General features: G+C 66.2%; 66 protein-coding genes, 1 tRNA gene and 1 riboswitch (1 of these 68 cut by a window edge). Of the genes, 27 read left to right on the forward strand and 40 right to left on the reverse strand.

Annotation, left to right across the window (positions count from 1 at the left end; genetic code table 11):
• The 5 genes from HCA61_RS09110 to mscL (HCA61_RS09130) form a co-directional block, all read right to left on the reverse strand.
• Positions 1-814, reverse strand: partial view of a cyclopropane-fatty-acyl-phospholipid synthase family protein gene (locus HCA61_RS09110; RefSeq protein WP_169687812.1) — the 5' portion only. It extends 488 nt beyond the left edge of the window; the window shows 814 of its 1,302 coding nt (coding positions 1-814); it begins with the start codon at positions 812-814; the stop codon falls past the left edge of the window.
• Entirely contained in the window at positions 811-1,155 is a 345-nt protein-coding gene (locus HCA61_RS09115) for a hypothetical protein (RefSeq protein WP_169687813.1), read from the reverse strand. Before HCA61_RS09115 ends, HCA61_RS09110 begins: the two co-directional genes overlap by 4 nt.
• Before the next feature lie 62 nt (positions 1,156-1,217).
• Positions 1,218-2,696, reverse strand: a complete 1,479-nt coding sequence (locus HCA61_RS09120; protein WP_240959110.1) for a BCCT family transporter — start codon at positions 2,694-2,696, stop codon at positions 1,218-1,220.
• 183 nt (positions 2,697-2,879) lie between these two features.
• Positions 2,880-3,239, reverse strand: a complete 360-nt coding sequence (locus tag HCA61_RS09125; RefSeq protein WP_169687815.1) for a GntR family transcriptional regulator — start codon at positions 3,237-3,239, stop codon at positions 2,880-2,882.
• Between the two features lie 67 nt (positions 3,240-3,306).
• Positions 3,307-3,750, reverse strand: a complete 444-nt coding sequence (mscL, locus tag HCA61_RS09130) for a large conductance mechanosensitive channel protein MscL (RefSeq protein WP_169688006.1) — start codon at positions 3,748-3,750, stop codon at positions 3,307-3,309.
• A gap of 126 nt (positions 3,751-3,876) precedes the next feature.
• On the opposite strand from mscL (HCA61_RS09130), the gene arsC reads away from it, so the two are divergent.
• A complete protein-coding gene (gene arsC / locus HCA61_RS09135) occupies positions 3,877-4,224 on the forward strand; it encodes an arsenate reductase (glutaredoxin) (RefSeq protein WP_169687816.1) in 348 nt (115 codons plus the stop codon).
• A 7-nt stretch (positions 4,225-4,231) separates the two neighbouring features.
• Here the strand turns inward: arsC and arcA are convergent, their stop codons facing one another.
• Positions 4,232-5,443 carry an arginine deiminase gene (gene arcA, locus HCA61_RS09140; RefSeq protein WP_169687817.1) on the reverse strand — a complete coding sequence of 404 codons (1,212 nt, stop codon included), beginning with the start codon at positions 5,441-5,443 and terminating at the stop codon, positions 4,232-4,234.
• 69 nt (positions 5,444-5,512) lie between these two features.
• Here arcA and HCA61_RS09145 point away from each other — a divergent pair, with 69 nt between their 5' ends.
• Positions 5,513-5,992: an FABP family protein gene (locus tag HCA61_RS09145; protein WP_169687818.1), complete on the forward strand. Its 480-nt coding sequence runs from the start codon at positions 5,513-5,515 to the stop codon at positions 5,990-5,992.
• A gap of 23 nt (positions 5,993-6,015) precedes the next feature.
• Here HCA61_RS09145 and HCA61_RS09150 read toward each other — a convergent pair whose 3' ends face one another.
• The 5 genes from HCA61_RS09150 to HCA61_RS09170 all read right to left on the reverse strand — a co-directional run bounded on the left by HCA61_RS09150 (position 6,016) and on the right by HCA61_RS09170 (position 10,660).
• Positions 6,016-6,873, reverse strand: coding sequence for an SDR family oxidoreductase (locus tag HCA61_RS09150; RefSeq protein ID WP_169687819.1), 858 nt, complete (start codon positions 6,871-6,873; stop codon positions 6,016-6,018).
• Positions 6,874-6,920: 47 nt separating this feature from the next.
• Entirely contained in the window at positions 6,921-7,064 is a 144-nt protein-coding gene (locus HCA61_RS09155; protein WP_169687488.1) for a hypothetical protein, read from the reverse strand.
• Positions 7,065-7,176: 112 nt separating this feature from the next.
• Positions 7,177-8,349, reverse strand: coding sequence for a glycosyltransferase family 87 protein (locus HCA61_RS09160; RefSeq protein ID WP_240959111.1), 1,173 nt, complete (start codon positions 8,347-8,349; stop codon positions 7,177-7,179).
• Between the two features lie 84 nt (positions 8,350-8,433).
• Complete coding sequence (nhaA, locus tag HCA61_RS09165) at positions 8,434-9,726, reverse strand: Na+/H+ antiporter NhaA (RefSeq protein ID WP_169687821.1); 1,293 nt, start codon at positions 9,724-9,726, stop codon at positions 8,434-8,436.
• A 28-nt stretch (positions 9,727-9,754) separates the two neighbouring features.
• Positions 9,755-10,660 carry an alpha/beta hydrolase gene (locus HCA61_RS09170; protein WP_169687822.1) on the reverse strand — a complete coding sequence of 302 codons (906 nt, stop codon included), beginning with the start codon at positions 10,658-10,660 and terminating at the stop codon, positions 9,755-9,757.
• Between the two features lie 255 nt (positions 10,661-10,915).
• Between HCA61_RS09170 and HCA61_RS09175 the strand changes: the two genes are divergently transcribed.
• Positions 10,916-11,344, forward strand: coding sequence for a DUF6653 family protein (locus HCA61_RS09175; protein WP_169687823.1), 429 nt, complete (start codon positions 10,916-10,918; stop codon positions 11,342-11,344).
• Between the two features lie 94 nt (positions 11,345-11,438).
• Here the strand turns inward: HCA61_RS09175 and HCA61_RS09180 are convergent, their stop codons facing one another.
• From HCA61_RS09180 to HCA61_RS09195, 4 genes are all read right to left on the reverse strand, one after another.
• A complete protein-coding gene (locus HCA61_RS09180) occupies positions 11,439-12,509 on the reverse strand; it encodes a potassium channel family protein (RefSeq protein ID WP_169687824.1) in 1,071 nt (356 codons plus the stop codon).
• Positions 12,510-12,722: 213 nt separating this feature from the next.
• Positions 12,723-13,499, reverse strand: coding sequence for an ABC transporter permease (locus HCA61_RS09185; protein WP_169687825.1), 777 nt, complete (start codon positions 13,497-13,499; stop codon positions 12,723-12,725).
• Complete coding sequence (locus HCA61_RS09190; RefSeq protein WP_169687826.1) at positions 13,496-14,230, reverse strand: ABC transporter ATP-binding protein; 735 nt, start codon at positions 14,228-14,230, stop codon at positions 13,496-13,498. Before HCA61_RS09190 ends, HCA61_RS09185 begins: the two co-directional genes overlap by 4 nt.
• Entirely contained in the window at positions 14,227-14,781 is a 555-nt protein-coding gene (locus tag HCA61_RS09195; RefSeq protein ID WP_169687827.1) for a TetR/AcrR family transcriptional regulator, read from the reverse strand. The genes HCA61_RS09190 and HCA61_RS09195 overlap by 4 nt, the downstream gene beginning before the upstream one ends.
• 189 nt (positions 14,782-14,970) lie before the next feature.
• On the opposite strand from HCA61_RS09195, the gene HCA61_RS09200 reads away from it, so the two are divergent.
• Both HCA61_RS09200 and HCA61_RS09205 read left to right on the forward strand, forming a co-directional pair.
• Positions 14,971-16,362, forward strand: a complete 1,392-nt coding sequence (locus HCA61_RS09200) for a potassium transporter TrkG (protein WP_247272844.1) — start codon at positions 14,971-14,973, stop codon at positions 16,360-16,362.
• Positions 16,355-17,020 (forward strand): TrkA family potassium uptake protein, encoded by a 666-nt coding sequence (locus HCA61_RS09205; protein ID WP_206039804.1) that lies wholly within the window; start codon positions 16,355-16,357, stop codon positions 17,018-17,020. Before HCA61_RS09200 ends, HCA61_RS09205 begins: the two co-directional genes overlap by 8 nt.
• Positions 17,021-17,039: 19 nt before the next feature.
• Here HCA61_RS09205 and HCA61_RS09210 read toward each other — a convergent pair whose 3' ends face one another.
• Entirely contained in the window at positions 17,040-17,192 is a 153-nt protein-coding gene (locus HCA61_RS09210) for a hypothetical protein (protein WP_169687489.1), read from the reverse strand.
• Between HCA61_RS09210 and HCA61_RS09215 the strand changes: the two genes are divergently transcribed.
• The gene (locus tag HCA61_RS09215) at positions 17,183-17,470 is read left to right on the forward strand and encodes a metalloregulator ArsR/SmtB family transcription factor (protein ID WP_247272842.1); all 288 of its coding nucleotides are present in this window, start codon (positions 17,183-17,185) and stop codon (positions 17,468-17,470) included. The genes HCA61_RS09210 and HCA61_RS09215 overlap by 10 nt on opposite strands.
• Before the next feature lie 25 nt (positions 17,471-17,495).
• On the opposite strand, the gene HCA61_RS09220 is transcribed toward HCA61_RS09215, so the two are convergent.
• The gene (locus tag HCA61_RS09220; RefSeq protein WP_169687830.1) at positions 17,496-18,140 is read right to left on the reverse strand and encodes a response regulator transcription factor; all 645 of its coding nucleotides are present in this window, start codon (positions 18,138-18,140) and stop codon (positions 17,496-17,498) included.
• Positions 18,137-19,237 (reverse strand): sensor histidine kinase, encoded by a 1,101-nt coding sequence (locus HCA61_RS26800; protein WP_206039805.1) that lies wholly within the window; start codon positions 19,235-19,237, stop codon positions 18,137-18,139. The genes HCA61_RS09220 and HCA61_RS26800 overlap by 4 nt, the downstream gene beginning before the upstream one ends.
• A gap of 111 nt (positions 19,238-19,348) precedes the next feature.
• Between HCA61_RS26800 and HCA61_RS09230 the strand changes: the two genes are divergently transcribed.
• The 5 genes from HCA61_RS09230 to HCA61_RS09250 all read left to right on the forward strand — a co-directional run bounded on the left by HCA61_RS09230 (position 19,349) and on the right by HCA61_RS09250 (position 23,748).
• Complete coding sequence (locus HCA61_RS09230) at positions 19,349-20,086, forward strand: ABC transporter ATP-binding protein (RefSeq protein ID WP_169687831.1); 738 nt, start codon at positions 19,349-19,351, stop codon at positions 20,084-20,086.
• Positions 20,083-20,850 (forward strand): ABC transporter permease, encoded by a 768-nt coding sequence (locus tag HCA61_RS09235; protein ID WP_169687832.1) that lies wholly within the window; start codon positions 20,083-20,085, stop codon positions 20,848-20,850. The genes HCA61_RS09230 and HCA61_RS09235 overlap by 4 nt, the downstream gene beginning before the upstream one ends.
• Positions 20,851-20,854: 4 nt before the next feature.
• Positions 20,855-21,445, forward strand: coding sequence for a DUF998 domain-containing protein (locus HCA61_RS09240; RefSeq protein ID WP_169687833.1), 591 nt, complete (start codon positions 20,855-20,857; stop codon positions 21,443-21,445).
• A gap of 43 nt (positions 21,446-21,488) precedes the next feature.
• Positions 21,489-21,580, forward strand: a riboswitch (TPP riboswitch).
• A 54-nt stretch (positions 21,581-21,634) separates the two neighbouring features.
• On the forward strand, positions 21,635-22,414 hold the full coding sequence (locus HCA61_RS09245) for a 3-oxoacyl-ACP reductase (RefSeq protein WP_169687834.1): 780 nt from the start codon (positions 21,635-21,637) through the stop codon (positions 22,412-22,414).
• Positions 22,411-23,748 (forward strand): LLM class flavin-dependent oxidoreductase, encoded by a 1,338-nt coding sequence (locus tag HCA61_RS09250; protein ID WP_169688009.1) that lies wholly within the window; start codon positions 22,411-22,413, stop codon positions 23,746-23,748. Before HCA61_RS09245 ends, HCA61_RS09250 begins: the two co-directional genes overlap by 4 nt.
• A 33-nt stretch (positions 23,749-23,781) precedes the next feature.
• On the opposite strand, the gene HCA61_RS09255 is transcribed toward HCA61_RS09250, so the two are convergent.
• On the reverse strand, positions 23,782-24,237 hold the full coding sequence (locus tag HCA61_RS09255; RefSeq protein ID WP_169687835.1) for a MerR family transcriptional regulator: 456 nt from the start codon (positions 24,235-24,237) through the stop codon (positions 23,782-23,784).
• A 56-nt stretch (positions 24,238-24,293) separates the two neighbouring features.
• Between HCA61_RS09255 and HCA61_RS09260 the strand changes: the two genes are divergently transcribed.
• The 4 genes from HCA61_RS09260 (at position 24,294) to HCA61_RS09275 (ending at position 26,210) form a co-directional block, all read left to right on the forward strand.
• Positions 24,294-24,935: a class I SAM-dependent methyltransferase gene (locus tag HCA61_RS09260; RefSeq protein ID WP_169687836.1), complete on the forward strand. Its 642-nt coding sequence runs from the start codon at positions 24,294-24,296 to the stop codon at positions 24,933-24,935.
• Between the two features lie 76 nt (positions 24,936-25,011).
• On the forward strand, positions 25,012-25,374 hold the full coding sequence (locus HCA61_RS09265) for a metalloregulator ArsR/SmtB family transcription factor (protein ID WP_240959051.1): 363 nt from the start codon (positions 25,012-25,014) through the stop codon (positions 25,372-25,374).
• Positions 25,367-25,801, forward strand: a complete 435-nt coding sequence (locus tag HCA61_RS09270; RefSeq protein WP_169687837.1) for an SRPBCC domain-containing protein — start codon at positions 25,367-25,369, stop codon at positions 25,799-25,801. Before HCA61_RS09265 ends, HCA61_RS09270 begins: the two co-directional genes overlap by 8 nt.
• A gap of 49 nt (positions 25,802-25,850) precedes the next feature.
• Entirely contained in the window at positions 25,851-26,210 is a 360-nt protein-coding gene (locus HCA61_RS09275) for a nuclear transport factor 2 family protein (protein ID WP_169687838.1), read from the forward strand.
• A 22-nt stretch (positions 26,211-26,232) separates the two neighbouring features.
• Here HCA61_RS09275 and HCA61_RS09280 read toward each other — a convergent pair whose 3' ends face one another.
• Positions 26,233-27,303 (reverse strand): GNAT family N-acetyltransferase, encoded by a 1,071-nt coding sequence (locus HCA61_RS09280; RefSeq protein ID WP_169687839.1) that lies wholly within the window; start codon positions 27,301-27,303, stop codon positions 26,233-26,235.
• Between the two features lie 60 nt (positions 27,304-27,363).
• On the opposite strand from HCA61_RS09280, the gene HCA61_RS26805 reads away from it, so the two are divergent.
• A complete protein-coding gene (locus HCA61_RS26805) occupies positions 27,364-27,972 on the forward strand; it encodes a TetR/AcrR family transcriptional regulator C-terminal domain-containing protein (protein ID WP_169687840.1) in 609 nt (202 codons plus the stop codon).
• A 282-nt stretch (positions 27,973-28,254) separates the two neighbouring features.
• On the opposite strand, the gene HCA61_RS09290 is transcribed toward HCA61_RS26805, so the two are convergent.
• The 5 genes from HCA61_RS09290 to HCA61_RS09310 all read right to left on the reverse strand — a co-directional run bounded on the left by HCA61_RS09290 (position 28,255) and on the right by HCA61_RS09310 (position 32,461).
• A tRNA-Ala gene (locus HCA61_RS09290) sits at positions 28,255-28,327 on the reverse strand.
• 145 nt (positions 28,328-28,472) lie between these two features.
• Entirely contained in the window at positions 28,473-29,327 is an 855-nt protein-coding gene (glpR, locus tag HCA61_RS09295; RefSeq protein WP_169687841.1) for a gephyrin-like molybdotransferase receptor GlpR, read from the reverse strand.
• 265 nt (positions 29,328-29,592) lie between these two features.
• The gene (locus HCA61_RS09300) at positions 29,593-30,228 is read right to left on the reverse strand and encodes a GNAT family protein (protein ID WP_169687842.1); all 636 of its coding nucleotides are present in this window, start codon (positions 30,226-30,228) and stop codon (positions 29,593-29,595) included.
• Positions 30,225-31,487, reverse strand: coding sequence for a gephyrin-like molybdotransferase Glp (glp, locus tag HCA61_RS09305; RefSeq protein WP_169687843.1), 1,263 nt, complete (start codon positions 31,485-31,487; stop codon positions 30,225-30,227). The genes HCA61_RS09300 and glp overlap by 4 nt, the downstream gene beginning before the upstream one ends.
• A 62-nt stretch (positions 31,488-31,549) precedes the next feature.
• Positions 31,550-32,461: a UTP--glucose-1-phosphate uridylyltransferase gene (locus tag HCA61_RS09310; RefSeq protein ID WP_169687844.1), complete on the reverse strand. Its 912-nt coding sequence runs from the start codon at positions 32,459-32,461 to the stop codon at positions 31,550-31,552.
• A 60-nt stretch (positions 32,462-32,521) separates the two neighbouring features.
• Between HCA61_RS09310 and HCA61_RS09315 the strand changes: the two genes are divergently transcribed.
• From HCA61_RS09315 to mscL (HCA61_RS09330), 4 genes are all read left to right on the forward strand, one after another.
• Entirely contained in the window at positions 32,522-33,124 is a 603-nt protein-coding gene (locus HCA61_RS09315) for a 5-formyltetrahydrofolate cyclo-ligase (RefSeq protein WP_169687845.1), read from the forward strand.
• A gap of 67 nt (positions 33,125-33,191) precedes the next feature.
• Positions 33,192-33,479: an FmdB family zinc ribbon protein gene (locus tag HCA61_RS25990; protein WP_169687846.1), complete on the forward strand. Its 288-nt coding sequence runs from the start codon at positions 33,192-33,194 to the stop codon at positions 33,477-33,479.
• Positions 33,480-33,665: 186 nt separating this feature from the next.
• Positions 33,666-34,343 (forward strand): SAF domain-containing protein, encoded by a 678-nt coding sequence (locus tag HCA61_RS09325; RefSeq protein WP_240959052.1) that lies wholly within the window; start codon positions 33,666-33,668, stop codon positions 34,341-34,343.
• Positions 34,344-34,459: 116 nt separating this feature from the next.
• Positions 34,460-34,888 (forward strand): large conductance mechanosensitive channel protein MscL, encoded by a 429-nt coding sequence (mscL, locus tag HCA61_RS09330; RefSeq protein ID WP_169687848.1) that lies wholly within the window; start codon positions 34,460-34,462, stop codon positions 34,886-34,888.
• An 86-nt stretch (positions 34,889-34,974) separates the two neighbouring features.
• Here mscL (HCA61_RS09330) and HCA61_RS09335 read toward each other — a convergent pair whose 3' ends face one another.
• The 10 genes from HCA61_RS09335 to HCA61_RS09380 form a co-directional block, all read right to left on the reverse strand.
• Positions 34,975-35,610, reverse strand: coding sequence for an MspA family porin (locus tag HCA61_RS09335; protein WP_169687849.1), 636 nt, complete (start codon positions 35,608-35,610; stop codon positions 34,975-34,977).
• A gap of 54 nt (positions 35,611-35,664) precedes the next feature.
• Positions 35,665-36,426: an MspA family porin gene (locus HCA61_RS09340; protein ID WP_169687850.1), complete on the reverse strand. Its 762-nt coding sequence runs from the start codon at positions 36,424-36,426 to the stop codon at positions 35,665-35,667.
• Between the two features lie 578 nt (positions 36,427-37,004).
• Complete coding sequence (locus HCA61_RS26810) at positions 37,005-37,187, reverse strand: hypothetical protein (protein WP_169688011.1); 183 nt, start codon at positions 37,185-37,187, stop codon at positions 37,005-37,007.
• A 4-nt stretch (positions 37,188-37,191) separates the two neighbouring features.
• On the reverse strand, positions 37,192-37,689 hold the full coding sequence (locus HCA61_RS09350; protein WP_240959053.1) for a molybdenum cofactor biosynthesis protein B: 498 nt from the start codon (positions 37,687-37,689) through the stop codon (positions 37,192-37,194).
• Between the two features lie 74 nt (positions 37,690-37,763).
• Positions 37,764-39,002 carry a trypsin-like peptidase domain-containing protein gene (locus HCA61_RS09355; protein WP_169687852.1) on the reverse strand — a complete coding sequence of 413 codons (1,239 nt, stop codon included), beginning with the start codon at positions 39,000-39,002 and terminating at the stop codon, positions 37,764-37,766.
• A 114-nt stretch (positions 39,003-39,116) separates the two neighbouring features.
• A complete protein-coding gene (locus tag HCA61_RS09360) occupies positions 39,117-40,499 on the reverse strand; it encodes a HAMP domain-containing sensor histidine kinase (RefSeq protein WP_169687853.1) in 1,383 nt (460 codons plus the stop codon).
• A gap of 8 nt (positions 40,500-40,507) precedes the next feature.
• Positions 40,508-41,197, reverse strand: coding sequence for a response regulator transcription factor (locus HCA61_RS09365; protein ID WP_169687854.1), 690 nt, complete (start codon positions 41,195-41,197; stop codon positions 40,508-40,510).
• A 45-nt stretch (positions 41,198-41,242) separates the two neighbouring features.
• Complete coding sequence (gene rpmF / locus HCA61_RS09370) at positions 41,243-41,416, reverse strand: 50S ribosomal protein L32 (protein WP_169687855.1); 174 nt, start codon at positions 41,414-41,416, stop codon at positions 41,243-41,245.
• Between the two features lie 28 nt (positions 41,417-41,444).
• On the reverse strand, positions 41,445-41,702 hold the full coding sequence (locus HCA61_RS09375) for a type B 50S ribosomal protein L31 (protein ID WP_169687856.1): 258 nt from the start codon (positions 41,700-41,702) through the stop codon (positions 41,445-41,447).
• Positions 41,699-42,967 carry a GTP-binding protein gene (locus HCA61_RS09380; protein WP_346777526.1) on the reverse strand — a complete coding sequence of 423 codons (1,269 nt, stop codon included), beginning with the start codon at positions 42,965-42,967 and terminating at the stop codon, positions 41,699-41,701. Before HCA61_RS09380 ends, HCA61_RS09375 begins: the two co-directional genes overlap by 4 nt.
• 117 nt (positions 42,968-43,084) lie before the next feature.
• Here HCA61_RS09380 and rpmB point away from each other — a divergent pair, with 117 nt between their 5' ends.
• From rpmB to rpsR, 4 genes are read left to right on the forward strand one after another with little or no spacing between them, the layout of a single operon-like run.
• Positions 43,085-43,321 carry a 50S ribosomal protein L28 gene (rpmB, locus tag HCA61_RS09385; protein WP_169687858.1) on the forward strand — a complete coding sequence of 79 codons (237 nt, stop codon included), beginning with the start codon at positions 43,085-43,087 and terminating at the stop codon, positions 43,319-43,321.
• A complete protein-coding gene (gene rpmG, locus HCA61_RS09390; protein WP_169687859.1) occupies positions 43,321-43,485 on the forward strand; it encodes a 50S ribosomal protein L33 in 165 nt (54 codons plus the stop codon). Before rpmB ends, rpmG begins: the two co-directional genes overlap by 1 nt.
• Before the next feature lie 2 nt (positions 43,486-43,487).
• Complete coding sequence (rpsN, locus tag HCA61_RS09395) at positions 43,488-43,793, forward strand: 30S ribosomal protein S14 (protein WP_169687860.1); 306 nt, start codon at positions 43,488-43,490, stop codon at positions 43,791-43,793.
• 11 nt (positions 43,794-43,804) lie between these two features.
• Positions 43,805-44,062: a 30S ribosomal protein S18 gene (rpsR, locus tag HCA61_RS09400; protein WP_169687861.1), complete on the forward strand. Its 258-nt coding sequence runs from the start codon at positions 43,805-43,807 to the stop codon at positions 44,060-44,062.
• 104 nt (positions 44,063-44,166) lie between these two features.
• On the opposite strand, the gene HCA61_RS09405 is transcribed toward rpsR, so the two are convergent.
• Positions 44,167-45,030 (reverse strand): DUF559 domain-containing protein, encoded by an 864-nt coding sequence (locus HCA61_RS09405; protein WP_169687862.1) that lies wholly within the window; start codon positions 45,028-45,030, stop codon positions 44,167-44,169.
• A 160-nt stretch (positions 45,031-45,190) separates the two neighbouring features.
• Between HCA61_RS09405 and HCA61_RS09410 the strand changes: the two genes are divergently transcribed.
• Complete coding sequence (locus HCA61_RS09410; protein WP_169687863.1) at positions 45,191-46,117, forward strand: AEC family transporter; 927 nt, start codon at positions 45,191-45,193, stop codon at positions 46,115-46,117.
• On the opposite strand, the gene HCA61_RS09415 is transcribed toward HCA61_RS09410, so the two are convergent.
• Together HCA61_RS09415 and HCA61_RS09420 are read right to left on the reverse strand one after the other, a co-directional pair.
• The gene (locus HCA61_RS09415) at positions 46,109-47,896 is read right to left on the reverse strand and encodes an ABC transporter ATP-binding protein (protein ID WP_169687864.1); all 1,788 of its coding nucleotides are present in this window, start codon (positions 47,894-47,896) and stop codon (positions 46,109-46,111) included. The genes HCA61_RS09410 and HCA61_RS09415 overlap by 9 nt on opposite strands.
• Positions 47,893-49,608 carry an ABC transporter ATP-binding protein gene (locus HCA61_RS09420; protein ID WP_169687865.1) on the reverse strand — a complete coding sequence of 572 codons (1,716 nt, stop codon included), beginning with the start codon at positions 49,606-49,608 and terminating at the stop codon, positions 47,893-47,895. The genes HCA61_RS09415 and HCA61_RS09420 overlap by 4 nt, the downstream gene beginning before the upstream one ends.
• Positions 49,609-49,669: 61 nt before the next feature.
• Between HCA61_RS09420 and HCA61_RS09425 the strand changes: the two genes are divergently transcribed.
• Together HCA61_RS09425 and HCA61_RS09430 are read left to right on the forward strand one after the other, a co-directional pair.
• Complete coding sequence (locus HCA61_RS09425) at positions 49,670-50,062, forward strand: hypothetical protein (protein ID WP_169687866.1); 393 nt, start codon at positions 49,670-49,672, stop codon at positions 50,060-50,062.
• A 3-nt stretch (positions 50,063-50,065) separates the two neighbouring features.
• Entirely contained in the window at positions 50,066-51,235 is a 1,170-nt protein-coding gene (locus tag HCA61_RS09430; RefSeq protein ID WP_169687867.1) for an MFS transporter, read from the forward strand.
• 10 nt (positions 51,236-51,245) lie between these two features.
• On the opposite strand, the gene HCA61_RS09435 is transcribed toward HCA61_RS09430, so the two are convergent.
• A complete protein-coding gene (locus tag HCA61_RS09435) occupies positions 51,246-53,180 on the reverse strand; it encodes a VWA domain-containing protein (protein WP_169687868.1) in 1,935 nt (644 codons plus the stop codon).
• Positions 53,180-54,565: a sigma 54-interacting transcriptional regulator gene (locus HCA61_RS09440; RefSeq protein ID WP_169687869.1), complete on the reverse strand. Its 1,386-nt coding sequence runs from the start codon at positions 54,563-54,565 to the stop codon at positions 53,180-53,182. The genes HCA61_RS09435 and HCA61_RS09440 overlap by 1 nt, the downstream gene beginning before the upstream one ends.
• Positions 54,566-54,658 lie beyond the last annotated feature (93 nt).

Consider the following 54,658-nt stretch of genomic DNA (forward strand, 5'->3'; position numbering starts at 1 on the left):
TACCGATGCTCGAGATCGCGTCGAACGGGGTCTCGTCGATGTCGCGATAATCCTGCAGCCGGATCTCGATGCGATCCGACATGCCTGCCGCAGCGATACGCGCCTGCGCGAAGTCGCGCTGTTCGGCGCTGAGCGTGACGCCCAGGACATCGACGCCGTAGTGCTGCGCCGCATGCAGCGCCATCGCTCCCCACCCGCAGCCGACGTCGAGGAGCCTCATGCCCGGTTCGAGTCCGAGTTTCCGGCAGACCAGGTCGACCTTGTCGTGTTGTGCGTCCTCGAGGCCGGGTGTGCCGGTTTCCGGCCGGCTCCAGTAGCCGCACGAGTACACCATCGAGGGGCCGAGAAACAGCCTGTAGAAGTCGTTTCCGACGTCGTAATGATGCGAGACCACCTGCGCGTCGCGTCGTTTGCTGTGCAGGGCACCGCGCCGGCGAGGGATCTCCACCGAGGGTGGTCGCGGAGAGGGTCCGATGATGCCGAGCGCGGCGAACTTCCGCGCCAGACGTGCGAACTCACGTGGCGATGTGTCGCGCAGCGTGCGGCTGCCGAGTCTGTCGACGAGGTCCGGAAGCCCGAGAACCGCGTAGAGATCGCCGTCGACCACGAGGTCGCCGCTGACGTACGCGCGGCTCAATCCGAGTTCGTTGGGAGCCCACAGCACACGGCGCAGCGCCCGGCGGTTGCGGAATTCGACGCGGGCCTCGGCGTCCGGCGGTCCCGCTTCGGAGCCGTCCCAACATCGGACGTGGACCGGAATCTGCACTCGCAGGAACTCTTCGAAGGTGGCCAGGAGGTCGCGCGCGGCGCTCATCCTTTCACCATGGCACAGACACCGATCACGCACCGCCCTTCGAGTATGTCGACGATCGCGAGTCCCGCATGCGAGAGGGTCGTGCTGATGCGCATCGACAGCAACCCGGCCGACTCGCCGGCCGCCGGTGAATCGAATACCCACAGTTGCCCGGCGGGGGCGAGCAGCTCCGCGATGCCGCTGAGCCGCGACGTGTCGCTGTCGCGGAACTCCGGCACCCCGAACCCGCAGACGAGATCGGAGGTGCCGGTCGCGTCGGCCAGGGTGCGGCTGCTTCGGATCACGCCGCCCGGCCCGACGCGCGCCGCGAATGCCTCGGCGGCGGCGACCGTCCCGATCACGAGGACACTGTATCCGGGCTGTGGATCCGTCACCTCGACCGCGAATGCCGCGTGCCCGCGCGTCACTCGACGCGTCTGAGCAGTCGCCGTCGCCGACCACCGGTGATGATCGGATCTCGTCTCAGATCTCGGTAGAGCGACACGCACAGACCGATCATCACGATCACGAACGGCGCGGCGGCGATGATCGTCATCGTCTGTAGTGCATTGAGCGCTTCGGAGCCGCCTGTCCACAGCAGCAGCGCTGCGACACCGCCGGTCAGACCACCCCAGAACACGACGACGCCGCGGCTCGGTGTGAGCGTTCCCCGTTGTGTGAGGCTGCCCATGACCATCGATGCGGCGTCGGCGCCCGAGACGAAGAAGATGGACACGAGCACCATCACGACGACGGTGGAAATACCCACGAGCGGTAGGTGGTCGAGCATGCCGAACAGCTGTTCTTCGACGCTTCCGGCACCGGCGACGTCGTACCCTTGCTCCTGCTGATTGATCCCGGCGCCACCGAAGACGGCGAACCACAGCAGGCTCACGACACTCGGCACGATCATCACGCCGATGACGAATTCACGGATGGTGCGCCCACGGCTGATCCGCGCCAGGAACATGCCGACGAACGGCGCCCACGAAATCCACCAGGCCCAGTAGAAGATCGTCCAACTGGAGAGCCACTCGCCTGCTTCCGGACCGGATGCCGCAGTGCGAGCCGACATCTCGGCGAGGTCGGCAGCGTAGGCGCCGAGTGTGGTGGGAATGAGGTTGAGGATGAAGATCGTCGGGCCGAGCACGAACACGAACAGCGCGAGGACACCCGCAAGCACCATGTTGATGTTCGAGAGCCACTGGATGCCCTTCGCGACTCCCGATACCGCGGACGCGACGAACGCGAGGGTGAGCACGGCGACGATCGCCACGAGGAGTCCTACCCCAGCCGTCTCGAGCCATCCGGTGACCTCGAATCCCGACCCGATCTGCAATGCGCCCAGGCCGAGCGACGCAGCGGTTCCGAACAGTGTCGCGTAGAGGGCAAGGATGTCGATGAGCTTGCCGATGGGGCCTTCGGCTCGGCGCCCGAGAAGCGGAATGAACGCGGCGCTCACCAGCTGTTTGCGGCCTTTTCGGAAGGTTCCGTAGGCGATGGCCAGGCCCACCACCGCGTAGATCGCCCACGGATGAAGACTCCAGTGGAACATCGTGGTCGCCATCGCAACTCCGGTTCCGCCATCGGTACCGGGAGGCGCTGTCACGTAGTGCGAGACCGGCTCGGACACGCCGAAGAACATCAATCCGATGCCCATCCCCGCGCTGAACATCATGGCGATCCAGCTGACGGTGCGGAACTCGGGCACCTCGTCATCTTTGCCGAGTGGTATCCGGCCGTATTTGCTTGCTGCGATCCACAACACGAAAATGACGAAGGCTGTCGCCGAGAGGACGAACAGCCAGCCCATCTCGATGACGATCCAGTCGAGAACGGATCCGGTCACCGAGCTGAAGTTGTCCGAAGCCGCGAGACCCCACACGACTATGGCGACAACCATGGCGGCGGAGATTCCGAACACGACGCGGTCGGTGCGGCTACGAGGTGGGTCGGTCGGCGGAGTATCCAGTGGTCCGGCGACAACAGCGGCGGCTGCGTCGTCGGTCCTGCCCTCAGGAACAGTCATATGTTCCAACTTTCCTTCATTGCCCCGAAATTGTGTCGCTTTCGCGGAAGTCGCACTCTAGGCGCGCAGCGCAGCCTCGACGAAGTCGACGATCTCCTCGTCGGACATTCCCAGCACCCGTACGGCCGCGACGAATTCGGTAGTGGCCTGCTGTGCGAGCGACCGTGTGGGATCGCCCGAATCCGCGATGTACGTCCCGGCCCGCCCGCGGGTTTCGAGGACCCCGAGCTGCTCGAGCTCCCGATACGTCTTCGCCACCGTGTTCGGCGCGATCCCGAGGGTCTCGGCCATGGCGCGCACGGTGGGCAGCTTCGTACCGGCGATCAACTCCCCGTCCCGGACGAGTTCGACGATCCGTCGGCGAAGCTGCTCGAACGGCGGGACAGACGAGTCCGAATCGATCACGATATCGAGCATCATTGCAGGCTAGCAGCGTCTCCCAGACGTTTCGACCGGAAGAAGGAGGGCCGGGGGTTCGCGACGATCAGACACGAGCCTTGTCGCTGTGGCGACCGTCGAGGTCGTCGTCGACGGTGTTGTAGCTGCCCTTCTCGAGCAGGTCGCGGATCTGGATGAGCAGGTCCGTTTCGCTGAGCGGCTCGTCCTCCGGTTCCTTGTCCGGGGCGAAGCGGGCCTTGGCTGCGTTGACCGGCACGATCAGCACGAAGTAGACGACCGCAGCGATGATGATGAAGTTGATCACCGCCGAGATCACAGCACCGAGGTTGATGAAGGTCGCCTCGTTCGACGCGAGGATCTTGAAGCCGAAGCCCATCTCATTGTTGCCGCCGACCACCGCGACAAGCGGATTGATGATGTTATCGGTGAACGCGGTGACGATCGCGGTGAACGCCGCGCCCACCACGACTGCGACGGCGAGTTCGATGACGTTTCCGCGCAGCAGAAAATCTTTGAAACCTTTGAGCATTCCCCCGGGCCTTTCACGATTGAGCCACATGGTGTGAACAGATTGACCCGGAAATGTTAATTGGGCGGACAACCACGCTCAACATAGACATTTCCGACAGCCGTACCGGCGGGGCACAATCGAGACATGGCACACACCGCAACGATCTACCACAATCCTCGCTGCAGCACGTCTCGCAACACCCTCGCGCTCCTGCGCGAGGAAGGCCTCGAACCCACGATCGTGAAGTACCTCGATACCCCGCCGTCGCGCGACGGCCTGCGCAAACTCCTCGACGACGCGGGACTGCGCCCCAGCGAAGCGATCCGGAAGAAGGAATCGCTCTACAAAGAGCTGAATCTCGCCGAAGCATCCGAGGAAGAACTGCTCGTCGCGATGGTCGACAACCCCATCCTCATCGAACGCCCCCTCGTCGTCACCGATAAGGGAACGGTGCTCGCACGCCCCGTCGACAAGGTTCGCGATATTCTCTGACGCGCTGCTACAGCGCCGCCCGCGCGAGCGGGCACGACATGCACCGCGGACCGCCGCGGCCGGAGCCCAGCTCCGACCCGGCGATCCGCAGCACTTCGATTCCGGAATCCTCGAGTCGCGTATTGGTCTCGACGTTGCGCTCGTACGCGATGACCACCCCCGGTGCGACCGCAAGGGTGTTGTTCCCGTCGTCCCACTGTTCCCGCTCCGCGACAACGGAATCGAGCCCCGTGTCGATCATCCGGAGCTTCTCGATACCCATTGCGTCGGCCGCTGCTTCGAGGAACGGCCGTGGTCCCGTTATCCGCGCGGACCCGTCTTCGCGTCGAATCGTGAACGCCTCCAACGTGTCGCGGATGGCGGGATACATCACGACGGCGTCGACGTCGACCATGGTGCAGACCGTGTCGAGATGCATCGACGCGCGTCGCTGCTCGATCGGCACGGCAAGTACCGTGTGAGCAAGACCGTCTTCGAAGACGCTGCGTGCCAATGCTTCTGCCCCTGCGGGGCTGGTTCGCTCCCCGACCCCCACCGCGATCACGCCCGGCGCGAGGAGCAACACGTCGCCACCTTCGACGGGAGCCGTGTGCGACTCGTACGCCCGTCGTACACCGAGGAACTTCGGGTGAAACGCGTAGATGAGGTCGGTGAGGTTGGTTTCCCGTCGCCTTGCGGGCAGCGCGAGCGTCGAGATCGCCACTCGGGAGCCCACCCAGAACGACGAATCCCGGGTGAAGAGCAGGTTGGGGAGCGGCTCGATCACGAAATCCGGGCCGTGGTGCATCAGCCGCACCAGCGACGGTGGCGAACCCATGCCCGCCGCGGGCAATTCGTCGAAAGTCATTCCTGCGATCAGGATTCGGGCGAGTTCGGGTGCGGCAACGGTGCGCAGATGACCGGCGAGCTCCTTGGCCAGCGAGTGCCCCAGGCGACGCGGATCGACGGCCGACGAAATACTCTGCACCCGCGCAGCCCCGCTGACCTCGAGGGTTTCGGTGAGCAGATCCGAGAGAAGGAGCACTTCCACACCACGACTCCGCAGCACCTCGGCGAACGCGTCGTGTTCCTCTTGAGCTCGCGCGACCCACGGCAACGCATCGAACAACAGTTGATCGTTGTTCCGAGGGGTGAGCCGCTCGAGTTCCGCGCCGGGCCGATGCAGCATCACGGAGGTGAGCGCACCCACCTCGGAATCGACACCCCACTGCTGGTTCATGCGACAACGGTAACTCTCTGCGGAAGGATGGCGGGTGCACACGCGCAGCCCACCCGCAAGGAGTTACCGATGTCCGATAATCCGGCCGAGAACGACCCGCTCGGCGAACTCGCCGCGTTCGCGGGTCGCTGGGTGGGAGGCGGCGAAGGCCACTACCCGACCATCGACGACTTCTCGTACGACGAGACGATCGAGTTCGCCTCGATCCCCGGCAAACCGTTTCTGATGTACGTGAGCCGGACCCGTCACCGCACCGAGGCGCGACCGCTGCACACCGAGAACGGGTATCTGCGCAACAGTGGCGAGGACATCGAACTGCTCGTGTCGCAGCCGACGGGCTTCGTCGAGATCCAGCGCGGTCGACTCACCCAGGGAGTGCTCGACCTCACCGCGGTAGTTCTCGAACGCTCGCCCGATGCGAAGCCGGTGCACGAACTGAAGCGTCGCTACGTCCTCGACGGCGACACGCTCACCTACGACCTGTGGATGGCGCACGCCGACACCCCGCTCACCCACCACTTGCACGCCGCACTCCGGCGCGACGCCTAGATCGGTTTCGCGGGCAGCCCCGGCTACTTTGCGGTGCTCGAACGTAGAACTTTTCGGAAGTAGTCGTTGGCGCCCTGCATCACGAGGTTGTAGGGCGGGGCGAACTTGCGTGCCCACCAGAAGCCGAACCTGGTGTCGAACGACGTGTACACCATGAAGCGGTTCTTCCTGATACCGGTGAGAATGCACTCGGCGACCTTCTCTGGCGATGCCGCGTGCTTGACGAAACGCCCCGTCAGTTTCCGGACTGCGGGCGCGTCGCGATCGACGCCGACGATGTCCACCGTGTCGACCAGCGGGGTGGCCACGGCTCCGGGCACCACGAGCGAAACACCGATCTTGTCGCGTTTGAGGTCGAACCGCAGTACCTCCGACACGCCACGTAGCCCGAACTTGCTGGCGCTGTACGCCGAATGCCACGGCAATGCGAGAAGCCCCGCGGCCGACGACACGTTGACGAGGTGCCCTCCGCGACCGGCCGCGATCATCGGTGGCACGAAGTTCTCGATGACGTGGATCGGCCCCATGAGGTTGACGTCGACCATGAGCTTCCAGTGTTTGTGCTGGAGACGGTCGACGGTGCCCCACACCGACACCCCCGCAACGTTGGCGACGATGTCGACCGACTCGCAACGCTCGTGGACGGCGTGCGCGAACGCGGTGACGGCGTCGTAGTCCGAGATGTCGAACGCTGCGGAATGCAGTACGGTCCCGCCGCCTGCGCGCACGGCGTCGACAACGCTGTCGAGACCGTCCTGCTGAAGGTCGGTCAGGATGAGATCGGCTCCCTCGCGGGCTGCCGCGAGAGCGAGAGCGCGGCCGATTCCGCTGGCCGCGCCCGTAACGAGAAATCTGGTTCCGCGCAGGTCCTTGATCGCCATGGCGACACCCTAACCGCCGCGGCGTTCCTGAAAGCGCAGCTCGATCGTCAGAGCCGCTGGGACATCTCTTCCTGGTAACCGTGAATCGTCTTCTCGAGCATGTCGGCGTCGTCGTCGCGTCCCTCGTTACGCGCCAGATCCGCCCGTTCGCGCAGCACCCGAATGGCCCGCCGCAATTCGTCGTCACTCATCCTGTGATCCATAACACATAGTGTGCCGGTTTCTCCTGGTCCGTGCCATAGCCGAACGTGCGATTGCGAGATCGACACGCTCCTCACAGGCCGACGGTGTCGACGTGCGACCTCACCTTCCGACCACCACGGCGTCGGCGCATGGGTCTACGTCGCGGCCGGCGGAGACCGAGTCCCGGCGCCGGATGTCGAGGCGACGGTCGAGCAGCACCGCGAAGATCACGATGAGCAGCAACGACCAACCCCACGTCGGACGCATGTACTCCGCAAACCGTCCGGCTTCGACCCACCGTCCCGAATACCATTCGTCGGCGCTGAGGAACCCGTACACCGCGAGCCACGCCGGCCAGTTACGTAGCACCGACTGCGGCAACACCACACTCATCAGCAACGGGAACAGCAGCATCGAGTAGTACATCTGGCCGAGTGAACCGAGCAGGAATGAGGCTGTCATCAGCACCCCGGCGCTGGTGACGACGAAGAACACGTCATCGCGGCGATGGTAGCGGTAGAGCAGATACATCGTGGCCGCGGCCAACAGCGCGAAACCACCCCGGAGCAACAGGATCAACAGATCCGGCAGCCCGTAGTAGCTGCCGTTACCGGTGATCGAACTGTTGAAGTAATCCCGGGACTGCAGCAGATAGGGCACGGTGCGTTCGACGAACTGCCACGGATCAGCGGCCCATGGCCACGCCAGCGCGGTGAGCAGAATCGGCACCGCCGCGGCAGTAACAAACACCTTGCCCTGGCGCCGCAACAGTGGAAGCAGCAACAACGGTGCCAGGATCGGTTTGATCGCGAATGTCAGCCCGATCGCCACACCGGCCCACAGATCTCGCCGGGCAAGCAGCAACGTCAAGAACGCCATCTGGCCGAGCAGGATGACCCCGTTGATGTTGGTGAACACCAGAGTGTTGGTCACCGATTCCGATGCGAAGGCGAGCACGATCACCACGGGTAGCGCTGCGGAGTGTGCGGTGAATCCGAACATCCGGACCACCAGATACACCGCGATCAGCACTGCAACCGCGTTGACACCGATGAACAGCCACCGTGAACTGTCCGGCTCGAAGACCGCGAACGGTGCGATCAGCAAGGATCCGGACGGCGGATAGAGGTAATGCGGGTCAACGTGCTGGTAGGCGGCGGTGTAGACCGGTTCGCGGTTCCAGAACGCGACCGCAGCCCGGTACACCCCGGTGAAATCGTCGGTGCGGGCACCGTTGACGGCGAGAATCACCGTGCGGTGGATCACGAGCATCACCGCGACCGGCCACAGCATGCACTTGACCAGCGCCTCCGGCGAGTCGACAGTGGTCGCTGTCCACCAGGGTGATCTGCGGAACTCGGTGGAGGGCATGGCTGTTCACCGTCCCTGGTAGACGTCCGGAATTCCATCACCGTCGTCGTCGACCTGTTCGAGGGCGATGATCCGACGGTAAGCGCGGTTGCGGATGGTCAGCACCACCGAGGCGAGGGCGGCGCTGAGCAACGAACCGGCCAGGACCGCGACCTTGACATGGTCTGCGGCGACTGTGCCCGCACCGTACGCGAGATCACCGATCAACAAGGACACGGTGAACCCGATGCCTCCGAGCAACGCGACCCCGAGGACGTCGACCCATCTCAACTCGTCGTCCAGATGTGCGCGGGTGAATCGGGCCACCAGATAGCTGACACCGAAGATGCCGACGACCTTGCCGAGCACCAATCCGGCGATCACCCCGAGTGAGATGGTGTCGGTGAGCGCCTCGGTCAAGCCGGTGAGGCCACCGACCGTGACGCCGGCGGCGAAGAACGCGAACACAGGGACCGCGAGGCCGGCCGACAGCGGTCGAATCCGGTGTTCGATGTGCTCGGCGACGGACACCTTCTTTCCATCCGCATCGCGGGAGACGGGGACGAGGAAACCGAGCAGGACGCCGGCGATGGTGGCGTGCACCCCTGATTCGTGCACAAGCACCCACGCCGCGACCGCCAAGGGCACCAGCAACCACCAGGCATGCACGCCCTTTTTGAGCGCGAAACCGAAGGCGAGCAGTGGGATCAGTGCTGCTCCGAGATAGAACAGGTTCATCTCATCGGTGTAGAAAATCGCGATCACGGTCACGGCGAGCAGGTCGTCGACCACGGCGAGGGTAAGCAGGAAAGTCCGCAAGGCCGACGGCAGGTGGGTCCCGATCACGGCGAGGATGGCCACCGCGAAGGCAATGTCGGTGGCTGTCGGGACGGCCCACCCGCTCAAGGACTCGGCCCCGCCACGCACATTGATCGCGACGAAGATCAGCGCCGGGACCACCATTCCGCCGAGTGCGGCGATAACGGGCATCGCTGCCCGACGTGGATCGCGAAGACTGCCTTCGACGAATTCACGTTTGAGTTCGACACCGACCACGAAGAAGAACACCGCGAGCAACCCGTCTGCTGCCCATGTGCCCAGGGACAGGTCCAGGTGTAGTGCAGCAGGGCCGACGGTGATATCGCGCAACGCGTGGTAGGAGTCGGACCAAGCGGTGTTGGCCCAGATCAACGCGGCCAGCGCGCCGATCAGCAGCAATATTCCGCCGACGGTTTCCTTGCGGAGAATCTCCGCCACCCGACGGGAGTCGTCCCAGGAGCCGCGGGAGAGGAACGGTAGAGCAGAAAACCTTTTGGGCATGAGGGGTCCTCGAGAGTGCGGGTAGTCATCAGGGGTGGTCGTTGCGCGGTGCCGACCGTGCGGTCGTCACACGGTCGAGCAGCTCGGCGAAACGGTCCGGCGCTTCGAGCGGCAACAGGTGCCCGACGCCGTCGAGCATGCGGACCGATGCGGTGGGCAGCCGCGCTGCCAGCGCGCGAAGTGCCGGACCGGTCAGGACGGGGTCGTACTCGCCGACGACCGCGGTGAGCGGCGTGCGGTGAGTCCACCGTCGAACCGATTCCTCGGGAAACCGATGTGGAATGTGCGGGGGCCGGTAGTGCGCGCCGATCACGCACAACACCGCGAGTGCTGCGGGGTCGGGCCGAAAACCGGCTGCGGTCAGGGACTGCAGGAGCCTACCGGTGGCCTGGTGGTCGGCGTTGACCCTCCATAGCCACCGGCGCCATCTCACCGCCACCGAAGGTCGAACCGGGGACAGTCCGAGTGGGCCGATCAGAACGAGCTGCGTGACCTGGTGTTCACGCGAGGCGGCCAGGGCGATGCCGGCTCCGAGTCCGTGCCCCACCAGCATCACGGGATCGGGCGTGAGTGCCGGTAGCACCGTGTCGAGCCAGGACCCGTACGAGGCCCAGAAATCGCGTTCCGGTTGTTTAGGTGCACTCAGACCGGGCATCCCGGGCGGGTCGGGAACGAAGACCTGCCGCGACCGTCCGATCGCCTCGATCGCCGCGGTCATGGTCACGGCTGGGGCTTCCGCTCCGGGTACCAGCACGACGGGTGGCAATGCAGATGGTTGTCCGGCGACCAGGACACCGGTGGCTCCCTGCGCAGTGTCGACGAGCTGCACCTCGCATGGGAGACCTGAGTCGGTCAGCGCACGGCGACATGCAGCCTGCACCGCGGCGTGGTCACCGGGACTGCGGTACGGATACCTGGTTCGAGATTCGGTCACTGCGCCGATCGCGCATCGCCGCCGCCAGCGGTGGTGTGGACAGGATAATACGAGAACACGGGCCCTCCAGGGTCGACAGTATGATCACCTACTTGCCGACCAGACTTCCCGGCGCACCGCTGCATACGGTACCGCACCGGGATCGATCCGCGCGGCGGTCGTTGTCCACGCAGTTGCCCAGAGAAGCCGGTATGCGCACCGAACGGAGGCGTCATGGACCGCTCCGCGTGCGGGTGCAGACATCGAGGAATGATCATGAATCGAGCGCAGCAACTGCGTCACTGGATGTTCGTCCGGCACGCCCACCCGGTCAGTGCTTGGAGCCGACTACTCACCGTACCGCTGGTGGCCGCACCGTTCTGGACCCGGAGGACGGACGTGACCGCAGGAGTTCTGGTCTGGTTCGCGATGAACCCGATCATGACCCCCGAGCCGGCCGACCGGAGATCGTTTGCCACCCGAGCCATTCTCGGCGAGGAGCGCTGGCTGGCCCAACCTGGTCTGGACCGGACGATGGGCGCGCTCAACGTATTAGGCGTGGTCGCCCTCGGAGGAGCCGTCCTCGCGGCCTGGCACCGTCGGAAGGCTCCGACTGTCGTCGGTGTAGCTGCCACCATGGCGCTCACGCTGTACGGCTGGCGGCGCTACGCCGACCTCTACGACGGAGCGCGAGATGCCCTCTGACGTTCTCGTTGCAGACGGGAGACCTGCGGTCCGGTGGGAGTGGGCCGGGTACTTTCTCGCAGATACTGACGGCCCACACCTGGATCCGGCGGTGTCAGCCCGAGTTGCGGCGGATGTAGAGCAGCCTGTCGCCGACGTCGACGGTGCCCGCCTCGGGGGTTCCGACGCGCAGCAGGTGACCGTGGCGCACGACACCGAGAACGAGGTCCGGTAGGTCTCGCGGCGAAAGGCCGATCTCGTCGGATTCGACCGGTCGTTCGGCGATGGAGAATCCGGCTTCGGGGGTGAGCAGCTCTTCGATGGTCTGCACCACACTCGGTGCGGCGGTGGCGACCCCGAGCAGGCGCCCGGCGGTTTCGGACGTGATGACCACGGTGTCGGCCCCTGATTGGCGCACCACGTGGATGTTCTCCGATTCGCGGATCGCCACGGCAATCTTCGCGGTGGGAGCGAGTTCGCGGGCGGAGAGGGTGATCAGCGTCGCGGTGTCGTCGCGGTCGGCGGCGACGACGATCGAGGTGCAGTGCGGTACCCCGGCGAGGCGCAGTACATCGGATTTCGTGGCCGAGCCCTGCACGGTGACCAGCCCCTGGCCGGTGGCGGTTTCGAGGACGGCCGGGTCGGTGTCGACGACGACGATCCCTGACGGGTGCAGGCCGTCGCCGAGCATCGCGTCCACGGCTGCGCGTCCCTTGGTGCCGTAGCCGACGACCACGGTGTGATTGCGCACTCGGCGTCGCCAGCGTTGGATGCGCCAGGCGTCGCGGGAGCTTTCGGTCAGGGCCGACAAGGTGGTGCCGACCAGTACGATCAGGAAGAAGATCCGCAGGGGTGTGACGAGCAGAATGTTGACTATTCGTGCGTGGTCGGTCACTGGGGCGATCTCGCCGTAGCCGGTGGTCGACAGGGACACCGTCGCGTAGTAGATGCAGTCCAGCAGTGACAGCTCGTTGTCTTGGGCGTCGGTGTAGCCGTCGCGGTCGAGGTAGACCACGAGCACCACCAGAGTCAGGGCGGTCAGGGCGTACCCGATTCGGCGGACGATCGCCCGGCCGGGGCTGGTCTGCGGCTGCGGCACCTGCAACACGCCCACCAACGCAAACCAGGGTCGTTGGGTGAGTAAGTCCGTCCCCTTCGAGTGGCTACGCCATTTCTTGGCGACCATCACGACAGCTGCACAGTGTGTCCGGTCCGGACCGAGTTCACCCCGAATACCCGCTTCAGGACCCTGTCTGCATTCAACGGTGTCTCCCTGGTTGGTCCAGCGCTCATCTGCTCGCCGACCAGACTTCCCGGCACACCGCCGATCACCCTATCGTGTGCCCAACCTGTCCGAAACGATTCGTACCGGAGCGTGTGTCTCTCGAGGGAACTACACCTAGCGCGTCAGGGTGAGTCGGCGCCACGATCGGATCGTCAAGGCCGCGAAAATGGCGGGAACCATGAGTGTGAGAGCCAATTGTGCTCCCGTTACCGTGCCGGCCTGCGTTCCCGCCGCCCACACCCCGGGGGCAGCGAACGGGAACCAGCCGCCGAGTCCCGCCATGACCGTCATCTGAGCAACGAGCACGACAGCGATGATCGCTCCGATCGCCGGAAGGTAACCCCGTCCGACGGTGGCGACCCATGCGCAGGGTATCGCCAGTCCGGCGGTCAGTAGGGCGATGGCGGTGAACTTGCCGACGAGCGCGACGACGTCGGCTCCGAGGGTGCCGGGGTCGGCGAACAAGGCCGCCACCGTCAGCGCAACGGCCAGCACCACCGTGGTGACCACACTCCACGCCGACAGGAGCAGCAATTTGGCGGTGGCAATGACGGGCCGCGCGACTGGGGTGGCCCACAGCCCGGTGATCGTGCCCTCAGTGAATTCTCGGCCGAAGACCCATCCCGCGACCACACCGAAACCGAGCATGCCGCCGACCGAGACGATCGTGGAGGCGGCGGCGAACAGGCCGTCCTGCCCGCCGCCGTCGACGAGGTACTGAGCCTTGCTCGCAACAGCCGGATTGGCGCCGCCCACGGACGCGAGGGTGGCCACGGACAAGGCGATCACCCCGACCGTGAGCAACGCGGTCGCGGTCCATACCGGACGCGCTCGCCGGAATTTCACCCATTCCACCGCCAGGGCGACGCGGAGCTGGTCGGTGCCGGTCATCGTCTCGCCTCGCTGTCCCGATACACCAAATCGAAGAACTGCCGCTCGAGGTCGGTGCCGTCCGGATCGAGGGACCCGACGATGCGACCGGCACCCACGACCGTGATGCGATCGGCGACGCGGGCAACCTCATCGAGATGGTGACTCGACACCATCACGGCCGCACCACGTTCGCGACACCGCTGCAACTGCGTGCGCACCAGAATGACCCCTGCCGGATCGAGCGCGTTGGTCGGCTCGTCCAGGATCAGCAGACGCGGATCGGCAATCAAGGCCGCGGCCAGGCCCAGCCGCTGACGATTGCCCAGCGACAGCTTCCGCGCCCCGGTCATCGCCCACGGTGTCAGTGCCAGTTCCTCGATCCCGCGGTCGGCAGCGGCGCGGGCGGCCCTGGTGGACAGGCCCGCCAGTCGTCCCGCCATGCACAGGTTCTCGGTGACGCTCAATTCCGGGTAGGCGAACGGTGTCTCGACCAGATGCCCGACACCGGTCCAGTACCGCGCGGCCATCGTTGTCGGTGCCCGCCCGTCGACCCGGACGGTGCCCTCGTCCGGCTCGAGCATGCCGAGACACAGACGCATCAGTGTTGTCTTTCCGGCACCGTTGAGGCCGACAAAGGCATGCACTTCCCCGGATCTGACCTCGGTGGTCACATCGTCGAGCACGACCGCATCGCCGTAGCGGGTGCGGACGTTGCGGCATTCGAGCAGCGCAACTCCAGCGCCGGTCATGACCCGACCTGCGGCAGCAGCAGCTGCATCGCCTGCGCGATCCGGTTGCCGAGCGGCTCCTCGCCGTGCCGTGCCCAATCGGTCAACGCCGCCATCAGTGCCCCCACGCACGCCCCGGCTGCCACGTCGGCTTCGAGCGCACGCGCTCCGCGAGATCGGAGCGCGTGCGCGATCGCCTCCTGGGTCTCCAAGGTGTTCTCCCACATCCGTGCACGAAGGGCCGGGTGTGACACCGCGATCTGCAGGCGGAGTCGCACGTCGCCGAGATGTTCCTCGGGGATGCGCGTCCATGCGGCGAGGATTCCGTTGCATGCCCGTTCGAGGGGGCTGCGATCGGCCGGTTGCGCGGCGACGGCCTCTGCGATGAGCGGGTCGTACGGATCGTCCAGGAGCACTGCGTCCTTGGAAGGAAAATTCCGGAAGAACGTCATGTGAGAGACGCCGGCAGCGGCGACGATGCGGTCGATGGTGACGGCGTCGTAGCCCTCCTCGGCGAACAGCCTGATCGCTGTCGCCTGAAGTCGCTCGCGAGTCTGTTCGGACCTTCTCACCCGCTGAATGTTAGTCACTAACATTCAGCGTGGCAAGAGCGGTTCGCCTTCTACCGAGCCCCCAGGCGGATCGGGATTCGGTGCATGCCATCACAAGTCCTGCGTCAACGACGGCCGGATGCGCCTGTTCCGGCGCCACCTGGCAGGCCTGCTGTGTCAGCAGCGTCGACAGGTCTAGTGTTCGTCGGCGTGACCGAACGCACCGCACCGTCGACACGGACTGCACTGCGGCGCCGGCTGGCGGCGCAGGCCACCCTCACCCCGGTCCGAGTCGTGGCGTTGAGCTTCGCCGCGGCGATCATCATCGGTTCGGTCCTGCTGCTCATCCCGGCAGCGACCAGGTCCGGCGCGCAGACCTCCGTCATCGAGTCCCTGTTCACCGCGACCTCCGCCATGTGCCTGACCGGACTGATCGTCGTCGACACCCCCGTCCACTGGTCCGGGTTCGGACAAGGCGTCATCCTCGCGCTGATCCAAGCCGGCGGATTCGGGATCATGACGATGGCCTCGCTCGTCGGACTGGTACTCGCCAACCGGATCGGACTCAAGGCCAGGCTCAACACCGCTGCCGAGGCGCGGGCGTCCGGGCTCGGAGACGTACGCTCGGTGGTCTACGGCGTCGTCCGGGTCAGCGTGCTCATCGAAGCCGTTGTCGCGGCGGCGCTGACGCTCCGGTTCGCACTCGGATACGACGAACCACCATTGCGGGCGCTCTGGCTGGGCGTGTTCCACGCGATTTCGGCGTTCAACAACGCCGGCTTCGCCCTCTACAGCGACAACATCATCGGATTCGCCGACGACCCGTGGATCTGCATCCCGCTGATGGTGGCCGTGATTCTCGGCGGAATCGGCTTCCCGGTGCTATTCGAAGTCGGCCGCAGACTTCGACGCCCACTCGAAGACCGCTCCCGTCGGTGGAGCCTGCACACCCGGCTGACCGTGACGGTCACCGCGGTGCTGCTGGTGGTGGGACCGGCCCTGGTGCTGCTACTCGAATGGTCCCGGACGCTGCAGCAGTACGCGTTCGCCGACAAACTGCTCGTCGCCACGTTTCAAGGCGTCATGCCTCGCACCGCCGGGTTCAACAGCGTCGACTACGCCCAGATGGACGACGCCACCCTGCTGGTGACCGACGTGCTGATGTTCATCGGAGGTGGCAGCGGCGGCACCGCCGGCGGCATCAAGGTCACCACCTTCGTGCTGCTGCTGTTCGTCATCGCCGCCGAGGTGCGCGGCCAGAAGTCGGTGACCATCTTCGACCGCCGCATCGACACCCGCGTCCAGCGACAGGCACTGTCGGTGGCACTGGTCGGTGTCGCGCTGGTCATGGTGCCAACCATCGTCCTGCTCGCCGAAACCGACTTCGATCTCAACGTCCTCTTGTTCGAGGTCACCTCCGCATTCGCCACCGTCGGCCTGTCCACCGGCATCACCGCCCAGCTCCCCGCCTGGGGGCAGCTGATTCTGGTGCTGCTGATGTATCTCGGCCGCATCGGATCGATCACCCTCGTCAGCGCCCTGGCTGCCCGACACCGTGGCCGCCGTTACGAATACCCTGTGGAAAGGCCGTTCATTGGCTAGGAAACCCGCTTCCGATGTCGTGGTTGTGCTCGGCCTCGGCCGCTTCGGTAAATCGTTGGCACTCGAGCTGATGGCGCAGGGCGCCGAGGTCCTCGGCATCGACAGCAGCGAGACGGTCATCACGAAGGTCGCCGACCGACTGACCCACGCGGTGGTGGCCGACACCACCGATGAGCATTCGCTACGTCAACTGTCGGTACCCGAGCACGCCCGCGCAGTCGTCGGTATCGGTTCCGACCTCGAAGCGGGCCTGCTCACCGCGTCCGCGCTGATCAACCTGGAAGTACCGAACATCTGGGCGAAGGCGATCAGCAACGCGCACGCCAAGATCCTCACCCAGATCGGCGTGCACCACGTGATCCGCCCCGAGCACGACATGGGTAAACGTGTCGCGCATCTGGTCCGCGGACGGATGAGCGACTACATCGAATTCGACGACGGCTTCGCCATGGTCAAGACCACCCCGCCGGCCTTCGCACACGGCAAGCGGCTCGCCGAGACCACCATCCGCTCCACCTACAAGGTCACTGTCGTTGCGATCAAACGCCCCGGCGAAGGCTTCACCTACGCCACCGCCGACACCGTTCTCTCGGCCGGAGACACCATCATCGTCTCCGGCCAGGTCCGTGACACCGAACGCTTCGCCGATCTGAGCTGAGCAGTCCGGCCCAGGGTGGTCAGGTGGTCTCCAGGTCGCGGTGGCGGAACCCCGCCACGCCGAGCGAGGACACCGCGAACGCGACCATCGTGAGCACGATCAGCGAGGTCCAGGACAATGTGTCCATCGGCAGGCGCGCGATGTGCTCGAACGGGACAGATCGTGCACCCACCGAGGCAGATCGATCAGCGGCCCGAACGAGCGCTCGCCGACCCGACTCGCATCCAGCTGATGGCGATTCTGCTCACAGCGGATGTCGGTGAGGTGTGCACATGCGACCTCGCCGGCGCGGTGCGCCTGGCCGAATCAACCGTCAGCCATCACCTCGGGCAACTCCGCAGAGCCGGAATGGTCGACTCGACCCGACGAGGCATGAACGTCGATCACCGAGTCCACGGTGAAGCCCTCGACGCCCTGTGCACGGTGCTCGATCCGAACTGCTGCCGCTGATCTGCTCGGGTCGTCCTCGGGCCACTCAGCGTAGAACTCCGTCGTGGAGTGCCCGTAACACCGCGTTGGTCCGGTCGCGGGCACCGAACTTGAGCAGAATCGACGACACGTGGTTCTTCACTGTGCCCTCGGCGAGGAACAGTGCCTCGGAGATTCGGCGGTTGCTGAAGCCCTCGGCCATCAGGCGAAGCACTTCGAGTTCTCGGTCGGTGAGGTCCGGTGCGCGCGAGGCCCCCGCCCCCGACGGTGACGGGCCGGACCGGATCGCACGGAGAAGCCGGTCGGTGATCGACGGGGCGATGAGCGTTCCGCCGTCGGCAAGGGTCCGCACCGCGTGCGTCAACTGGTCGAGCGTGACGTCCTTGAGCAGGTAGCCGCGCGCCCCCGAGCGCAGAGCATCGAGCACGAGGGCGTCGTCGTCGAATGTCGTGAGCACGAGGACCGGGACCGCGACCTCCCGCTCACGCAGGCGATCGAGCGTCCAGATACCGTCGTACCCGGGCATTCTGAGATCCAGCAGGACCACGTCGGGGCCGGTGTCGGCGATGACGTCGAGGGCCACCCGACCGTCGTCCGCTTCCCCGACCACGTCGATTTCGGCGACCTCCAGCAAACTCCGAATTCCCTGGCGCACCAGCGTCTGGTCGTCCACCACCACAACGCGGATCATGAGATCGGCACCCTCGCTGTGACCCGGAACCCACCGTTGCCGTCGAAGGTGGCATGTCCGCCCAGCGCTTCGAACCGTTCAGCAAGGCCACGCAGGCCATTGCCGACGGTCAACTTCCGGGTGCCTGCACCGTCGTCGGTCGCGGACAGGACCACGCTTCCGGCCTCCGACGAGACCTCGACGCGAACTGTACGAGCATCGGCGTGCCGAAGCGCGTTGGTCACGATCTCCTGCACGGCACGCACGAATGCCGCAGCCTGCTCTTCGCGGACCTCCACATCGGATGCGACGTCGATCTGCACATCGAGCCCGGGCAGATCCCGCACCACACGGTTCAGGGCGACCTCGAGATTCAAGGGCTCGACTCGCAGCTCCCCCACCGTGGACCGGACGTCGGCGAGCAATTCCCGTGCGACCCCGTTCGCTCGCTCGACGTGTTCACGAGCCCGGTCACCATCGCGGTGCCGTGCCGTCTCGAGTTCGAGCGCGAGCACCGTGAGCTGGTGACCGATGAGGTCGTGCAGGTCGCGGGAGATCCGCAGTCGTTCCGCGGTGCGCGCGGATTCCGACAGCAGGACGGTCGCTGCCTGGAGTTCTACGTGCGCTTCGGCCAGCTCCCGCCGCATCCGCTGTTCCCGCAGCAGCGACAACGAACTGAACACCGTCGCCAGCTGGATGAGGAGATAGAAACCTGCGGTCAGGATCGTCGCACCCGTGTCCCCGGTCTGCTGCGCCGCCGCGAAGGCGATGACGAGCGTGTTGAGCACCACCACGAACAGACCCACGCGAACCGGTACGACGTAGACACTCACGGCAGCGACGACGACGAGCAGAATCGGCAGCGGCCCCATTCCCGGCGCGGTCGCCACCACCGCCCAGCCGGAGACGACGGCCACCGCGAATGAGACCTTGCCTGCCGACGGTCGTTGGGTCGCAGCGGCACCGAACAACGCGACGAGCAGGACACCGAACAGCACGATCCATGCGGCGCGCGGGATCTCGGTGCGAGCGCCGCCGAACAGGACCGGTCCGCCCACCACGACCGAGACGACGAGCATCGCCACGCCCGACAGTCCCTCCGGTGTCCATCGATGCACGACATCACTCTAAGCCGCGGCCACACGCTGAGCGGGTGCCGAAAGTCATGGTCGGCATTCCTGACATCCGGCACGCGCGAGCACGCACGCTCGGCTCATAGCGTCGGCGTCATGGACACCAGCACTCCGGCGATCGTCGCCGAGCACCTGTGCAAGCGGTACCGAGACAGGGTCGCGGTCGACGACATCAGCTTCACACTCGGTGTCGGCGAAACCCTCGGGATCATCGGGACGAACGGGGCGGGCAAGACCACCACCGTCGAAATGGTCGCGGGCTTGCGATCACCCGACGGTGGACGTGTGCGTGTTCTCGGCGTCGATCCCCACCGCGACCGTGCACACGCCCGTCAGCTCCTCGGAGTTCAATTGCAGGAGGCCACCCTCCACGGGGCATTGACCGTGGCCGAACTCGTCCGTCTGTATCGCACCTTCTATCCGGCCCCCGTCGGTGCCGCAGAACTGTTGGAGATGGTCGGTCTCACCGAGCAACGAGGAACCCGATTCGAGAAGCTCTCGGGTGGCCAGCAGCAGCGGTTGTCGATCGCGCTGGCACTCGCCGGACGACCACGAGTGGTCATCCTCGATGAACTCACCACCGGCCTCGACCCGCGGGCCCGGCGACAGATGTGGGAAACGGTCGAGCGATTGCGCCACGACAACGTTGCAGTCCTCCTGGTCAGCCACGCAATGGAAGAGGTCGAACGTCTCTGCGACCGAGTGGCCCTGCTCGACGCAGGCAGGCTCGTCGCCCTGGACACTCCGCCCGGCCTCGTTGCGGCAGCTTCGGCGAACAACCTCGACGAGGCATTCGTCGCGCTCACCGGAAAAGAACTGGAGGACACCGTATGAACACCGGCACCGAGATCCGGCGGCCCGGTCTCGCAGCGTGGCTGACGCTGATCGCGTGCGAAGGGAGGATGGTGGCTCGCGACACTGCGGGTCTCGTCGTGCCGATCGGCCTCCCGCTGTTGATCCTCGTCATGAGTGCGTCGTCGGCGAGCGGCGAGATTGTGATCAACGGACGGTCGGCGCTCGATGTGTACGTCCTGCCGCTGGTGTTCACGATCATCATCGCCACGATCGGCGTCATCAACATGCCGAGCTTCCTCGCGTACTACCGTCGCACGGGGATTCTGCGCCGGCTGTCGGTGACGCCGGCGTCGCCTGCGATGGTCCTGGTGGCGCAGGTCGTGGTGAGCGTGCTGCAGACCCTGGTCGGGCTCGGTGTGGCGCTGGTCGTCGCGATCGTCTTCTTCGACGCCCGTCTGCCTGTGCACCCGGGCACTGCTTTGGGTGTCTTCGCGCTTTCGATGGCGGCGATGTACGCGGTGGGAATGATCGTCGCGGCGATCTCCCCGACCCCGAACTCCGCGGTGGCGATCGGTCTCGTCGCGTTCTTCGCACTCGGCGCAACCGGCGGTTTGTTCGGCAGCACCGATTCACTCCCGGATCCCGTTGCCGCGGTGGGACAGTGGCTACCGTTCGGCGCCTCGACGCAGGCCATGTCCGCGGCGTGGGCCGGAAGTCCGGCCGATCCGGCCCATTTCGTCGCGCTCGGCGTGGCGATCGTGACCGGTGTTGTCGTCGCGGCGGCGCTCTTCCGGTGGGAGTAACCGCGTGACGATCATCGGTTCGGTCGCGCTCACGGTGTTCGTCGTGGTCTTCCTCGTCGACGGGTGGACTCGTCCTGGCTATCACCCGGTACGCCAGCCCGTCAGTGCGCTCGCACTGGGCCGCCGGGGCTGGATCCAGAGCACCAACTTCATCGTGTGCGGTGCGGTAGTGGCCCTCGGATCCGTCGGCGTCGCCGATGTATTCGGCAGCGTGTTGCTCGGTGTGACGATCGGAGTGTTCGGTGTCGCGCTCGTAGTGTCGGGACTCTTTCCGATGGATGCGATGCGTGGATATCCGCCGGGCACACCGGACCGGACACCGACGGAGTACACGCGACGCCACAAGATTCACGACCACGCGGGTGCGGTCGTGTTCGCCGCACTTCCAGCAGCGGCGGTCATCGCGGCGTTCACGGTCCCCGGCACGGTGTGGACATGGTTGTCGGGCCTGACCGCCGTCGCGCTGAGCATCGGCTTCGTCGCATTCGGTCAGGCGTGGGAAAGCGACGCCCGCTCCGCCGGACTTGTGCAGCGGATCGTGATCGCAGTGGGCTGGGCGTGGCTGGCGTTGCTGTTCGCCCGTGCCGGAACGTGACGCGCTCCGTCGTTGCCCGTGCACACTGCTAACCTGGCGTTCGGAACTCGACACGGGGTGCCGGAAACGGCTGAGACCACACCCGTAGAACCTGATCTCGATCATGCGAGCGAAGGGATGCCGAGTCGGCAACAGGCCAGTGGACCGATGCCGTCTGCGTGTCCCTCGTTCCGAAGGGAAGGCGTCACAATGGCTCTCGTCACAACGTCACTGCAGAATCGGATCGTCCTGATCACCGGCGCAGGCCGCGGGCTCGGCAGCAGCATCGCGCAGGCCTTCGCGGACGAAGGCGCATCGGTCGTGGTGAACTACCGGCGCAGTGGCAACGCAGCACGGGCTCTCGCCGAGAGCATCGGCCCCGAACGAGCACTTGCCGTGCAGGCCGATGTCACCGACCGCACGCAGGTACAGGCCGCGTTCGACCGGGCGCGCGAACACTTCGGACGTCCGGTGACCACCGTGGTCAACAATGCCCTTCCCGACTTCTCCTTCAACGGTGACGCCCGCGACAAGGCCGACGAGATCGGCTACGGCGCGTTCGCGGCACAACTCGAAGGCATCGTCGGTGGCGCGGTGAACACCATCCAGGCCGCCCTGCCCGGCATGCGCGAAGCGGGCGGCGGCAGCATCGTCAACATCGGGACCAACCTGTTCCAGAACCCGGTCGTGCCGTACCACGACTACACCGCGGCGAAAGCAGCCCTGCTGTCGACGACCCGCACCTTCGCTGCGGATCTGGGCCCCGAAGGCATCCGGGTGAACATGGTGTCCGGCGGACTCCTGCGCACCACCGATGCATCGTCCGCTACCCCTACTGAGGTCTTCGATCTGATCGCCGGGTCCACCCCGCTGCGTGCGGTGACGACGCCGGAGGACTTCGCCGCCGCCGTGCTGTTCTTCGCGTCCAACTGGTCGCGGGCAGTGACCGGGCAGAACCTCGTCGTCGACGGTGGGCTGGTGATGGACTGATGACGGTGCGCACCCTGCATCTGGGCGCATTTCTGTACGGTGCCGGGCATCATTCTTCGGCGTGGCGGCACCCGGACTCCGCCGCCGAGCGCATCGGCGACATCGCCTTCTTCGAAGAACTCGCGCGCACCGCCGAACGCGGCTGCTTCGATGCGGTGTTCTTCGCCGACGGGCACAGTGTGAACACCGCGTACACGGCGGGCACGACGTGGTTTCTCGAACCGCTCACGGCGCTGTCTGCGATGGCGCGGGCCACGGAGAAGATCGGCCTGGTCACCACGGTGTCCGCAAGCTTCTACACGCCGTTCCACGCGGCCCGCATGCTCGCCTCGCTCGATCACATCAGCGGTGGACGCGCAGGTGCCAACATCGTGACCTCGATGTTCGACGCCGAAGCCCGCAACCACGGACTCGAGTCGCTACCCGCCCACGCCGAACGATACGGAAGGGCGGAGGAGTTCATCGACGCGATTGTCGCGCTGTGGGATTCGTGGGACGAACACGCGGTGATCGCGGACCGCGCTGCCGGGCGTTTCCTCGATGCAGACGCGATCCACCCGATCGAACACCACGGTCGACACTTCCGCGTGGACGGCCCGCTCACGGTGCCACGCTGTCCGCAGGGACGCCCCGTGTTGTTCCAGGCCGGGTCCTCGGACACCGGACGCGACCTTGCAGCACGCCACGCCGAGGCGGTGTACTCGGTCGCCTGGGATCTTCCGGCAGCCCTCGAGTTCGCTACCGATCTGCGGGCCCGCACCGCCGCCGCGGGCCGTGATGCCGCGTCGATCGCGATACTGCCCGGTCTCGTCACCTACGTCGGCCGCACCGACGACGAAGCCCACGCGAAGAAGGCCGCATTGGACTCTCTTCTCGACGTCGAGGGCGCGCTCGCCCAGCTCGGGTCCTTCACGGGACAGGACTACACCGGTCATGCTCTCGACGATCCGGTTGCGGACCTGCCTCCTATCTCCGAGTTCACCGGCCCGCAGGGGCGGTACGCGACGGTGCAGCGAATTATCGAGACACAGCGTCCCACGCTGCGGGAGCTGCTCGGATTTCTCGCTGCGGGCGGCGGTCACGCCACCATGATCGGAACGCCGGAATCGATCGCCGACCGTATCGAGGAATGGTTCACTGCCGGCGCCTGCGACGGCTTCAACCTGATGTGCCCTGCCTACCCGGATTCTCTCGAGGACTTCGTCGACCTCGTGGTGCCGGAGTTGCAGCGTCGCGGCCTGTTCCGCACCGCGTATCCGGGTAGTACCTTGCGTGACTCGCTGGGGCTGGAGGTACCGGCTCTACCTCAGCGGCACAGTGTGGTTGCCGGGTAGCTCACGGAAGATTGTTCCGGGTCCGAGAACGACTCATCGCGATGCGTCTTCCGTGATGGTGTGGCCCGAGCCGAAATCAGGACGCGTGTCGGTGGGGTTCTCGAGGAGATCGGCGACGCCTGCCGCGAAATTGGGGCATGTCGCGATGTCGTGAGCGCGGCATTCGAGTGCATGCAGTGTCATCTCCCGGGAGCGGGCCATCTCCGCCATCCGCCGCTCCAGCTCGTCCAGGTGCGCGGTGAGCACCTCGCGCCTCTCGTCCGTCTGCCCTGCCAGCAGGACATGGATCTGGTCGAGGCTCATTCCGGCGGCTTTGCTCCTGATGATCACCGCCACCCTGGTGACGTCGGCTTCGCGGTACCGGCGGCGCCCTGCGCTGTCGCGGTCGGGTGCGATCAGCCCGACGTCCTCCCAATGCCGCAATACATGCGTGGCGAGGCCGAAGCGCTCGGCCACCTCACCGATCGTCCAGATCACAGTTGACTTCATGTCAACATGAAGTCGCATTATCGGCGGTGACGCAAGCCCGCACACGAGGAGAGTTCATGCACACCGACACATCGCCAGCACAATTCTGGGAGAACCGCTACACCGACAGCGACGGTCTGTGGTCGGGCAACGCGAACGCGTCCCTCGTCGACGCCGTATCCGGCCTGACACCGGGCACTGCACTCGACCTCGGCTGCGGCGAGGGTGCCGACACGATCTGGCTGGCACGCAGCGGCTGGATCGCGACCGGAGTGGACATCTCCACCACCGCCGTCCGCCGCGCCACCGACGCTGCGCGCGACGCCGAACTTCCCGACGGCCGCATCCGGTTCGTCGCGGCAGACCTGTCGACCTGGCACGAAGACAGCAGCTACGACCTCGTCGCCGCATCGTTCCTGCACTCGCCCGTCGAGTTTCCGCGCACCGAGGTGCTTCGCCACGCCGCCGGACTCGTCGCGCCACGCGGGCACCTCGTGATCGTCTCGCACGCCGCGTTCCCACCGTGGGCAGGAGCGGATGCGCACGAGGGGCACGGCGACCACCGATTCCTGAGCCCGCAAGAAGAGATCGAGGCACTCGACCTCGAACCGGGTAGCTGGGAGGTGCGGATCGCCGAGACCCGCGCGCGTGACGCGGTCGGCCCGGACGGCACACAGGCCGTACTCGACGACACCGTCGTGGTCCTGCGGCGGCTGTGAGCAAATCAGGACCACTACTCTGAACACTCGATTCCACACATATACATGAGTACAAGTATTCATTTGTGTTACCCTCATGGCAGTCGATGAGCGGAGGCGAGCAATGGGTGCCGAGGCTGCAGCGGACCTCGATAGGGCGTTACGGGCGCTTGCCGACGGGAATCGACGGGCGATCCTACGGGTCATCCGCTCCGCTCCGCGCCCGGTGGGTTCTATCGCCGAGGAAGTCGGATTGTCCCAACAGACGACGTCGCACCACCTCGGAGTCCTCCGGAAAGCGGGCCTCGCAGCCAGCACACGCGAGGGCACACGACACCTGTTCACAGTGAACACCGACGGTCTTGCCGCAGTGCGGTCATACCTCGACGATTTCTGGCCGGGGAAGCTGTCTGTACTCAAGACCGTGATCGAAGCGAGGGCGGGCGAGAACCGTGGCTGAGTTCCGAGATTCGATCGACATTGCCGCGGCGCCCGAGACAGTGTTCGAGTACCTCACCACGAACTCCGGGATGACAGCGTGGATGGGCCAGTATGCCGAACTCGACCCGAGACCCGGCGGCATCTTCGCGATCGACATCGCCGGATACCCGGTGCGTGGCGAGTATCTTCACGTCGACTACCCGACCCGCGTGGTCGTCTCGTGGGGATTTGCCGGGAATGCGGATCTGCCCATCGGAGCATCGACGGTCGAGTTCCGGCTCACCGCCGTCGCCGGCGGCACCCGCGTCGACCTCGTCCACTCCGGCCTTCCCGATACCGAACTGCGCGGGCACGCCCACGGATGGGACCATTTCCTCCCCCGTCTGGCCACAGCAGGCTCCAGCGGCGACGCCGGACCGGACGAGTGGCAGCCGCGCGGCGAGTGAACCGACCCGAAAGACATCACTACACGAACGAGAATCGAGGGAGTCTCCCATGCCACAGGAATCCGCCTACGATGTCGTGAAGAACTACCACCGGGCCTGGACGAGCGGGGATGTCGCGCGTGCCATGACCCACGTTGCCGACGACATCACCTGCCGAGCACCGGGCATTGATCTGAACGGCAAAGCCGCCTACCAGGACTTCATCGCCGCATTCGCACCCGCACTCACCGGTGTGGCCGATATCGCCGACTTCGCAGACCGAGATCGCGTCGCGCTCTTCTACTACCCACAGACCGCAGCAACCGCCACGGCCCCGGCCGCGGAATGCTTCACGGTGCGCGACGGCAGGATCAGCGCGAGTGTGCTGATCTTCGACCGTCTCTCGTACGGTCCTCCCCAACAGGATTGAGGGGACGTTTGCGTGGTGCTGCTCACCGGTCGCTGGCAAGCATCCCGAAGATGAGGGTGTCCGTCCACTCACCTTTGCTCCACCAGTCCCGGCGCAGATGCGCTTCGTGATGCATTCCAACGGCAGTGGCGAGCTTGGCCGAGGCGGTATTGCGCGCGTCCATCTGTGCGGAGACACGGTGCACTCGATAGTGGTCGAACGCGACCCGCAGCACCGCGCTCACCGCCTCGCGGGCGAACCCTCTCCCGCCGTGATTGGGGTCGAGCACCCAGCCGATCTCCGCGACTCTGCGGTCGGCGTCGACGAACCACAGGAGAACATCTCCGATCGGCATTCCGTCGTGCTCGATAACGAGCGCCAGCGCTCGAGCGTCGCTGTCGAGGCCGGTCTTCGCCAGTCGCTCGCTGACCCGCTTGGCGGCGTCATCGCGGCTCCACGGCTCATCCAACAGATACCGCGCGACACTGGATTGCGAGTACAAACGGTGCAACCAACCCATGTCGCCAGACCCGTGGAGCCGGAGACGGAGGCGTTCGGTCTCCACCGGAATCAGCGGGTTCGATACAAGTTCACGCGAGTAGTGCAACAGGACGACCGCTTCGCCGGAGGGGGCGACGTCGTTGACTTCGGCTCCGCACGAAAACCCTGCCTGTTCGAGTACGCGCTGGGAAGCCAGGTTCTCCGGCACGGTGCGCGCTGTCAGACGGGTGAGTCCGCTGCGCTGGGCGAGCGTGTCAGCGAGGGAGAGTGCGGCACCGGCGAGTCCTTTGCCGCGATGGTCGGGGTGCACCCAGAAGCCAACCTCAACCGACTTGTCGGTGACGTCGAACAGAACGAGGCTCCCGGCGAACTCACCTGTGGAGGGGTCGCTGATGGCGAGCACCGCGAGGTCGCCGCGCTCCAGCCGCTCGCCGATTGCGCCGTTGATGAGTGCTGTAACGGACGCCTCGGTGTACTCCGGTTCGGGCAGATGCGCGTACCGGCGTACTGAGGCATCGGCAGTCCCCTCGGCGTATGGGCGTGCGTCGCCGGTGTGCATCGCTCTAAGCACGGCGTGTTCGCTGCGAAGCGGGAGAAGCGTGGCATCCAACATACCCGCAAAACTAACATAGTGCGGATAACAATGCGAACATCGTTCGGATAAACTGGAAGGGTGAGCTATTGGGAGCACCGCAAGCCTGTACGCCGCGCACGCGCTGTCGACGTACAGGACATCGCCCGCGCCGCCGTCACCCTGCTGGACGACGGCGGGCTGCGTGCGCTCACCGCTCGCGCCGTCGCGACGCGACTCGACGTGGCTCCCGCCAGTCTCTATTCCCGAGTCGAATCCGTCGATGACCTGTTCGACCTCGCTCTGGATGAAGCCCTCGGCAACGACCCGACCATCAGCCAAGCCATCGCTGATGCACCGCTGCTCGAACTCATGCACGCCTACTACCGGCACCTGACCGACCATCGCTGGGCCTGCCAAGTCATCGGGATGCGCGCACCGCGAGGGCCAAACTACCTCCGACTCTCCGAGCGCATGGTGATCCTGCTCCAGCAGGCAGGAGCACCAGATCCTCTCGGCGCGGCGTACGCACTGTCGAACTTCGCCATTGGCAGCGCCACGACCGCTCCGATGGCAGACAGCGAACGCGCTACGGCGATCGACGTCGAGACCTCCCCCACCTACGCCCGCCTGCATGTCGCACATGGGGCCGACACCGAAGCCATCTTCACTACGGGGATCGCTGCCCTGCTCGAATACGTGGCGAAGTGACTCGTCCCGTACCCACAAGGTCGTAGTGATCGCGAGTCGCGGCCAGACGCACAGTAACGAGCAAATTCATGGTCAGTGCCAGAGGACTCTGGCCACTGATCGAGCGATGTTCAGCGGCGCGTCGCACTCACTCCACGGGGCGGCTGACGAACCAAGCACTCACCGACGGCATCGAGATCAGCGAATACGAAAGGGCGACGATCAAGCTCGCTGAGCCGTTCGCCGCCCTCGCACCAACCCCGGCTTCCACCGATGTCAGGTGTTCTAGTACGTCTGAAATTGTGGAGCTGAGGGGAATCGAACCCCTGACCTCTTCGATGCGAACGAAGCGCGCTACCAACTGCGCCACAGCCCCGAGGGTTCCGTAGAACCAACTCGCAAACCTTAGCAAACGCAGACCCTCAACACGAAATCAAGATATCGACGCAGGTCATGGCCTCACAAGCAGGAAAGCCCGCACCGTGTGGTGCGGGCTTTCCGAAGTCGTTTCCCAGCGTCCGTCATGCACCGGATGCGTGCCGGACGGGGAAGTCGTCGGGTTCGTCGTAACCCGGGTCGAGGCACCCCGGGTCGACGTACTCGGCGTATTCGTCGTCGTACCCGTCGAGATGCTCGAATTCGGGGTCTTCGTCGTCGAGTTCGAGAACCACGGCCCCCGGGCGACGCAGCCGCGACGGAACCTCGCCGGAGTCGCCGTCGCCCCGCACGTGCACTCCGGTCGCTGCCGACCTCTGCAGCCGGGCCATTCTGCGCCGGCGAATGTCCTGTTCGAGCCGTACCTGACGGCGCAGATAGAAGAGGTAACCGACGAATGCTGCCACCACGAGGGCGCATACCCACCACATCACGGGCGACAGGATCAAGCCCAACGCTGCAGTCATGATGGAGCCGATGAGCAGACCCAGGACCGCGCGCTGGCGGAACTCGTATCGTTCGGCCGACGCCACCGCATCGGCGTGGGGATCGAATCCACCTCGCCCGCGGCGGCGCGGAACGCTCTGACGCGCCGGGGGGTCGTGGGCCTCGTACCGGTGCTCGTCGGAGTCGATCGCCGCAGCGTCGTCGAGGTCGTGGAAGTCGGGTTCGGTGTCGGGCCTGTCGTCGGTCTGAGTGTTCATACGAGCCTCCGCATGGCGGTGCGTGTGATCACGACTCGGACGCCAGTTCGGATCGGTGCGGTGACCTGTCGCGGGACCTCGGGGGGCCTTCGGCTTCTGGTCACCCCGATGCAGAACCCGTGTGGCGAGTGCGGCGTCGGTCGTCTGACGGATGCGAGGACGCTTCGTGACCAGCATGGGAACCAGGACGAACAACCACACGGCAACGAGCCCGATCCACAGGAGTGAGTTCGGCATTCCGGCGGCCCTCCTCCCAGTTGTCGCCTACCAGTCCGTCGACGCCACTGACCTTTCCCAGGTTAACGGCATCATCACTCTTATCTCTACAGAAACGCCGACTCAGACGGCTACTGCCGTCACACTAGTCACGCGAAACCATGGGACACACTCTTCACTCTAGTCACACACGTATATCTCTGCGGTGGGGATTGTTACTCATGTTGCACGTAACTTGCATTACACGCAGCACACCGTTCTCAGCGAAACGGGCAGCGGCGGACGCTCACGCCCAGGTCGCGCGCCCACTGCGCACCAAACGATCGGCCACCGAGCCGGGTACTTCCTCGGCCGTCATCGCAACGAGAAGATGATCACGAAACCGCCCCTGCACGTCGAGGTAGCGCTGGAGCAGACCTTCGTCACGGAATCCGACGTTGCGCAGCACGGCGCGACTGGGCTGATTCTCCGGACGCACCGTTGCCTCGACACGGTGCAGGCCGATGGGGCCGAAGCAGTGATCGAGCCCGAGCGCGAGTGCTGCGGTTGCGACGCCGAGCCCGTTGACCTCTTTCTCGACCCAGTAGCCGATCCACGCGGATCTCAGCGCCCCGCGCACGATGTTGCCCACCGTGATCTGACCGCAGTACCGACCGTCGAGTTCGATCGCCATCGGCACCATCAGTCCCTTGCGCGCCTCCGCGCGCAGACTCCGATACAGGCCCGGCCACACGGAGATGTGGTGCCGCATCTCCCACGGCGATTCCCCCGTCGGCTCCCACGGCTCGAGGTGTTCACGGTCGCGTGTGCGCAACCGGCTCCACGCGGCGGCGTCCCTGAGCCGCACCGACCGCACCGTCACCGACCCACCCGCGACACGAAGCGGCCCCAAGTCGGCCGGCCACCCGGGGTGACGGCTCATCCACGTTGCCCGAGGAACGACACATCCACCGGGTCGCCCGTGCGAATCTCGGACACCTCCGGCGGAACCAGCACGAGGCAATTCGCTTCCGCAAGGGTCGCGAGCAGGTGCGACGATCCGCCCGCGGCGCCACCGAGAGCCTGCACCAGATAGTCGCCTGTCGTCTCGTCGCGCATCAGCTGCCCGCGCAGGAATCCCTTGCGCCCCGGAATCGACGTGATCGGGGCGATCGTGCGGGCAGTGACGATGCGGCGCATCGGTTGCCGTCGCCCGAGCGCGATCCGGATCAACGGACGCACCATCACCTCGAACACCACGAGCGAACTGACCGGATTCGACGGAAGCAGGAAGGTGGGCACCTCGTCGCGTCCGAGCTGCCCGAATCCCTGGACCGAACCCGGATGCATGGCCACCCGCTCGACCTCGAGCTTGCCGAGATCGGTCAGGGCCTCGCGGACGTCGTCGAGCGCACTGCCACCGACAGCACCGGCGATCACCACGATCTCGGAGCGGATCAGCTGCCCTTCGACCACCTCGCGCAGCCGTTTCGGCTCGGTGCTCGCAATCCCGACCCGATTGACGTCGGCGCCTGCGTCGCGCGCGGCCGCGGCCAGCGCGTAGGAGTTCACGTCGTAGACCTGCCCCGGGCCGGGCGTGCGGTCGATGTCGACGAGTTCGCCGCCGACCGAGATCACCGACAGTCGCGGTCGCGGATGCACGAGCACCTTGTCGCGTCCGACCGCGGCGAGCAGACCCACCTGTGCGGCGCCGATGATCGCGCCCGCGCGCACGGCCACGTCGCCGGGCTGGACGTCGTCACCGGTGCGTCGCACGTAGTCGCCCGAGCGGACCGGTTCGAAGACCTTGATCCGGGCGTCTCCCCCGTCGGTGCTCCCGAGCGGAAGCACCGCATCGGCGAGCGTGGGCAGCGGCGCACCGGTATCGACTCGCACGGCTTGTCGCGGCTGCAACCGGATGGGCTGACGCGAACCCGCGCGCACTTCGCCGACCACCGGGAGCGTCACCTCTGCGGGTTCCTCACCGGATTCCGGATCGGGGCGCGCGCCCGCGGCCTGCACATCGACGCTGCGAACCGCATAACCGTCGATTGCGGCCTGGTCGAATCCCGGTAACGGTCGCTCAGTGACCACCTCTTCTGCGCAGAGCAATCCCTGCGCCTCCGAGATCGCCACCCGCACAGGCCTGGGTGCAACAGCTGCCGCCGTCACCCTGGTCTGCTGATCCTCAACCGACCGCATACCGCTACCGTCCTCCAGCCCGCACTACCGCGCGTCACCGTTCACAGATCACCCGTTCGACGTCATCGTTCGAGACGTTCGACCAGCCACTCACGAAGCGAGGGACCGTACTCCTCGGTGTTCAACGCAGAGTCAACCGCAGCACGCAGGTAGCCACCGGGATTTCCGAGGTCGTGTCGGGTGCCGCGGTGGACCACGACGTGGACGGGGTGTCCCTCTGAGATCAACAGCGCGATCGCGTCGGTCAGCTGGAGCTCTCCGCCCGCACCCGGCTCGATGCGACGCAGCGCGTCGAAGATCGCGCGGTCGAGCAGGTAGCGGCCTGCCGCGGCGAAGGTCGAGGGCGCATCCTCGATGGCCGGCTTCTCGACCATACCGAGCACCTTGAGCACATCCGGGTTGGTGGCGTCGGGCACAGCCTCGACGTCGAACACGCCGTAGGCACTCACCTGTTCCTTCGGCACGTCGATCGCGCACAGCACCGATCCCCCGCGCTTGGTGCGCACCTTCTGCATGGTCTCGAGCACGCCGACGGGCAGCACGAGGTCGTCGGGCAGGAGTACCGCGATCGCATCCTCGTCGTCGTCGAGCGCATCCTCGGCGCACGCCACGGCGTGGCCGAGACCGAGCGGCTGGGCCTGGATCACCGAGTCGACCTCGAGGATTCCGGACGACTTGCGGACCTTGGCGAGCAGCTCGTACTTGCCCTTCTCCTCGAGCTTGGACTCCAGCACGAGATCTTCGACGAAGTGCGCAACCACCCCGTCCTTACCGGGCGAGGTGACGATCAGCAGTCGCTCGGCACCCGACTCTGCGGCCTCCCCCGCCACCAGCTCGATTCCCGGTGTGTCGACCACAGGAAGCAGTTCCTTCGGAACGGTCTTGGTGGCGGGAAGGAAGCGCGTTCCCATGCCCGCTGCCGGCACGACCGCGGTTTTGAAATGCCGCGCGACCTCGGTCGAATTGTTCGTCATAAGCTCCAACCCTAACTTTTGCCGGCGAAGTGATGGCTCGGTGATCCTAAGGTGACGGATATGCATCCCCCGACCAAGGCCGATTGGCGCACCAAGGTCCTCGACGGACGGCGCACGCTCAGCGCCGAACAGCGCCGTAGCGAGAATGCCGCTTTGGCCACGTTAGCCGCAACGCTGGTTCCCGCTGACACGACCGTGTGCGCATACGTCCCTGTCGGGTCCGAGCCCGGCGGCATCTCGATGCTCGACGCACTGCGCGAGGCGGGTGCCGAGATCCTCGTGCCGATCACCAGACGGGACACACCGTTGCAGTGGGCACACTTTCTCGGGGCCGACACACTGGCTGCGGCAGGTTTCGGACTTCACGAACCCACCGGCGAGGTACTGCCGTCCGAGACGGTGGGGCGGGCGCACACCGTTCTCGTCCCGGCACTCGCGGTGGACCGGCGCGGCGTACGGCTGGGGCGCGGCGCCGGGTTCTACGACCGCACTCTTCACCTGGCCGCGCCACAGGCACGGATCATTGCGGTGGTGCGCGACGACGAATTGGTCGATGAGCTGCCCGAAGATCCGCACGACATTCGTATGGGCTGGGCGCTCACACCGGGAGCGGGGCTGGTCCGTCTCGGCTCCGGCGAAGGTGCGGAACAACACAGTCCCTAGATTTGTTGGCACTGTCGACTGTAGAGTGCTAAAGCTGCGGTTCGATCTTATTCGCGGAGGAGTCACCGTGCCCACTTATTCATATGCCTGCACAGCGTGCGAGAACAAGTTCGACATCGTGCAGTCGTTCAGCGACGACTCGCTGACCGTATGCCCTCAGTGCAGCGGCAAGCTCCGCAAGCTTTTCAACTCCGTGGGCGTCGTCTTCAAGGGAAGCGGCTTCTACCGCACTGATTCGCGCAGCGGCAGCACCGCGAGCGAGTCTGCGGCTCCTGCGAAGACCGAGACGAAGTCCGACTCCGCGCCTGCCGCAGCGTCCACGTCGTCGACCTCGACGGCCGCAGCCGCCAGCTGACATTCCGACTCCACGCCGGAGTTGTCCACAGCTGTCCTGTTCATCCACAGGTCGCGGTAATCCCCCGGTTCCTCAGGTCCGGCGGGCCGTTCCGAACTCTAGGTTCGGAGCATGCCCGCCGGACCTTTGTTCTCTCGAGATCTACAGTTCTTTCGAGATCTACAGTTCTTTCGAGATCGACCGCAGTTGCGTGATCGTGCACCGCGACCCGCGTCGTCGCTGGAGCCGAGCCTCCCCGACCGCATCGGCAGCCTGTTGCGCCCCGGCTGGGCCCGCACCGTGGCCGTCAGGCGTGCGATAGCGGCACTCCTCGTCGTCCTCGCGGCGGTCCTCGCGTTCCGGGACGATCCCTCTGCCGAACGGACCGCCGTGGTGGTCGCGGCTCGCGATCTGGCGCCGGGAGTTGCGCTCACCGCCGACGACGTCGAGTTCGCCGACCGCGACACCGCCGCTCTCGCGACGGGCACCCTCACCGATATCGCCGACGCCGTGGGCCACACACTCGCCGGTCCGGTGCCTGCCGGTGAGGCACTCGTCGACACCAGGATCCTCGGCCCCAGGCTCGCGGCTGCCGCCGTCGGCGCCGATAATGCGCGCGTCGTGCCCATCCGGCTTGCCGACGCGGGCGTCGGCCGGTTGCTGCGAGAAGGAGACAAGGTGGACGTCCTGACGGTGACGGGCGAGTCCGACTCGGCGACACCCGATGCGCACGTCCTTGCGCACGGAGCCGTAGTGGTGCTCGCTCAACATGAAGAGGCAACCGACCAGCGCGAACGCGTAATTCTCGTGGCTCTCGAACCCGAACAGGCCGTGTCGGTGGCGGCCGCCTCACTCACCAGCGCTCTGACGGTGACACTGCACTGACCCACGCGATCGCTCTTCGCGGTTTATCGTCCCCATATCGGCATGTGACGCAGAACACGCATGTCGCCACAGGGTCGATGCCGCATTCGCGCGGTCCAGCCGAAAGGGAGAGCAGTATGTTGAAGGGCTTCAAGGACTTCCTCCTGAGAGGAAATGTCCTCGATCTCGCCGTCGCAGTGGTGGTCGGCACCGCGTTCACCGCGATCGTCACCGCCTTCACCGAATACATCATCGACCCGCTCATCGCGGCCCTCGGCGGCGACAACGAGATGGGGTGGGGATTCCAAATCATCGCCGACAACCCCGCAACATTCATCAACATCGGCGCGGTGATTTCTGCGGCCATCAACTTCATCATCATCGCGGCTGTCGTGTACTTCGTGCTCATCGTCCCGGCCAACGCGGCGAAGAAGCGCTTCGCGACCGAGAAATCCGACGAGAAGGCCAGCGCCGAAGACCTGCTGATCCAGATCCGCGACATCCTCGAATCCCAGGCTGCGCAGTCGGGTCAGGGCGGAGCGCACGCCAAGCCCCTGCCCGAGTAGCCGCTACAGGCAGACGAAAGCTGGGCCCGCTCGCAGTGCGAGCGGGCCCAGCTTGTGGAGCTTCGGCTTACGCCGGATGGTCCGTCTTAGACGGTCCAGGCCTGACCGTAGGTGGTGACGTTGTCGCCGTTCGCGGTGATCGCGCGGACGAACGGACGCACCTGGACAGCGCCGAGGACGCCGGAGGCGGTGCCGTGGACGTTCGAGAACTGAACGGTCTTGAAGTCGCCGTCGAACTCGCCCTCGGCGACGACGAGCTCCTCGATGCCCGGAGCCGGGGTCAGCTCGAGCTCGGCGTACGCCTGCGGGAGGATGTCGGTGACCTTGGCCTCAGGACCCGACTGCTTCAGCGAGAGCTCGAGCTGCGGGGTCGAGTAGGTGACGCCGATGGCGCCGTCGATGCTGCCTGCCCACGCGAACTGGTAGCCGAACTGCATGGTGGTGCCCGCCTCGTCCGCAGCGCCCTCACCGAGGAGGTTGACGGTGCCGCGACCGTTGTGGAAGAACTCGCGGTTGAACGGGCTGCCGCCGAGCGCCGGGACACCCTGGATGAAGGTGTCTTCCTGCGTCACGACGACCTCGAGGCCGTCGGAGACGATGCGGTTCTGGTCGTTGACCTCGGCCGTAGCGGCACCCGAGGCACCGACGACCATGCCGAGAACGGCGGCACCGGCCAGGACGCTGTTGCGAGCGGCCTTGAAGCCACGCGACTTGATTCCCATGATTACTCCGTATTTGGTGGTGGGGATTTACTGCGGGAGTGCTCGGACCGGACTCTAAAGAGTCCAGACCTGGCCGTAGGTGGTGACGTTGTCGCCGTTGTCCGTGATCGCACGAACGAACGGGCGGACCGAGACGGGCCCGATGACGCCGGTGGCGGCACCATGGACGTTGGCGATCTGTACTTCCTTGAAATCGCCGTCGAATGCGTTCTCTGCGACGACGATCTCCGCGATACCGGGAGCCTGGGTCAGTTCGACACCAGCGGTCACCTGCGGAAGGAGACCCTTAACAGTGGGCGTCGTCTTGACCGTGTCTACCAATTTGTACGCAGGAACCGGCTTGCCGTCAGAGTCGAGGATCTGATTGCCCTCCTCGTCGTACTGGTATACGGGTTCGCCGTCCGCGTCGAGGATCGGCTCCTGAACCTGAGCCGTTTCGAACTTGGTCTCGAGGTCCGGACTGGTCCAGCTGAACCCGATCGCACCGTCGAGCGATGCCGACCACGCGACCTGGTAACCGAACTGGAAGGTCGTGCCCTCGAAGTCCGCTGCTTCGGGTCCGACGATGTTGGCGAGGCCGCGACCGTTGTGGAACCACTCACGGCTCAGCGGGCTGCCACCGATCGGAGGCACACCGTTGATGAAGGTGTCTTCCTGGGTGACGATCACTTCGTGGCCGTCGGAGACGATCCGGTTCTGATCATTGACCTCGGCACTTGCTGCCCCGGCCGATCCGAGAACCAGACCGGCCACAGCGGCCGCCGCCACCGTGGCGTTGCGGGCGGTTCGGAAACCGCGTCGCGTCTGAATCTTCATGAATGTCTCATCCGTTCTCTGCGTGCCGGTATGCGCGCCCGCGTCCGACAACTTGGTCGCCCTAGCCGTCCGCGAGGCGTATCCCACACAGAGCTCACCGCCGGTGGTTGCCGCCGGTGAGCTCGTTGTTGATCAACGTCCGCACGGTTTGCGTTACCGATTCGTGATCAAAGGCGGCCCCTGCGACCTTTCCTTGATCTGATCGAACCTGTCAGGAGATTAGACCGTGACCAATCTCGAGGCAATGGCTACACCTGGCCACCGGAACGCTCACGAAACACAGTTGGACACAAGTGGGAAATCTCGGATATGCGCTACCGGGATTCACTCTAAGTGTCGGGACGAACCCCGCCCATTGGTACTCGCCACCAAGATCCGAACGTTCACGCAGGTAACTGTAGGAATTTTGTGCACTTGAAGTGCACATACGCAATGTATGCCTGTGATCATGAACACTCACCATGTCCGCCGAACCTCACCCCGTAGGCAAACGGGACATTACGAACCGGTTGCGACACGCCGACACCGAGCAGAGCCTGAGACTTAAGTTACCCTACGCAAAGTGATTGATATCACAGCTACCCGTGATGAGGCGGAACCTGACGTTTGAGCCATTCGTCGGAGTCGCCCGATCGGTCTTCACCGACCCCGCGCTCGTCCTTCGTCGTGTCGGGAAGTGGGTCGCCGAAGATCCGGGCAAGCCGCGCCCGGTCGATCCGGGCGCGGCTCTTGTCGTCAGTCTTGTCGGAGTCGGCAGAAATGGCGCTACTCCTCCACCCGAGACAACTCGTCGATCACGTGGGTAGCGAGTGGCAACAGCGTCGCCATGCCGTCGCGGATCGCCGCGCGAGACGAAGCGAGGTTCACGACGAGCGTCGAACCCGACACGCCTACCAGGCCGCGAGAAAGGCCGGCATCGACTGCACCTGATGCGAGACCGGACGAGCGCAGAGCCTCCGCGATGCCCCTGATCTCATGGTCGAGCACGTCTGCGGTGGCATCCGGCGTCACGTCGCGCGGGGTCACACCAGTGCCACCGACGGAAATCACAAGGTCCACTCCCCCGATCACCGCGGTGTTCAGCGCGTTGCGGATCTCGACCTCGTCGGCCGACACCGACACCACACCGTCGACGACGTAGCCGGCTTCGACGAGCAGTTCCGTCACCAGCGGGCCGGTCGAATCGGGGCTGTCGCCATGCGAGACGCGGTCGTCGACGATCACCACGAGTGCGCGGCCGGTTCGGGGGGCTTCGAGTTCCATGGATCCAAAGGTAGTTCGCAGGTCGTCCGGACGCGCTGTATGTTCGACAATCTCCATGATGTCTGCCTCCTGAATCATCGGCCACCATCCGCGTCGGAGGCGGTTTGAACATCGACCGTCGTCGGGTTGTTGCCCCGCGCGTCGGTGTAGGTGACGCTCACCGTGGTGCCCGGCGCTTGCGAGCGGATCGCCGCGATCAGGGAATCGCCATCGGTGATGACCCGGTCGTCGACCTTCGTGATGACCGAACCGGCGGGGATTCCGGCACGAGCAGCGGGCCCGTCCGCAACCACCTCGACGACCGCGGCTCCGTTCACGTCCGCGCGAGCGGGCACCTGCACACCGATGAGGGCATGCGTTGCGGTTCCCGTGTCGATGAGTTCGTCGGCGATGCGCCGGGCCTGATCGACAGGGATCGCGAAGCCGAGGCCGATCGAACCGGACTGCTGACCCGAGGTCGCGATCGCGGTGTTTATTCCGACGAGGTTGCCTTCCATATCGACGAGCGCACCACCGGAGTTGCCCGGATTGATGGCGGCGTCGGTCTGAATCGCGTCGATCACGGTGTTCTGGTTACCTGTCTCACCACTGGTGGAGACGGGCCGGTTGAGCGCGGAGACGATCCCGGAGGTCACGGTGCTCTCCAGTCCGAGCGGTGAACCGACCGCGACGACAGCCTGCCCCACCTGAAGGTTCTCGGAGTTGCCCATCTCGATCGGGGTGAGATCGTTGCGACCCTCTACCCGAATCACCGCGATGTCCGTGATCGGGTCGGTCCCGACGACGCTCGCCTTGGCGGACGTTCCGTCGGCGAAGGCCACGGTGAGCTCGGCGCCCGGCCCGGCTCCCGCGACGACGTGATTGTTGCTGAGGATGAGGCCGTCGGACGAGAGAACGACACCGGATCCTTCACCCGCACCCGAACGCCCGACCACCTCGATACGGACGACGCTGGGCACGACCCGCTGCGCGACCGCCTGCACGGTGCCCTCGGGAGCGTTCGCCACCGTGGTGGTCTCCGGCCGCGGAGAGTCGAGTGCATTGGTCACCCCGACGCCCGACCCGGAATCACGGACCGACAATGCACCCACCGCCCCACCGATACCGCCGCTGACGATCGCCAACGCGATGGCACCCACGACGAGTGCGGTACGCCCGGACTTGCGCGGCTGCGCGGGCGCAGGCGCCTGCTGATAGGGGGCCGTCGGCGGGGTTCCGTACTGGTGGGGCTGCTGCGGCTGCGCGGGACCGGGTTGTCCGGGCACAGGTTGTCCAGGCGCAGGTTGTCCGGAACCGTGGGTGGGGTCGGTCATCTCGTTCGTCGCCTTCGTCCTTCGAGTCGATCCGGGTGGAGGGTTCGTACTCCATCCAATATGGACCTGTCGGCTGAGAAGCTCCTGAAGAATCGGCTCACAGTTTCCTGGCAATCAGTCGGCGTCGAGCTGCGGTGTGCCCGGAAGCACGATTCGGATGAGCGCACCACCGCGCTCCGATCGGTCCACCGCGATGGTCCCGCCGTGCTTCATCACGACCTGTCGCACGATTGCCAGCCCCAACCCCGAACCGGGCATCGACCGTGCGGTGGTCGCACGATAAAACCGTTCGAACACCAGCTCCCGTTCTTCCTCGGGGATACCCGGCCCGGCGTCGTCGACGGTCAGTTCCATCAGTCCGGTGCCGATCTGATGCATCTTCACCACCACGTCCTCACCCGCCGGGCTCCACTTCGCCGCGTTGTCGAGGACATTGACCACCGCACGGGTGAGGGTCGCGTGGTCGCCGAACACGAACCACGGTTCGGTGACGGCGGTGAAATCGATCTCAGTACGACGTCGTCGTGCTCGTTCGAGGCTGCGATCGACAACCTCTGCGATGTCGACGGCCTCGAACACCGTCTCCGGCGCCTCCTCCCGGGCCAGATCGACGAGGTCGCCCACCAGTGTCGACAATTCCGCGATCTGTCCCACGACGTCCTCGCGGAGTTCGGCCATGTCGTCGTCGGGCAGGCTCGGCGCCCCGGGGCGACTCGCGGCGATGAGCAGTTCCATGTTGGTCCGCAGCGAGGTCAGCGGTGTGCGCAATTCGTGGCCGGCATCGGCCACGAGCCGGGCCTGCCGCTCCCTCGATTCGGCCAGCGCCCGCAACATCATGTTGAAGCTCTCGGTGAGTCGCGCCAGCTCGTCGTGCCCCGTCACACGAATTGGTCGCAGGTCGTCGGTCCTCGCGACACGTTCGGCGGCGGCGGTAAGCCGCGCCACCGGCCGCAGACCGGTCCGGCCCACCGTCGCACCGACGGCCGCGGCGAGCACGACCCCGCATCCGCCGACGATGAACAGCACGCTGGCGAGGCGGTTGAGCACCTCACCCGTTGGCCGTAAGCGTTGCGCGATGACGATGGTGCTGCCGTCGGGGATCTGTTGCGCCAGCACCCGCTGTTGCTCGACGGTCCGCAACGACGATGTCTGCTCGCCTTCCGCGACGGCGAGCTCCGGTGCGCCGATCGGTACCGACGATCCGGGCGGCACATAGCGTCCGAGATCGGGATAGATGAGAGCGACGCTGATGTCGGAACTGTAGAGCTGGGCCCCGCCGATATAGCGGGGGTCGTAGGTGATCAGCGTGCTCGATTCGACGAGCGCAGAAGCACGAGCCTGCAGTTGCTTGTCGATGTCGGAGTAGAGAGCCCGCGAGACCACCATGTAGGCGGCAATGGAGGTCACCGCGACCGCGAGGGCAACCGCTCCCGCAGCGAGCAACGTGACCCGGGTGCGCAACGGCACCGACCGGGTCAACAGCATGGGGGGTCTCATCTGACCGCTCACGGAGGGGTCTCGCGCAGCACGTAGCCGACACCGCGCACCGTGTGAATGAGCCGTGGTTCGCCGCCCGCCTCGGTCTTGCGGCGAAGATAGCCGACGTAGACCTCCAGGGCGTTACCCGACGTCGGGAAGTCGTAGCCCCACACCTCCTCGAGGATCCGGCTACGCGTGAGCACCCGCCGCGGGTTCGCCAAGAGCATCTCCATGAGCGCGAACTCGGTACGGGTGAAGCTGATCTGCCGCTCGCCGCGGGTGACCTCGCGTGTCGCGGGGTTGAGAGTGAGGTCCTCGAAGCGCATCGTGTCCTCGAGTCCACCGTCCGGATCGGGGGCGGCTCGGCGCAGCAGTGCCCGCAGCCGGGCGAGGAGTTCTTCGAGTGCGAACGGTTTGGGCAGATAGTCGTCGGCACCCGCATCGAGCCCGGACACCCGCTCCGAGACCGAGTCGCGGGCGGTGAGCACGAGGATGGGCAGGTCGTCGCCCGTGCTCCGCAGCCGACGGCACACTTCCAGGCCGTCGACGCGGGGCATCATCACGTCGAGCACCATCGCGTCGGGCCGGGCGGCGGCGACCTTCTCCAGCGCGTCCTGCCCATCCGTCGCGAGTTCGACCGTGTAGCCGTTGAAGCTGAGTGACCGGCGCAGGGATTCCCGCACCGCCCGGTCGTCGTCGACCACCAAGATGCGCATGCGCACCATTTTGGCCCCGACCGCTGAGAGGTGCCTGAGAACGGGTCAGAGTGTGTCGGGGTCGACCATTCCGAGCCGGACCGCCTTGACGAGCCGGCGTGGCACGCGGTGGGTCACGCCGCCCACGGTCACCGGCACCAGATCCGGCGCTTTCGTGTGCCATCGGGACCTACGGCTGCGCGTGTTCGCGCGGGACATGCGGCGCTTGGGAACTGCCATGTGATACCTCGTTTCCGTTGATGCGGGATCAGCCGCGGGGACGCCGGGTGCCGTACTTGCGTTCGAACTTCTCGACGCGTCCGGCGGCGTCGAGAACGCGGGCGGTGCCCGTCCAGAAGGGGTGCGATTCGCTGGTGACGTCGACGACGACGAGCGGATAGACGTTGCCGTCCGACCACTCGACCGTGCGGTCGGAGGTGATCGTCGAACGCGTCAGGAACGTCGACCCGGTGTTCGCATCCTGGAACACGACCGGGTGGTAGTCGGGGTGGAGACCGGATTTCATGCGTGACCTCTCTTTTCGAAGCTTGATTCCGTGCGTTCTGCGGCCTGCTCGCCGCGAGTCCCGTCGGTCGGCATATCTGCGCACGGGTCCTGGTGGTAGTGGCCGAACGGGTCGTCCCACGTCGGCCACAGCTCGGGGTGGACGAATTCGTCGTCGGTGAGGAGGGCGTCCCGCAGTGCACCGAGCACGGTGTCGGGATCGGCATCGTGGATGAGCACGACGAGAGAGCTGTCGCGGTCTCCGTACGTGTCGCTCCAGCGCAGGGCGGCCATCGCGCGGCGACCATCGGAGACGCGCTGCTGCTGTTCGGGTGTCATCGACGCGAGCCACGGACCGCCATGTGCCACTCGCAGGCCACATCCCGCCGACTCGATGATCAGCGCGGTGTCGGGCTGGGTCGCGACCCAGGCGCGACCACGAGTGCGCACGACTCCGTCGAGCAGGACGTCGATCGCCTCGTGGAGTCGCTGGGGATGGAAGGGTCGCTGCGCGCCGAATTCGAGCAGCCGGATTCCGCAGTCCTCGTCGAGTGGCGGTTGGCCACGCAGCAGCGGTGAGTGTGCATCGGAGATCTCTCCGCGCCGCGCGCCGGCCGGGATGCGTCGCAGCAGTGCCTCGACGTCGGGGCTGTTGCTCCACACGATCGGTGCGTCGGGCGCGAGCCTGGCCAGTACGGCGTGGAGCCGGGCCTGTGCCCAGCCGTCGGCTCCGGGCCGGACGACGAGTGCGTCTGCGAACTCGACCTGGCCCACCACCACCTGGGCGACGGTGCGTTCGTCGTCAGGCGTGGTCGCAATGTCCTCGTCGCCGGTGGCATCGGTCATCCATGAGGCGGCGTCCACGCACGTGACGACTCCCTCGATGCGTACGTCACGGGAGGCGGGGCCGTCGATCTGCCCGACGACGTCGGCGACGACGACGTGCTCGATCGCCCAGCACAGCGCCTCGGGTTCGAGTTGCGGGTCGAGGTGGAGCACGATCCGATCGACGTCGGAACGCCTGTGCAGCCGGCGCAGCAGCGGCAGGAGATCTTCCCGCAGGGTGCAGGACACGCACGCGTGCGCGAGTTCGAGAGCTTCGTGTCGCCGATCGCCCGGTGTGGTGACGGTGCGGTGCACGATGCCGTCCCCGACGTGCGCGAGGTCGTGATGAACGACGATCGTGCCCGCCCGGATGAACCCGTGGGCCACCTGCGCGGCACCGGCGTCGCGGGTGGCGGTTCCGCCCCGTCCCGCGACGAGAATCAGCGGTGTCCTGGTATCCACCTCACTCCTTTCGACAATGATTGTCATTAGCTAATCGGCAGCGTACAGTCGGCCCAGCCATTTGTCGAAAATGATTGTCGTTACGCTCTACGGGGCGGCCGACAGGAAGGACACACCGTGTCGGCGCACTGCCAGGTCACCGGACGCTCTCCCGGATTCGGGAAAGCCGTCTCGCACTCCCACGTCCGCAGCAACCGGCGCTGGAACCCCAACATCCAGCGCAAGACGTACTTCGTCCCGTCCGAGAGGCGACGCGTCACGCTCACCGTCTCCGCCAAGGGCATCAAGACCATCGACCGCGACGGCATCGACGCCGTGATTGCCCGACTGCGCGCGAGAGGAGAAAAGTTCTGATGGCACGAAACGAGATCCGGCCGATCGTGAAACTCCGGTCGACGGCAGGGACCGGATACACCTTTGTCACCCGCAAGAACCGCCGCAACGACCCCGACCGCCTGGTTCTGCGCAAATACGATCCGACGCTTCGCAGGCACGTCGACTTCCGAGAGGAGAAGTAACTGTGGCCAAGAAGTCCAAGATCGCCCGCAACGAACAACGCAAGCAGGTAGTGGAACGCTACGCCGAGCGTCGCGCAGCACTGAAGGACACGATCCGCAGACCGACGAGCACCGACGAGGAGCGCGCCGCAGCACAGGCCGCCCTCCAGCGCCTGCCCCGCAACGCCAGTCCGGTACGATTGCGCAATCGAGACGCTGCCGACGGTCGCCCACGCGGCCACCTGCGTAAGTTCGGGCTCTCGCGAGTACGTGTACGCGAGATGGCCCACCGCGGGGAGTTGCCCGGCGTCCACAAGTCGAGCTGGTGAGGAGCGAGAACATGGCAGTCAAACGAGGGCCGTCGAAGAAGTCGCGGGCCGTCGAGGGCCGCAAGCCGAAGAAGAATCCCCTCTTCGCGGCGAAGATCAACCACGTCGACTACAAGGATGTGAACCTGCTCCGCACCTTCATCTCCGATCGTGGCAAGATCCGCAGCCGCCGCGTCACGGGCCTGACCCCGCAGCAGCAGCGCGAGGTCGCCATCGCCGTCAAGAACGCGCGCGAGATGGCTCTGCTGCCCTACGTCAGCAGCAAGTAGATTTTCCGCGCAACGCCCCTTCCGATTCGTCGGGAGGGGCACCTTCGTGTCGGGCGTGCAGTTGTTGTCGCCGGTACTCGATATGCGCGCCGAGTTGTGCACGCTCAAACCGGCGCTCCGGACGCGCGAAGCCGCTGCCGGACCCTGGCCACGATCGACGCGGGCCTTCGCCGAAGCTGCTCCGAGTTGACACGCACCACCGACCACCCGAGCGACGCGAACGCCTCATAACGCTCGATGTCGTACGTGCGCTGACGTTCGTCGGTCCAATGATGGGTTCCGTCGTACTCGACGGCCGTGCGCCAGTGTCGCCATCCCATGTCGGCGTGCCCGATCACCCGTGAGCCGTCGACGATCGGTACCTGTGTCTCGGGAGCCGGAAGCCCGCTACGGACCAGCAGCAGCCGAACCTTGGTCTCGGGTATCGACTCGGCACCCGGGTCGACCAACGCCACTACCTCGGTCAACTGCTTCAGGCCACGCACACCGGGATGACGCGCAGCGATGTCGAGGACTCCGCGGGGGTGTATGCGGGTCGCTCGGCACAGTGCGTCCAGCGTGGCGATCGCGTCGTCACGCTCGAGCCGTCGTCCCACGTCGAATGCCGTGCGGGCCGGTGTCGTGACTCGCATTCCGTCGACGACACATACCTCGTCGTCGTTCAAGGCGGTGCTGTGGATCATCACTCCGGCGGACCCGCGGTGGCTGCCGGTGCGCACGAGCTCGGCCGGAGCAGTCGTGTCGATCCAGCGGCAGCCGTGCAGAGCGGCAGCGGACAATCCCGCCGCCACACCCGTCCGAGCGGACCACAGCCACGCCGCGCGCGCCCGCAGTACCGGAGTCACCTCCACGTCCGGATGGATGTAGACGTTGCGGTGCACCCGTCGGAAGCGGCGGAGCTGTCGCAGCGACACTCTGCCCGCGGCCACCGCTTCGGTGCCGATGAACGGTTCGTCGAATTCCCCCATGAGCACCGACGATGCCCGGAGCCGCACCGACAGGGAAGGCGCGGGAAGCGATTGTGGACAACTTCTTGGTTGTGCACAAGTGGGCAGTTTTTCATGACATGTGAGACCAGATGTGCACGGCCAATCGGGCGCCGTCCGGAGATCGTTAGACTGAGCAACCGTGTCTGGTGTGATCTCGGGGTTCACTGTGATCTTCGTGATCATCGCAATCGGCTTCGTTCTGGGCCGGCGCGGCACCCTCGGCGCCGAAGCGCAGACCGTGCTCAGCCGCATCGTGTTCGTCGTCGCCACGCCCGCATTGTTGTTCGACGCCCTCGCGACCTCCGACCTGTCGACGATCTTCTCCGAACATCTCTACGTCGGCGCGGCCACCGCACTCGCCGTCGCCGTCGCCTATCTCCTGATCGCGCGACTGTGGCTGAAGCGTGCGGTACCGGAGTTGACGGTCGGTGCGCTCTCTGCCGGGTACGTCAACTCCGCCAACCTCGGGATCCCCATCGCGGTGTTCGTTCTCGGTGACGCGTCGTTCGTCGCGCCGCTGATGCTCTTCCAGATCATCGTGCTCTCCCCCATCGCTCTCACCGCACTCGATCTGTCCACCGCGCGACCGGGCGCATCGCGACTCGAAACGCTCATCACACCGTTCAAGAACCCCATCGTCGTCGCCGGCGCCGCGGGACTCGTCGTCGCGGGAACGGGCTGGCATGTGCCCGACGCGCTGCTGCAGCCGATCCAACTGCTCGGCGGGGCGTCGGTGCCCGGCGCACTTCTCGCGTTCGGGTTGTCGCTGCAGGGTGTGCGCGTACTCCAGAAGGGCACCAGTCCCCGTCGGGACGTTGCGCTCGCATCGGTACTCAAGATCGTCGTCCAACCGCTGCTCGCCTGGGCGATGGGTCGCTACCTGCTCGGTCTCGACGGAACCGAACTGTTCGCGGTGGTCGTCGTCGCGATGCTACCGACCGCCCAAAGTGTGTTCGTCTACGCGAGCGCCTACGGCCGCGGCATGGTCCTGGCCCGCGACGCCGCGCTCGTCACGACGCTCGCAGCGATCCCCGGCCTCGGCGTGGTCGCGGCACTACTAGCCTGACCGGCCCACCGACCACGCCGCCCACAACCGCGCATACCGGCCGCCCCGAGCAACCAGGTCGTCGTGTGAGCCCTGTTCGACGATCCGCCCGTCGTCCATCAGGACGATGCGGTCGGCACGCGCCGCCTGACTCAGCCGATGCGCGACGATCAGCGCGCTTCGTCCGCGCAGCGCCTCCTCGGCCGACGCCTCGAGTTCGTCGGCACCGGCCGACCCCGCATCCGCGGTGGCCTCGTCGAGAATCACCAACGCCGGATCGAGCAGGATCAGACGCGCCAACGCAAGCTGCTGTTCCTGCATCGGAGTGAGGACGTGGCCACCCGAGCCCACCTCGGTGTCCAGGCCCGAGGGCAGCCGCGACACCCAGCCGTGCGCACCGACCCTCTCGAGCACCTCGACGAGCTCGCCGTCCGATGCGCCGGGCGCTGCCATCCGCAGATCGTTGCGCACCGGTCCGGAGAACACGTGCACTTCCTGGGTGACGAGAGCGATCTCGCGCGTGCGACGCTCGTCGCCCAGTTCGCCGATGGGGACCCCGCCGAAAGTGACGGTTCCGGCGCTCGCCGGGTGCACACCCGCGAGCACCGCGGCGAACGTGGTCTTTCCTGCCCCGGAGGCACCGACGAGCGCGACGTGTTCGCCGTCGCCGATCGTCAGGTCCACTCCGTGGACGATCTCCGGCCCGGTGTCGTATCCGAAATGCACGTCGCGCGCAACGAGTTCACGCCCCACCGGCTGCGTTGCAACCCGAGGCTCACGGTCGGCGCCCTCGAATTCCTCGCATTCCTCGATCAGACCCGCGATCCGCGACAAGGACGCAAGACCGCTCTGCAGCGAGTCCATCACCATCAGCAACTGACCCAGCGGACCGAACAGGCGCAAGAAGAACAGCATCGCGGTAGTCGTGACGCCGACGGTGATCGCGTCGTTGTCCACAAGCAGGAAGCCGACGAACAGGATCGAGGCCATTCCCAGGAACTCGGCGAGATTGACTCGCCCGAACAGACGGTTGACGACGATGCGGGCCCGCAACTCCCAGCGCGCAACCCACCACGAATGCTCGTCGATCGGGCCTGCCAGGCTCGGGCCGAGATCGAACGCGTGCACCGTCGGAAGGCCGCGGATCCCGCCGAGCACGTGGTGAGCGCGCTCCCCCATTGCCACCCGCGACTGCTGGTAGATCGGCGGCGCATCCCGCGTGTACATGCGGGCACCCAGATAGTGGACCGGCAACACCACGATCAGCACGATCAGGAACCGCCAGTCCAGTACCGCGAGACCGAACATCGTGAGGACGACGGTGAACAACGCGCCGGAGATCGCCGGCGCGGCCTCGCGGATCGCGGAACTGACCTGGGCCACATCGTCGGTCGCCCGCGACACGAGGTCGCCGCTGCCCGCCGATTCGATCCTGGCCAGCGGCAGCCGCATCGCGGCCGCCAGCATACGTTCGCGCAGGCGCGCCAGGCCTGTCTCGAAGAGCTGCGAGGTGAGCATGAGCCCGAGACCGCTCAATGCTGCGAACACGATGACTCCGGCGACCATTGTCCCCGCAAGCCACGCGATGTCGGTGAGATCGCCGCCTTCGAGCACGACGTCGACGGATCGCCCCATCGCCCACGGCGTCACCAGACCCGCCGCTGCACCGATCACCAGCACGACGAATACACCGCAGGCCATACGACCCTTACCGGCGAACACGGACCGTGCAACACGCACGGTGCCGCGCGCATCCGCGGTCCGGAACCGCTCGCCCGCACGAATAGCTGTCGTACTCATCGATCATCTCCGGAAATTGCGAAGGAAAGGTCGCTCAGCTCGAGCACATCGTCGGCCGCCGCCGTGAACGCGGGCGACCGCGTGAACACCACAGTGGTCCGTCCGCGCCGGAGTTCGGGTACGCGCTCGGCGATCGCGGCCTCGGTGACGGAATCGACGGCCGTCGTGGGATCGACCAGCACCAGCACTTCCGCGGGCGCGGCGAGAGCGCGTGCAAGCGAGACACGTTGACGCTGTCCACCGGAGAGCAACCTGCCCGCTTCGCCGACCGGTGTGTCGAGGCCGGCGGGAAGCACCCGCGCGACGTCATCGCACGCCGCGGCGAACACCGCGCGAGTGACCCGGGCATCGGCGTCGGGTGCGTCGTCCGGGACACCCGCAGCGATGTTGTCCACGACAGTGCCCTCGAACAGGTGCGACGCGTGGGGCACCACCCGCACGCTGCGTCGCGCCGCGTCGTTCCCCAGATCGAACAGGTCGACGCCGCCCACCAGGACTCGTCCGTGTTCCGGGTGACGCGACCGCGCGAGCACAGCCACCAGATCAGCGGTGGTCTCGGCGTCGGTATGGACGACGGTGAACTTGCCGGCTGCGATCGTCAGATTCAGATCACGTAGTCGCCCGGCCGTGAACGCCTCGAATTCGAGGGTGCCCTCGTCCGGGGCGTCACGATCACCGGTGTCGACTGCGGGGGGTGCTTGCAGAACACTCAGGACCCGCTCCGCGGAAGCGACCGCTGCCGCCCACACAGCGCCCATGTTGGATCCGAGCGCGGCGAGTGGCCCCATGATCACCTGTGTCACGCCGACGACGGTGATGAGCTGCCCGACGGTGAGCGACCCGGTGACCGCCATCGCGCCTGCGGCCACCGCGACACCGACGATGAGCAGGCCCGACGCGAATTCCATGGAGGCGATGTAGGCGCCTTCGGCGCGCGCCGAACGGAGCACACCGTCGAGCGCTCGACGACTCGCGCCGACGTATCGCCGCGACGCCTCCACGTCGGCGCCGATGCCCTTGACCACGCGGATGCCGGTAACGAGGTCGGTGGCGGTACCTGCTGCCGCTCCCGCCACCTTCTGCTCCTCGAAGCTGCGCCGCCGCAGCGGACCGGAACCTTTGTCGAGCAACCACAGGATCACGGGCGCTCCGACGAGGATCGCCAGGCCGAGCGGCCACGACACGCTCAGCAGCACGACGGCGCCGAACACCACCGCGACGACATGCCCGATCGGGTACACCATGACGGCGATACCGCGCGCAAGCTGTTCGACGTCCGAGGTCGCGATATTCAGCATGTCGCCCGGGGTGCGCTGCGGGCCGCCGACGCCACGCACGTCGAGGATCCGGTCGGTCACACGCGTGCGCATCCGATGCTGGACCGCAAGCATGCCTGCCTGCCCGATACGTCCACCGAAGCGCGCCGAAACCGTCAGGACCGCGAATACGAGGGCGAGGACGAGCAACCATCGCCACAGGGCATCGAAATCCCTGGTCGCGACCGCCCGGTCGATGGCATGCCCCATGACGACGGGCACCAGCGTCTCGCACACCTGATGGACCGCAACGAGAAACGCAGCCGGGGTCGTCCACTTCTTCGCCGCCAGCATCGTCCGCACGGTGAAACGGCGGGGCGTCAGGGTGTCGTCGACGACGACCTCGGGTGTCGGCATCGCCTGGGGCGGCGGGTCGAAAAAGACTGGCAGCTTCATGGTCCTCCGTTGTGGTGCGCGGGTACACACATTGCCACGTGGCACGCCTACGGTGGAACGCATGCGTCTCGTCATGCTCTTCGCCTGCTGCCTTCTCGCCGCCGCGTGCGGTTCGACGCCCCCGGATGTCGACCCGCTGCCGGAGAACCCCGAACCGGCAGGCGCCACGGTGTTCTCGGCCCGACCGGACATCGTCGACGCGCATCCGCTCACCATCACGTCGTACTCACGCATCGACGACAACCGGCTGTCTCTGCATTTCGAGACCGGAACCCCGGAGTGTTTCGGCGTCGCCCCCGCCGTGATCGAGACCGAGGACGTCGTCACGGTGTCACTCGAGGGTGGCACCCTGCCGGAGGCGCAGGACAGCATGTGCATCATGGTCGCGGTGTTCGGAACCATCGAGGTGCCGTTGCAGTCGCCTCTCGGGGATCGAGTGGTCACCGCCTCCTGATCGATGCATTCCCCGCCCCGGCACTGGCTGCTCTATCTCTGCGTCTCCACCGCGTTGCTGCACGCAGCATTCCAGTCGGTGCGTGTGCTGGTGTCGTACCGGATCCTCGCTCTCGGTGGCGACGCCGCGACGATCGGCATCATCACCGCCCTGTATGCGATCGTGCCGCTGCTCGCGGCGGTGCGGATGGGTCGCGCCGTCGACCGCGGCCACGCGACCGTGATCCTGCGCGCCGGGATCGTCGTGTCCACCGTGGGGGTCGGATCGATCGCGCTCAGTTCCGGTCTGCTGGTGCTCGGACTCGGCAATATCGTGCTCGGGCTCGGTCAACTGCTCGTCACCGTCTCCGGTCAGGCGTTCGTGTCGATCCTGTCGCCGCGCGGCGAACTCGACCGCGGGTTCGCCGGCATCACCCTCGGTGTGTCGGTCGGGCAGGCCGTGGGAGTTCCGGTCGCGGGGGCGATCGCCGCGACCCACAGCACGAGCGACGGCACCGTCGAGACCACCGGCGCACTCATCGCGATGACAGTGCTTGCGGCGCTCGCCCTGGCGTTCGTCATCGGCCTGCGGGAGCCACCCGGTTCCGGGCGCACCGCAGACGACGGCCCACCCCAGTCGGTGCGCTCGATGCTCGCCACACCCGGAATGAAGCCGGCGATGCTGTCGAGCCTGATCGTGCTGGCCTCCGTCGACCTCGTCGTCGTGTACCTGCCGCTGCTCGGAGAGCAGTTCGGTTTCGGGGTTCTGCTCGTATCGGTGCTGCTCACCGCACGGACGGTCGCATCGATCGTCTCCCGGGCGCTGCTGCCGTGGGCGCTGCGCCGTATCCCGCGACGCCGACTGCTGTTGTCCGCGACCGCGGGCACGATCGTGCCGGTCGCGCTGATTCCCGTGGTGCCGAACCCGTGGGTGATCGGTCTGCTGCTCGCGGTATGCGGGGTGTTCTGGGGCGTGGGTCAACCACTGACGATGACATGGGTGGTCGAACTGGTGGAACCGTCGGATCGGGCATCGGCGCTCGCGGTGCGGTTGACGGGAAACCGCCTCGGGCAGGTCGTGGTGCCGCTCGCGGCGGGCGCGGTCGCCGGGGTTGCGGGGGTGGCGTCGGTGTTCTGGGTGACGGCCGCGTTGTTGTCCACAGCAGCCACCTCCACGTGGCGGGCGCTGCGCTGACAGCCCGCACCTACCTGCGACGCATCCGTACGTAGTTGCCCACCACCGCAGCACCGAGACCGTCGAGATCCGGGGCGACCACCCGGCCCGCCACGCGACGGGCCATCCGGTCGACGATCCGGGCGAGCCCGGGATCGTCGCCGAGCCGGAAGATCGTCACCTGCGCACCGATTTTTGCGAGATGGTCGAGCTCGCGCACGGTCAGCCCGAGGGTCCGCGCGCTGGGCGGATAGTCGAACGCCGCATACCCATCCGGTTCCAGGTGCGCGGTCGGTTCGCCGTCGGTGACCACGAGCACCACCGGCTGCGCGTTCGGATGACGTCGCAGATGCCGTCCGGCGAGCAACAGTGCGTGATGCAGATTGGTGCCCTGTTCGTAGACGCCGTCCAATCCTGCGAGTTCGGGGGCTGTGACCACGCGCGCGTGCCGACCGAACGCGATGAGCTGCAGTGCATCACCGCGAAAACGGGTCGACACGAGATGATTCAGCGCGAGGGCGGTGCGCTTCATCGGCACCCACCGCCCGTCCATGACCATGGAGAACGAGGTGTCGACGAGAAGCGCAACCGCTGCCTGTGCCCGCTGTTCCGTCTCGACCACTTCGACGTCCGACACCGTCATCCGGACGGGCACGCCCGGGTCGCGCAGCGTCGCATTGGTCAACGTGCGCACGACATCCCACGGTTCGGTGTCGCCGAATTCCCACGACCGCGCCGCTCCGGTCGGTTCCCCCATCGCCCCCGCGCGCCGCGTCTCGCGTTGTCCGCCCCGCGACGAGAGACGGTTCATCACATCGCGTAGCGCGTGCTGCCCGAGTTGCCGCATGGCCTTGGGCGACAGACGCCACTGCCCATCGGCGGCACGATCGAAGTACCCCTGCTTCTGCAGTTCCTTTTCGAGTTCGGCGAGCGTCCGCGCATCTGCGGCAGCTTCCGGGCCGAGATGACGTTCGAGGGCATCGAGATCGATGTCGTCCAGCGACGCACCCGCATACTGCTGCGACAACTGCTCGGCGAGCTGGTCGAGTTCCGAGATCTCCTGCAGCGCACCGGTGCCTTCCCCGAGACCCATGCCCTCGTCGCCGCGGAATCGCTGCGAACCCGTCCAGTCCTCACCGGGCCGGGCCGCACGCAGATTACCGTCGAGACGATCGAGTTGCTGCATGAGATCGGGGGAACCGAACGCCTGTTGAGCCAGTGCGTCGAGTTCGTCGCGCTGTTCCTGTGTCAACGAATTGCGCAGTCGCTGCGCCGCAGCGGCACGTTGCGCCAGCGAGTCGAGCAGTTCCTCGACGTTCTGCGGATTCTCCGGGAAGAAGTCGCCGTGCTCGGCCATGAACTGTTCGAAGTCCTCCGGTGTGTCCTCGCCACGGGAGTGCTTGTCGAGCAGGTCGTTGAGGTCTGCGAGCATCTCGGCGATGCGCTGCCGGTCTTCGTCGGTCGCGCCTTCGAGCGCTTGTTTCATGCCCGCGAACCGCTGGTCGAGCATCTCCCGGCCCAGCAGATCGCGGATCTTCTCGTAGTCCTCGCGCGCCTGGGTGCTCCGCCAGTCGTAGTCGGCCAGTTCCTGTACGGCCTGCGCGGTCGAGCCCGGGAGTTCCTCCATGCGCATCTCCGAGAAGCGCGCATCGTCGTCGAGGGCGCGTGCGAGCGTCTTCCGCTCTTCGAGGACAGCCTTGTCCAGCAGCTCACGCACTTCCCGCAGAGTTCCGTCGAGATTGTTGCGGTCGAGCAGCTCACGCCTACGCCGGTTCGCCTGCGCTGCAAGTTTGTCCAGGCCCCGCATCGGGCCCTGCCCGCGGCGGAGCAGTTCACGCAGCGCCTGTCGCGGCGAACTACCGGCGAGGACATCGTCGCCGATCGAAGCGAGCGCGTCGCGCAGATCCACGGGCGGGGCGAGTGGATCACCGCCGTGGTACGGACCGTAGCGAGCCGCCCGACTCATCAGGAGTACACCGCCGCGCCGTCGTCGCCGGTGTCCTTTGCGATCCGGCGCGCAAGATAGAGCCCCTCGAGTGCGAGTTCGATCGCGGACGCACGCGTTCCCGGGTCGCTCGCACCGAGACGATCGGCGACGTCGTCGAGCACCGGCAGTTCGGGTAGTTCGTCGAGCAGCACCTTCGCCGTGATCCGTTCCCCCGTCACGACGGGCTCACCCTGTTCGACGGCAGAGACGAGCGGGGCTAGGTCGATACCGGCCAGGCGTGCGCGGGCGGTCTCGGCGGTCGCGCGGCGCAGTAGGTGGTCGAGTACCTCGAATTCGCGCCCTTCCTCGCCGGACTCGAATTCGACCTTGCCGCGCAGTACCTCGACGACGGTGCCGAGATCGACGGGGCGCGCGACCGGGTCGTCCTCTCCGAGAACAGCACCGCGACGCACGGCCGCGGCAGCAACGGTCTCGGCTCCCGCGACCGCGAACCGCGCGGACACTCCGGACCTCTGGTCGACGGACGTCGACTCGCGCAGCAGCCGGGTGAAGCGAGCCAGAATCTCGAGGAGGAAACCGGGAACACGGGCCTGTAGTTCGGCTTCCTGTCGGATGACCGCGACCTCGTCGTCGAGTTCCATCGGGTAGTGGGTGCGGATCTCTGCGCCGAAGCGGTCCTTGAGCGGTGTGATGATGCGTCCGCGGTTCGTGTAGTCCTCCGGGTTGGCGCTCGCGACGAGCAGTACGTCGAGCGGGAGCCTGATGGTGTAGCCGCGCACTTGGATGTCGCGTTCCTCCATCACGTTCAGCAACGACACCTGGATGCGTTCGGCAAGATCGGGCAGCTCGTTGACGGCGACGATGCCGCGGTGCGACCGCGGTACCAGACCGAAATGGATGGTCTCGGGATCGCCGAGGCTGCGCCCCTCGGCGACCTTGACGGGATCGACATCGCCCACGAGGTCGGCAACGGATGTGTCCGGGGTCGCCAGCTTTTCTGCGTACCGTTCGCTGCGGTGCCGCCACGCGACGGGAAGGTCGTCACCGAGTTCGGCGGCGCGCCGGATGGAGGCAGGCGTGATCGGCTCGTAGGGGTGCTCGCCGAGCTCCGAGCCGGCAATCACGGGTGTCCATTCATCGAGGAGCAGCGGGAGGGTGCGCAGCAGGCGGGTCTTGCCCTGGCCTCGTTCACCGAGCAGCACCACATCGTGGCCTGCGAGCAGTGCCCGCTCGAGCTGCGGGACCACGGTGTCGTCGAACCCGACGATGCCGGGCCACGGGTCGGTGCCGTCGCGCAGCGCAGTGAGCAGGTTCTGTCTGATCTCGTCCTTGACGGAACGCTGCACGTGTCCGGACGCGCGCAGCTCACCGAGAGTGGACGGGCGGGATGTGGGAGAGGTCACCCCACCCAAGGTACGACCGTCGCGTCGTTTCGGCACCCCCTCCCGTATCGAGCGAACGAAACGACAGGCAACGTGTGGCCTCGCGCATACACT

The organism is Rhodococcus sp. HNM0563 (genome assembly GCF_012726195.1).
Classification (GTDB): Bacteria; Actinomycetota; Actinomycetes; order Mycobacteriales; family Mycobacteriaceae; genus Rhodococcus.

Coding starts and splice junctions, on each gene's coding strand:
- HCA61_RS09360 (WP_169687853.1), bottom strand. CDS start 40,499: ATGAGACCCCCCATGCTGTTGACCCGGTCGGTGCCGTTGCGCACCCGG.
- HCA61_RS09335 (WP_169687849.1), bottom strand. CDS start 35,610: ATGGGAATCAAGTCGCGTGGCTTCAAGGCCGCTCGCAACAGCGTCCTG.
- arcA (WP_169687817.1), bottom strand. CDS start 5,443: ATGAACCAGCAGTGGGGTGTCGATTCCGAGGTGGGTGCGCTCACCTCC.
- HCA61_RS09220 (WP_169687830.1), bottom strand. CDS start 18,140: ATGATCCGCGTTGTGGTGGTGGACGACCAGACGCTGGTGCGCCAGGGA.
- HCA61_RS09125 (WP_169687815.1), bottom strand. CDS start 3,239: ATGCTCGATATCGTGATCGATTCGGACTCGTCTGTCCCGCCGTTCGAG.
- HCA61_RS09245 (WP_169687834.1), top strand. CDS start 21,635: ATGGCTCTCGTCACAACGTCACTGCAGAATCGGATCGTCCTGATCACC.
- HCA61_RS09120 (WP_240959110.1), bottom strand. CDS start 2,696: ATGGTTGTCGCCATAGTCGTGTGGGGTCTCGCGGCTTCGGACAACTTC.
- HCA61_RS09435 (WP_169687868.1), bottom strand. CDS start 53,180: ATGAGTCGGGCGGCTCGCTACGGTCCGTACCACGGCGGTGATCCACTC.
- HCA61_RS09355 (WP_169687852.1), bottom strand. CDS start 39,002: ATGACCGACCCCACCCACGGTTCCGGACAACCTGCGCCTGGACAACCT.
- HCA61_RS09235 (WP_169687832.1), top strand. CDS start 20,083: ATGAACACCGGCACCGAGATCCGGCGGCCCGGTCTCGCAGCGTGGCTG.
- HCA61_RS09280 (WP_169687839.1), bottom strand. CDS start 27,303: ATGTTGGATGCCACGCTTCTCCCGCTTCGCAGCGAACACGCCGTGCTT.
- HCA61_RS09175 (WP_169687823.1), top strand. CDS start 10,916: ATGAATCGAGCGCAGCAACTGCGTCACTGGATGTTCGTCCGGCACGCC.
- HCA61_RS09340 (WP_169687850.1), bottom strand. CDS start 36,426: ATGAAGATTCAGACGCGACGCGGTTTCCGAACCGCCCGCAACGCCACG.
- HCA61_RS09260 (WP_169687836.1), top strand. CDS start 24,294: ATGCACACCGACACATCGCCAGCACAATTCTGGGAGAACCGCTACACC.
- HCA61_RS09155 (WP_169687488.1), bottom strand. CDS start 7,064: ATGAGTGACGACGAATTGCGGCGGGCCATTCGGGTGCTGCGCGAACGG.
- rpsR (WP_169687861.1), top strand. CDS start 43,805: ATGGCAGTCAAACGAGGGCCGTCGAAGAAGTCGCGGGCCGTCGAGGGC.
- HCA61_RS09190 (WP_169687826.1), bottom strand. CDS start 14,230: ATGACCGGCGCTGGAGTTGCGCTGCTCGAATGCCGCAACGTCCGCACC.
- rpmF (WP_169687855.1), bottom strand. CDS start 41,416: ATGGCAGTTCCCAAGCGCCGCATGTCCCGCGCGAACACGCGCAGCCGT.
- HCA61_RS09145 (WP_169687818.1), top strand. CDS start 5,513: ATGTCCGATAATCCGGCCGAGAACGACCCGCTCGGCGAACTCGCCGCG.
- HCA61_RS09180 (WP_169687824.1), bottom strand. CDS start 12,509: ATGGTCGCCAAGAAATGGCGTAGCCACTCGAAGGGGACGGACTTACTC.
- HCA61_RS09255 (WP_169687835.1), bottom strand. CDS start 24,237: ATGAAGTCAACTGTGATCTGGACGATCGGTGAGGTGGCCGAGCGCTTC.
- HCA61_RS09405 (WP_169687862.1), bottom strand. CDS start 45,030: ATGGGGGAATTCGACGAACCGTTCATCGGCACCGAAGCGGTGGCCGCG.
- HCA61_RS09230 (WP_169687831.1), top strand. CDS start 19,349: ATGGACACCAGCACTCCGGCGATCGTCGCCGAGCACCTGTGCAAGCGG.
- HCA61_RS09265 (WP_240959051.1), top strand. CDS start 25,012: ATGGCAGTCGATGAGCGGAGGCGAGCAATGGGTGCCGAGGCTGCAGCG.
- HCA61_RS09150 (WP_169687819.1), bottom strand. CDS start 6,873: ATGGCGATCAAGGACCTGCGCGGAACCAGATTTCTCGTTACGGGCGCG.
- HCA61_RS09425 (WP_169687866.1), top strand. CDS start 49,670: ATGCGTCTCGTCATGCTCTTCGCCTGCTGCCTTCTCGCCGCCGCGTGC.
- mscL (WP_169687848.1), top strand. CDS start 34,460: ATGTTGAAGGGCTTCAAGGACTTCCTCCTGAGAGGAAATGTCCTCGAT.
- HCA61_RS09160 (WP_240959111.1), bottom strand. CDS start 8,349: ATGCTGTGGCCGGTCGCGGTGATGCTCGTGATCCACCGCACGGTGATT.
- nhaA (WP_169687821.1), bottom strand. CDS start 9,726: ATGCCCAAAAGGTTTTCTGCTCTACCGTTCCTCTCCCGCGGCTCCTGG.
- glp (WP_169687843.1), bottom strand. CDS start 31,487: ATGCGGTCGGTTGAGGATCAGCAGACCAGGGTGACGGCGGCAGCTGTT.
- HCA61_RS09315 (WP_169687845.1), top strand. CDS start 32,522: ATGCATCCCCCGACCAAGGCCGATTGGCGCACCAAGGTCCTCGACGGA.
- glpR (WP_169687841.1), bottom strand. CDS start 29,327: ATGCCGAACTCACTCCTGTGGATCGGGCTCGTTGCCGTGTGGTTGTTC.
- HCA61_RS09275 (WP_169687838.1), top strand. CDS start 25,851: ATGCCACAGGAATCCGCCTACGATGTCGTGAAGAACTACCACCGGGCC.
- HCA61_RS09430 (WP_169687867.1), top strand. CDS start 50,066: ATGCATTCCCCGCCCCGGCACTGGCTGCTCTATCTCTGCGTCTCCACC.
- HCA61_RS09350 (WP_240959053.1), bottom strand. CDS start 37,689: ATGGAACTCGAAGCCCCCCGAACCGGCCGCGCACTCGTGGTGATCGTC.
- HCA61_RS09310 (WP_169687844.1), bottom strand. CDS start 32,461: ATGACGAACAATTCGACCGAGGTCGCGCGGCATTTCAAAACCGCGGTC.
- rpmG (WP_169687859.1), top strand. CDS start 43,321: ATGGCACGAAACGAGATCCGGCCGATCGTGAAACTCCGGTCGACGGCA.
- HCA61_RS09420 (WP_169687865.1), bottom strand. CDS start 49,608: ATGAAGCTGCCAGTCTTTTTCGACCCGCCGCCCCAGGCGATGCCGACA.
- HCA61_RS09375 (WP_169687856.1), bottom strand. CDS start 41,702: ATGAAATCCGGTCTCCACCCCGACTACCACCCGGTCGTGTTCCAGGAT.
- HCA61_RS09415 (WP_169687864.1), bottom strand. CDS start 47,896: ATGAGTACGACAGCTATTCGTGCGGGCGAGCGGTTCCGGACCGCGGAT.
- HCA61_RS09300 (WP_169687842.1), bottom strand. CDS start 30,228: ATGAGCCGTCACCCCGGGTGGCCGGCCGACTTGGGGCCGCTTCGTGTC.
- HCA61_RS09185 (WP_169687825.1), bottom strand. CDS start 13,499: ATGACCGGCACCGACCAGCTCCGCGTCGCCCTGGCGGTGGAATGGGTG.
- HCA61_RS09365 (WP_169687854.1), bottom strand. CDS start 41,197: ATGCGCATCTTGGTGGTCGACGACGACCGGGCGGTGCGGGAATCCCTG.
- arsC (WP_169687816.1), top strand. CDS start 3,877: ATGGCACACACCGCAACGATCTACCACAATCCTCGCTGCAGCACGTCT.
- mscL (WP_169688006.1), bottom strand. CDS start 3,750: ATGCTCAAAGGTTTCAAAGATTTTCTGCTGCGCGGAAACGTCATCGAA.